Annotated in this window: 54 protein-coding genes and 2 pseudogenes (2 of these 56 cut by a window edge); 32 read left to right on the forward strand and 24 right to left on the reverse strand. The window is 64.6% G+C overall.

Translation table 11 applies throughout. From position 1 onward, the window contains the following. Together CR917_RS12050 and CR917_RS12055 are read left to right on the forward strand one after the other, a co-directional pair. Positions 1-197: the 3' portion of an efflux RND transporter permease subunit gene (locus CR917_RS12050; RefSeq protein ID WP_104572330.1), read on the forward strand. Its footprint begins 2,980 nt before the window's first position; 197 of the gene's 3,177 nt are visible here — the last part of the coding sequence; the start codon falls outside the window, past its left edge; it ends in the stop codon at positions 195-197. Then, positions 194-1,648 (forward strand): efflux transporter outer membrane subunit, encoded by a 1,455-nt coding sequence (locus CR917_RS12055; protein WP_104572331.1) that lies wholly within the window; start codon positions 194-196, stop codon positions 1,646-1,648. The genes CR917_RS12050 and CR917_RS12055 overlap by 4 nt, the downstream gene beginning before the upstream one ends. Before the next feature lie 65 nt (positions 1,649-1,713). Here the strand turns inward: CR917_RS12055 and CR917_RS12060 are convergent, their stop codons facing one another. The 4 genes from CR917_RS12060 to cynR form a co-directional block, all read right to left on the reverse strand. Continuing rightward, positions 1,714-4,149, reverse strand: coding sequence for a membrane-bound PQQ-dependent dehydrogenase, glucose/quinate/shikimate family (locus CR917_RS12060; protein WP_104572332.1), 2,436 nt, complete (start codon positions 4,147-4,149; stop codon positions 1,714-1,716). 911 nt (positions 4,150-5,060) lie between these two features. After that, positions 5,061-5,429: a hypothetical protein gene (locus CR917_RS12065; protein ID WP_104572333.1), complete on the reverse strand. Its 369-nt coding sequence runs from the start codon at positions 5,427-5,429 to the stop codon at positions 5,061-5,063. A gap of 210 nt (positions 5,430-5,639) precedes the next feature. Then, positions 5,640-6,644, reverse strand: a complete 1,005-nt coding sequence (locus CR917_RS12070) for a sensor domain-containing diguanylate cyclase (RefSeq protein ID WP_104572334.1) — start codon at positions 6,642-6,644, stop codon at positions 5,640-5,642. A 136-nt stretch (positions 6,645-6,780) separates the two neighbouring features. Continuing rightward, a complete protein-coding gene (gene cynR, locus CR917_RS12075; protein ID WP_104572335.1) occupies positions 6,781-7,680 on the reverse strand; it encodes a transcriptional regulator CynR in 900 nt (299 codons plus the stop codon). Between the two features lie 111 nt (positions 7,681-7,791). Here cynR and CR917_RS12080 point away from each other — a divergent pair, with 111 nt between their 5' ends. The 4 genes from CR917_RS12080 to CR917_RS12095 all read left to right on the forward strand — a co-directional run bounded on the left by CR917_RS12080 (position 7,792) and on the right by CR917_RS12095 (position 10,535). Continuing rightward, on the forward strand, positions 7,792-8,433 hold the full coding sequence (locus CR917_RS12080) for a carbonic anhydrase (RefSeq protein ID WP_043861411.1): 642 nt from the start codon (positions 7,792-7,794) through the stop codon (positions 8,431-8,433). A 29-nt stretch (positions 8,434-8,462) separates the two neighbouring features. After that, on the forward strand, positions 8,463-8,933 hold the full coding sequence (cynS, locus tag CR917_RS12085; protein ID WP_043861410.1) for a cyanase: 471 nt from the start codon (positions 8,463-8,465) through the stop codon (positions 8,931-8,933). 77 nt (positions 8,934-9,010) lie between these two features. Further along, positions 9,011-9,250 carry a DUF2790 domain-containing protein gene (locus CR917_RS12090; RefSeq protein WP_058540084.1) on the forward strand — a complete coding sequence of 80 codons (240 nt, stop codon included), beginning with the start codon at positions 9,011-9,013 and terminating at the stop codon, positions 9,248-9,250. Positions 9,251-9,311: 61 nt separating this feature from the next. Next, the gene (locus tag CR917_RS12095; RefSeq protein WP_104572336.1) at positions 9,312-10,535 is read left to right on the forward strand and encodes an amidohydrolase family protein; all 1,224 of its coding nucleotides are present in this window, start codon (positions 9,312-9,314) and stop codon (positions 10,533-10,535) included. 173 nt (positions 10,536-10,708) lie between these two features. Here CR917_RS12095 and CR917_RS12100 read toward each other — a convergent pair whose 3' ends face one another. After that, positions 10,709-13,156, reverse strand: coding sequence for a TonB-dependent receptor (locus CR917_RS12100; RefSeq protein ID WP_256589660.1), 2,448 nt, complete (start codon positions 13,154-13,156; stop codon positions 10,709-10,711). A 187-nt stretch (positions 13,157-13,343) separates the two neighbouring features. Here CR917_RS12100 and CR917_RS12105 point away from each other — a divergent pair, with 187 nt between their 5' ends. Both CR917_RS12105 and CR917_RS12110 read left to right on the forward strand, forming a co-directional pair. After that, entirely contained in the window at positions 13,344-13,859 is a 516-nt protein-coding gene (locus CR917_RS12105; protein ID WP_043861406.1) for a sigma-70 family RNA polymerase sigma factor, read from the forward strand. Beyond that, entirely contained in the window at positions 13,856-14,803 is a 948-nt protein-coding gene (locus tag CR917_RS12110; RefSeq protein ID WP_104573160.1) for a FecR domain-containing protein, read from the forward strand. The genes CR917_RS12105 and CR917_RS12110 overlap by 4 nt, the downstream gene beginning before the upstream one ends. Before the next feature lie 124 nt (positions 14,804-14,927). Here CR917_RS12110 and CR917_RS12115 read toward each other — a convergent pair whose 3' ends face one another. Continuing rightward, the gene (locus CR917_RS12115) at positions 14,928-15,797 is read right to left on the reverse strand and encodes a GyrI-like domain-containing protein (protein WP_104572338.1); all 870 of its coding nucleotides are present in this window, start codon (positions 15,795-15,797) and stop codon (positions 14,928-14,930) included. Positions 15,798-15,892: 95 nt separating this feature from the next. After that, complete coding sequence (locus CR917_RS12120; RefSeq protein ID WP_104572339.1) at positions 15,893-17,290, reverse strand: PLP-dependent aminotransferase family protein; 1,398 nt, start codon at positions 17,288-17,290, stop codon at positions 15,893-15,895. A gap of 89 nt (positions 17,291-17,379) precedes the next feature. Between CR917_RS12120 and CR917_RS12125 the strand changes: the two genes are divergently transcribed. The 4 genes from CR917_RS12125 to CR917_RS12140 all read left to right on the forward strand — a co-directional run bounded on the left by CR917_RS12125 (position 17,380) and on the right by CR917_RS12140 (position 19,457). Continuing rightward, positions 17,380-17,826 (forward strand): GNAT family N-acetyltransferase, encoded by a 447-nt coding sequence (locus tag CR917_RS12125; RefSeq protein ID WP_104572340.1) that lies wholly within the window; start codon positions 17,380-17,382, stop codon positions 17,824-17,826. Then, positions 17,823-18,443: an FMN-dependent NADH-azoreductase gene (locus CR917_RS12130; protein ID WP_104572341.1), complete on the forward strand. Its 621-nt coding sequence runs from the start codon at positions 17,823-17,825 to the stop codon at positions 18,441-18,443. Before CR917_RS12125 ends, CR917_RS12130 begins: the two co-directional genes overlap by 4 nt. 27 nt (positions 18,444-18,470) lie before the next feature. Further along, the gene (locus CR917_RS12135; RefSeq protein ID WP_043861401.1) at positions 18,471-18,902 is read left to right on the forward strand and encodes a carboxymuconolactone decarboxylase family protein; all 432 of its coding nucleotides are present in this window, start codon (positions 18,471-18,473) and stop codon (positions 18,900-18,902) included. Between the two features lie 69 nt (positions 18,903-18,971). Beyond that, positions 18,972-19,457 carry an ATP-binding protein gene (locus tag CR917_RS12140; RefSeq protein WP_043861400.1) on the forward strand — a complete coding sequence of 162 codons (486 nt, stop codon included), beginning with the start codon at positions 18,972-18,974 and terminating at the stop codon, positions 19,455-19,457. 17 nt (positions 19,458-19,474) lie between these two features. Here CR917_RS12140 and CR917_RS12145 read toward each other — a convergent pair whose 3' ends face one another. Next, complete coding sequence (locus CR917_RS12145; RefSeq protein ID WP_104572342.1) at positions 19,475-20,164, reverse strand: B3/4 domain-containing protein; 690 nt, start codon at positions 20,162-20,164, stop codon at positions 19,475-19,477. Between the two features lie 217 nt (positions 20,165-20,381). Between CR917_RS12145 and CR917_RS12150 the strand changes: the two genes are divergently transcribed. Then, the gene (locus CR917_RS12150) at positions 20,382-20,996 is read left to right on the forward strand and encodes a hypothetical protein (protein ID WP_104572343.1); all 615 of its coding nucleotides are present in this window, start codon (positions 20,382-20,384) and stop codon (positions 20,994-20,996) included. Further along, positions 20,989-21,789 carry an aminoglycoside phosphotransferase family protein gene (locus tag CR917_RS12155; RefSeq protein ID WP_104572344.1) on the forward strand — a complete coding sequence of 267 codons (801 nt, stop codon included), beginning with the start codon at positions 20,989-20,991 and terminating at the stop codon, positions 21,787-21,789. The genes CR917_RS12150 and CR917_RS12155 overlap by 8 nt, the downstream gene beginning before the upstream one ends. Here the strand turns inward: CR917_RS12155 and CR917_RS27285 are convergent. Together CR917_RS27285 and soxR are read right to left on the reverse strand one after the other, a co-directional pair. Further along, positions 21,777-21,944 carry a hypothetical protein gene (locus tag CR917_RS27285; protein ID WP_158255587.1) on the reverse strand — a complete coding sequence of 56 codons (168 nt, stop codon included), beginning with the start codon at positions 21,942-21,944 and terminating at the stop codon, positions 21,777-21,779. The two genes, CR917_RS12155 and CR917_RS27285, sit on opposite strands and share 13 nt — an antisense overlap. A 410-nt stretch (positions 21,945-22,354) precedes the next feature. Beyond that, positions 22,355-22,807: a redox-sensitive transcriptional activator SoxR gene (gene soxR, locus CR917_RS12160; RefSeq protein ID WP_054914623.1), complete on the reverse strand. Its 453-nt coding sequence runs from the start codon at positions 22,805-22,807 to the stop codon at positions 22,355-22,357. Between the two features lie 155 nt (positions 22,808-22,962). Between soxR and CR917_RS12165 the strand changes: the two genes are divergently transcribed. From CR917_RS12165 to CR917_RS12180, 4 genes are read left to right on the forward strand one after another with little or no spacing between them, the layout of a single operon-like run. Beyond that, the gene (locus CR917_RS12165) at positions 22,963-24,060 is read left to right on the forward strand and encodes an efflux RND transporter periplasmic adaptor subunit (RefSeq protein WP_104572345.1); all 1,098 of its coding nucleotides are present in this window, start codon (positions 22,963-22,965) and stop codon (positions 24,058-24,060) included. Beyond that, positions 24,057-27,158 (forward strand): MexW/MexI family multidrug efflux RND transporter permease subunit, encoded by a 3,102-nt coding sequence (locus CR917_RS12170; protein ID WP_043861391.1) that lies wholly within the window; start codon positions 24,057-24,059, stop codon positions 27,156-27,158. The genes CR917_RS12165 and CR917_RS12170 overlap by 4 nt, the downstream gene beginning before the upstream one ends. After that, a complete protein-coding gene (locus tag CR917_RS12175; protein ID WP_104572346.1) occupies positions 27,155-28,591 on the forward strand; it encodes an efflux transporter outer membrane subunit in 1,437 nt (478 codons plus the stop codon). The genes CR917_RS12170 and CR917_RS12175 overlap by 4 nt, the downstream gene beginning before the upstream one ends. Positions 28,592-28,604: 13 nt before the next feature. Continuing rightward, positions 28,605-29,090 carry a DUF2165 family protein gene (locus CR917_RS12180; protein WP_104572347.1) on the forward strand — a complete coding sequence of 162 codons (486 nt, stop codon included), beginning with the start codon at positions 28,605-28,607 and terminating at the stop codon, positions 29,088-29,090. 48 nt (positions 29,091-29,138) lie between these two features. Here the strand turns inward: CR917_RS12180 and CR917_RS12185 are convergent, their stop codons facing one another. Continuing rightward, the gene (locus CR917_RS12185) at positions 29,139-29,726 is read right to left on the reverse strand and encodes a TetR/AcrR family transcriptional regulator (protein ID WP_104572348.1); all 588 of its coding nucleotides are present in this window, start codon (positions 29,724-29,726) and stop codon (positions 29,139-29,141) included. A gap of 137 nt (positions 29,727-29,863) precedes the next feature. On the opposite strand from CR917_RS12185, the gene CR917_RS12190 reads away from it, so the two are divergent. Continuing rightward, positions 29,864-31,066, forward strand: coding sequence for an MFS transporter (locus tag CR917_RS12190; RefSeq protein WP_104572349.1), 1,203 nt, complete (start codon positions 29,864-29,866; stop codon positions 31,064-31,066). A 1-nt stretch (position 31,067) separates the two neighbouring features. On the opposite strand, the gene CR917_RS12195 is transcribed toward CR917_RS12190, so the two are convergent. The 7 genes and pseudogenes from CR917_RS12195 to CR917_RS27695 form a co-directional block, all read right to left on the reverse strand. Beyond that, a complete protein-coding gene (locus CR917_RS12195) occupies positions 31,068-31,592 on the reverse strand; it encodes a D-alanyl-D-alanine carboxypeptidase family protein (protein WP_043861386.1) in 525 nt (174 codons plus the stop codon). A gap of 97 nt (positions 31,593-31,689) precedes the next feature. Beyond that, positions 31,690-31,986, reverse strand: coding sequence for a hypothetical protein (locus tag CR917_RS12200; protein ID WP_088514983.1), 297 nt, complete (start codon positions 31,984-31,986; stop codon positions 31,690-31,692). A gap of 174 nt (positions 31,987-32,160) precedes the next feature. Beyond that, positions 32,161-32,742, reverse strand: a complete 582-nt coding sequence (locus CR917_RS12205) for a hypothetical protein (protein ID WP_104572350.1) — start codon at positions 32,740-32,742, stop codon at positions 32,161-32,163. Between the two features lie 100 nt (positions 32,743-32,842). After that, entirely contained in the window at positions 32,843-33,361 is a 519-nt protein-coding gene (locus CR917_RS12210; protein WP_054914616.1) for a GrpB family protein, read from the reverse strand. A 19-nt stretch (positions 33,362-33,380) separates the two neighbouring features. Further along, a complete protein-coding gene (locus CR917_RS12215) occupies positions 33,381-34,004 on the reverse strand; it encodes an SMI1/KNR4 family protein (protein ID WP_104572351.1) in 624 nt (207 codons plus the stop codon). Positions 34,005-34,094: 90 nt separating this feature from the next. Continuing rightward, complete coding sequence (locus CR917_RS27690) at positions 34,095-34,427, reverse strand: DUF4440 domain-containing protein (protein ID WP_371920450.1); 333 nt, start codon at positions 34,425-34,427, stop codon at positions 34,095-34,097. Positions 34,428-34,463: 36 nt separating this feature from the next. Beyond that, positions 34,464-35,006: pseudogene (locus tag CR917_RS27695) on the reverse strand (GNAT family N-acetyltransferase); the annotation flags it as partial. A gap of 184 nt (positions 35,007-35,190) precedes the next feature. Between CR917_RS27695 and CR917_RS12225 the strand changes: the two are divergent. Further along, entirely contained in the window at positions 35,191-35,790 is a 600-nt protein-coding gene (locus CR917_RS12225) for a DMP19 family protein (RefSeq protein ID WP_058540104.1), read from the forward strand. Here CR917_RS12225 and CR917_RS12230 read toward each other — a convergent pair. The 3 genes from CR917_RS12230 to CR917_RS12240 all read right to left on the reverse strand — a co-directional run bounded on the left by CR917_RS12230 (position 35,787) and on the right by CR917_RS12240 (position 38,096). Next, complete coding sequence (locus CR917_RS12230) at positions 35,787-36,347, reverse strand: GNAT family N-acetyltransferase (RefSeq protein ID WP_104573161.1); 561 nt, start codon at positions 36,345-36,347, stop codon at positions 35,787-35,789. The genes CR917_RS12225 and CR917_RS12230 overlap by 4 nt on opposite strands. Positions 36,348-36,378: 31 nt before the next feature. Beyond that, positions 36,379-37,557, reverse strand: a complete 1,179-nt coding sequence (locus CR917_RS12235; RefSeq protein WP_080922866.1) for a GGDEF domain-containing protein — start codon at positions 37,555-37,557, stop codon at positions 36,379-36,381. 152 nt (positions 37,558-37,709) lie between these two features. Continuing rightward, entirely contained in the window at positions 37,710-38,096 is a 387-nt protein-coding gene (locus CR917_RS12240; RefSeq protein ID WP_104572353.1) for a GFA family protein, read from the reverse strand. A 106-nt stretch (positions 38,097-38,202) separates the two neighbouring features. On the opposite strand from CR917_RS12240, the gene CR917_RS12245 reads away from it, so the two are divergent. Beyond that, positions 38,203-39,435, forward strand: coding sequence for a M20/M25/M40 family metallo-hydrolase (locus CR917_RS12245; protein ID WP_104572354.1), 1,233 nt, complete (start codon positions 38,203-38,205; stop codon positions 39,433-39,435). A 41-nt stretch (positions 39,436-39,476) separates the two neighbouring features. Here CR917_RS12245 and CR917_RS12250 read toward each other — a convergent pair whose 3' ends face one another. Further along, positions 39,477-41,153, reverse strand: coding sequence for an MFS transporter (locus tag CR917_RS12250; RefSeq protein WP_054914613.1), 1,677 nt, complete (start codon positions 41,151-41,153; stop codon positions 39,477-39,479). 221 nt (positions 41,154-41,374) lie between these two features. On the opposite strand from CR917_RS12250, the gene CR917_RS12255 reads away from it, so the two are divergent. After that, positions 41,375-41,671: a DUF3144 domain-containing protein gene (locus CR917_RS12255; protein WP_043861375.1), complete on the forward strand. Its 297-nt coding sequence runs from the start codon at positions 41,375-41,377 to the stop codon at positions 41,669-41,671. 50 nt (positions 41,672-41,721) lie between these two features. Next, entirely contained in the window at positions 41,722-42,153 is a 432-nt protein-coding gene (locus tag CR917_RS12260) for a hypothetical protein (protein WP_104572355.1), read from the forward strand. A 51-nt stretch (positions 42,154-42,204) separates the two neighbouring features. Here the strand turns inward: CR917_RS12260 and CR917_RS12265 are convergent, their stop codons facing one another. Beyond that, complete coding sequence (locus tag CR917_RS12265) at positions 42,205-42,951, reverse strand: hypothetical protein (protein ID WP_058540110.1); 747 nt, start codon at positions 42,949-42,951, stop codon at positions 42,205-42,207. Positions 42,952-43,117: 166 nt separating this feature from the next. On the opposite strand from CR917_RS12265, the gene CR917_RS12270 reads away from it, so the two are divergent. From CR917_RS12270 to CR917_RS12290, 5 genes are all read left to right on the forward strand, one after another. Beyond that, positions 43,118-43,627, forward strand: a complete 510-nt coding sequence (locus CR917_RS12270; RefSeq protein ID WP_043861372.1) for a sigma-70 family RNA polymerase sigma factor — start codon at positions 43,118-43,120, stop codon at positions 43,625-43,627. Further along, positions 43,624-44,589 carry a DUF4880 domain-containing protein gene (locus CR917_RS12275; protein ID WP_043861371.1) on the forward strand — a complete coding sequence of 322 codons (966 nt, stop codon included), beginning with the start codon at positions 43,624-43,626 and terminating at the stop codon, positions 44,587-44,589. The genes CR917_RS12270 and CR917_RS12275 overlap by 4 nt, the downstream gene beginning before the upstream one ends. 110 nt (positions 44,590-44,699) lie before the next feature. Beyond that, positions 44,700-47,105, forward strand: a complete 2,406-nt coding sequence (locus CR917_RS12280) for a TonB-dependent siderophore receptor (protein WP_058540112.1) — start codon at positions 44,700-44,702, stop codon at positions 47,103-47,105. Between the two features lie 157 nt (positions 47,106-47,262). Then, entirely contained in the window at positions 47,263-48,360 is a 1,098-nt protein-coding gene (gene nspC, locus CR917_RS12285; protein WP_043861418.1) for a carboxynorspermidine decarboxylase, read from the forward strand. A gap of 26 nt (positions 48,361-48,386) precedes the next feature. Further along, complete coding sequence (locus CR917_RS12290; RefSeq protein ID WP_043861369.1) at positions 48,387-49,622, forward strand: saccharopine dehydrogenase family protein; 1,236 nt, start codon at positions 48,387-48,389, stop codon at positions 49,620-49,622. A 145-nt stretch (positions 49,623-49,767) separates the two neighbouring features. Here the strand turns inward: CR917_RS12290 and CR917_RS12295 are convergent, their stop codons facing one another. Further along, positions 49,768-51,486, reverse strand: a complete 1,719-nt coding sequence (locus CR917_RS12295) for an amidase (protein ID WP_058540113.1) — start codon at positions 51,484-51,486, stop codon at positions 49,768-49,770. A 217-nt stretch (positions 51,487-51,703) separates the two neighbouring features. On the opposite strand from CR917_RS12295, the pseudogene CR917_RS12300 reads away from it, so the two are divergent. The 4 genes and pseudogenes from CR917_RS12300 to CR917_RS12315 all read left to right on the forward strand — a co-directional run. Beyond that, positions 51,704-53,046, forward strand: a pseudogene (locus CR917_RS12300) (gluconate:H+ symporter). Positions 53,047-53,083: 37 nt separating this feature from the next. After that, positions 53,084-54,436 carry a D-serine ammonia-lyase gene (locus CR917_RS12305; protein WP_104572356.1) on the forward strand — a complete coding sequence of 451 codons (1,353 nt, stop codon included), beginning with the start codon at positions 53,084-53,086 and terminating at the stop codon, positions 54,434-54,436. A 14-nt stretch (positions 54,437-54,450) separates the two neighbouring features. Further along, the gene (gene dsdC / locus CR917_RS12310) at positions 54,451-55,389 is read left to right on the forward strand and encodes a DNA-binding transcriptional regulator DsdC (RefSeq protein WP_104572357.1); all 939 of its coding nucleotides are present in this window, start codon (positions 54,451-54,453) and stop codon (positions 55,387-55,389) included. Positions 55,390-55,426: 37 nt separating this feature from the next. Beyond that, positions 55,427-55,552, forward strand: partial view of a VOC family protein gene (locus CR917_RS12315; RefSeq protein ID WP_104572358.1) — the 5' end (the start) only. It continues 372 nt past the right edge of the window; the window shows 126 of its 498 coding nt (coding positions 1-126); its start codon is at positions 55,427-55,429; its stop codon lies beyond the right edge, outside the window.

Below are 55,552 nucleotides of genomic sequence, written 5' to 3' on the forward strand. Positions count from 1 at the left end.
CGCTGGTGCTTGCCAGCGGCGCAGGTGCCGAGATGCGCCAGGCCATGGGGGTGGCGGTGTTTGCCGGCATGCTCGGGGTGACGCTGTTCGGGTTGTTCCTGACCCCGGTTTTCTATGTGGTGATCCGTGGCCTGGCGGCCCGCTTCGAGCGGCACACGCCCACAGCCCAGCCTGCCCTGGAGGAGCGCCGTTCATGAGCCGTTGCTATCGAGCTGTTCTGGTGCCCCTGGCCACCCTCATGCTGCTGGCCGGGTGTGCTGCAGTGGGCCCCGACTACGTTGCGCCGTCGCTGCCGGCAACGCAGCTTCCCGCACGCTTCGATGAGCTGCCTGCCGGGCTTGGCCCCGGTAGCGTCGAGGCCCGGTGGTGGGGTGCCTTTGACGAGCCCGCATTGACCGGGCTGGTGCAGCGGGCGCTTGCCGCCAACCATGACATCGCGATTGCTGCCGTGCGGCTCGAAGAAGCCAGGGCGATGTTGCGCGAAAGCCGCCAGGGTTTCCTTCCGCGTGGCGGCCCTGCGCTCAGCTACGAGAACCGCCGCTGGAGCGAAGTGCAGACACCGGCTGGCCAGTCGCGGCAGAACGAAACCTATCGGGGGGCGGTCGATGCGTCCTGGGAAATCGACCTGTTCGGCCGCGTGCGCCGCTCGGTGGAGGCCGCACGCGCCCAGGCCGGTTCGCGCGAGGCGTTGCTGCGCGGGGTGCAGGCGAGTGTGGCGGCCGAGGTGGCGGCCACCTGGTTCGAGCTGCGGGGCATCGAGGCCGAGTTGGCGGTTGCGGCCGATACCCGCCAAAGCCAGCGCGACAGCCTGAGCATGGTCGAACGCCAGGTGAACGCTGGGGCGGCCACCGAGTTCGACCGGCTGCGGGCCGAGGCCCTGTTGCGCTCGGTCGAGGTGAGCGTGCCCGAGCTGGAGCGTCGGCGTGATGCCTCGGTCAACGCCCTGGCGATCCTGCTGGGCGAGCCGCCGCAGCGGTTCACACCACCGGCCGCCGAGCCTGGGGATCAGGCGCTGGCCCTGCGCACGATCGCCGTCGGCGAGCCCACCGCGTTGCTCTGGAGGCGCTCCGACATTGCCGCGGCAGAACGCGCCCTTGCGGCCGCCACGGCGCAAATCGGGGTCGAGACGGCGGGCCTCTATCCCGAGGTGCAGGTGCAGGGCTCCATCGGTGTGGTCACCGGAAGCCTCGACGGGATGAGTGGCGCGGGCGCGCTGTCGAGCTTTATCGGCCCGATGATTCGCTGGTCGCTGCTGGACACCGGGCGTGTACGTGCCCGGATCGCCGCCAGCGAGGCACGCGCCAGGGAGGCGTTGATCGTGTACGACCAGACGGTAGTGCGCGCGTTGCAGGAAACCGATGATGCCTTCAAGGCCCACGGGGCTGCGAGCAATACCCTGAGGCTGCGATTGCTCGAATCGGCGGCCAACGGTGAGGCGGCGCGGCTTGCCCGGGCGCGGTTCTCGGAGGGCGAGGGCGTCTATCTGGATGTGCTTGAGGCCGAGCGCGCCGATTACGCCAGCCGACGCGCCCTGACCGCTGCACGTACCCGACAACGCCTGGCGGTTGTGGGCATCTACAAGGCGCTGGGTGGTGGCTGGGAAGTCTGCGCGCAGGCCCGGCAGCCGTGCGACGGCGCCTCTCTCTAGCGTTCCATCAGGCAAAAATAATCCCCGAAACCGGGGATTATTTTCATACGGCTTCCACCAGCGTGTTACTGCTGTTCAGTACCGTCGGGCAACGCATAGGCAATGATGTAGTCGCCCACATCAGGCGAATGGCTCATGCCGCCCGCCGAGATCACCACATACTGCTTGCCGGTCGCCGGCGACTGGTAGATCAACGGCGCTGCCACTGCACCTACCGGCAGGCGGGCTTTCCACACCTCTTTGCCGGTGGCCGAGTCCAGGGCCCGCAGGTAGTAGTCCTGGGTGCCGGCAAAGAACACCAGCCCCGAGGCGGTCGAGGTAGGGCCGCCCAGCGTCGGCATGCCCAGCGGGATCGGCAGGTGGGTCTTGAGGCCCAGGGGGCCGGTGTCCTGCACGGTGCCCAGCGGTACCTGCCACACCAGTTTCTGGGTGTTCAGGTCGATGGCGCTCATGCTGCCGAACGGCGGGGTGTTGCACGGCACGCCCAGGGGGGATTGCAGGATGTCGATTTTTACCCCGCCATAGATGCCCGCCACTTGTGGGCGAATCGTGCCCATGAAGCCCGGCACCTCATCGGTGGAAACCTTGAACTTGCTGGTGTTTTCCTTGGTGACCAGCGCCATGCGCAGTGGTACGCGCATGTCGTTGACGAACATCATGCCGGTGTTTTCGTCGATGGAGATGCCACCCCAGTTCATGCCACCCAGCAGGCCCGGCCATTCGATGTAGGGCTTTTCGGTCGGCGGGGTGAAGGGGCCCACGTACACCGAGTCCTTGAACATGATGCGGCAGTACAGCTGGTCGAAGGTGCTCACGCCCCACATGGACTTCTCGGTCAGGGGCTCGGCACCAATCACCGGCATGCCCACCGAGTGCGGTTGGGTCGGTGCCAGGTGTTCGCCTTCGGCGGCGGGGGATGTCGGTACGGGCAGCTCCTGAACTTCAGTCACCGGCTGGCCGGTGCGGCGGTCCAGCACGAAGATGTTGCCGGTCTTGGTGGTCTGGATCAGCACCGGGGTCTTCTCGCCCTGGGCGTTCTTGATGTCGTACAGCACCGGTTGCGAGGGCAGGTCGTAGTCCCACACGTCGTGGTGTACGGTCTGGTACACCCACTTGGCCTTGCCGGTCGAGGCATCGACGGCCACCACGGCCGAGCCGTACTTTTCCTTGGCCTGGTTGCGGTCGCCACCCCAGTAGTCGGGTGGGCCGTTGCCAGTGGGCAGGTACACCAGGTTCAGTGCCTTGTCGTAGGTGGGCACGGTCCACACGTTGGGGGTTTCCAGGGTGAACTGGTGGTCGCTGGCGGTTGCGTCCTGGCCTTCAGGCGCACCGATGTCCCATGCCCACACCAGCGCACCGGTCAGCACGTCGAAGGCACGCACGGCGCCCGACGGCTCCTTGGCGACGATGTCGCGCACCCAGCCGCCGACCACGGTGAGGTGGCCCATTACCACGGGCAGGGAGGTGGGGTGGTAGCGCTTGCTGTTCTCGGTGGGGCCCATGCCTTTTTTCAGGTCGACATAACCGTTGTCGCCAAAGCTCGGGCACAGGGTGCCGGTGTGTGCGTCCAGGGCAAACAGGCGGGCGTCGACCGACGACACCAGGATGCGCTGGCGGCACTGCTGCTCGCCATACGAGGCCTTGACCTCGGCGCTCAGGCTGTCGTCCTTGTCGATGTCGTGGTAGCCCACGCCGCGGCACGTCACGTGCTCGGCGCTGCGCGCGTGCGGGTCGAACTTCCAGATCGGCTTGCCCGTGTCGGCGTCGAGGGCGGTGATCAGGTTTTCTGGCGTGCATGAATACAGCACGTTGCCGATCTGCAGCGGGGTGTTCTCGTCCACGCCGGCACCGGCGCCCGTGGTTCTGCGGCCGGTGCGGTAGATCCAGGCCACTTGCAGGTCCTTGACGTTCGCCGGGGTGATCTGGCTGAACGGCGCAAAGCGCGTGCCCGAGGCGTTGCGGCCGAAGAACTCCCAGTTTTCCGGCGCGGCGGGGGCTTCGGTTGGCGCAGGCTTGGCGGTAGAGGCGAGCGGGGTGGAGATTGCACCGTGCGGGTAGAACGCCGCCACGAAGGTCGCGATCAGCCCCGCGAACACCGCAAAGCCGAAGCGGTTGGCCAGGCGTCGGGTGCTTGCCGAGGTGCCGGGCAAGGCTGCGCCGACCCACAGGCTGAGGGTCAGGATGATTGCCGGTACCACCAGGCGTGGCAGCAGCTCCCAGTAGCTGAACTGGCCGACTTCGTAGAATGCCCACACACAGGTTGCCAGGGCGATGGCTACCGAAAGGGCGATGCCGGCGCTTTTGCGCAGGAACATCAGCGCTGCCAGCAGCAGGTATGCAACGCCTGCGATCAGGTAGTAAGGCGAGCCATCGAGTGCTACCAGTTTGAAGCCGCCGTAGATCATCGCCAGCGATACGAGCAGCACCAGCAAGGCAAACAGCACCCTTGCGGTGGTGCCGAGTGCAAACTTCCGAGTTTGCGGTTGATGGTCATCCGTCATTTTTTTCATACGTTCCGTTAGTCAATGGAAAGTGCACGCAAGCTCTGCGCAGGGGTCAAGGCATTCAGTCGGCAGCGGTAAAGATCGAACCCGTGGGGTGTGGCGATCAGCGCGCAAGGGCGTGCGCGATCATTCGATACGGGGGGCGCCGAAGGCTCTGGGAAAGGGTGTTGGCGTTGGGATGGCCTTTGCGGAGTCGGCGCGGTAGGGCTGCCTGAAAACGGTGGCCAGTTTAGGCGGGCGAGGCGGGGCGGATAAATGCTCAAGGTCGAAAAGCATTGTTGGGGAAACAGTAACAATGGGGACGGTCGGTAGGCCGCGTGTGCGGCCCGCGGAACGAAAGGGAGGCAGCTGTACGCGGGTTAGCAGACCAGGAATCAAGGACCCCGGCGCGCATGAATGCGCCCCGCGTACAGTCGCCATAACACCCGACGACAAAGGGTGACGGCCGTAAGCAGGATGGTAGACCGGGACTCCAGGAACCCAGCGCGCACGACTGCGCCCTGCGTACAGCCGTCATAAAACGAAACAGCGGGTGCAAAAAGGTGTCAGCTGAGACGGATGGACGCTTGCACGTCCTAAGGTACTCGGGCTAGCAAACCTGGTTGCTGGATTTACAGCGGCCCGGAAAGGGTAACGGGGCTTGGGTGGGCATTCAAGGTTTTGAATGGGGGAAAGGGGGGGCTTCCATCTCGGCGTTGGTGCACCCGCTATCCCGACCTATGCTGCGTTTAAGATCAATGGCTTAGGGCGTAAAGAGTGCAATGCGTTTAAAAAACGGTGTGAGCCTTCGACCTGATTCTGATAACGAAAGTATGCAGCTATAGATCGGTAGCCCACCTTTGCAACAGGTCACCACAACCCAAAGCAGGCATATTGGCTTCTGGATCAGTAGGTAGCCCCCGCCAGTCCTAAAATCGAGACGGCGGTTCATTTCCAGCTTTGATCTGTAAAAAGACATGGTCTGGATCTGCCTGGCACCAATATCTGAACAGAAGGCGAGGTTCGGTATCCCCAAAATACTGACTCAGGAGGCTCTCGGCGGGGATTAACAATTTAGTTTCTGGCCATTGCTGAGCTAAAACACCTATGTGTTTGCCAGACGAACAAATAATCCACGTCGCCTTGCATCCACTGATGTCAGGCAGGTAACCCATACCTTGGATCGCTTCGAACAAAGCGCGCAGTGTTACTGCTGGATCAAGCCTGATTGATGTCCTGTGACTTTCCAGATCATCCCCTGCATGCACGCTATCCCGATCAATTTGAATGACCAACATGAATGTTCCTTTTTAGCGTTGTGAGATTACTAGAATGCCAGCGTAGGAATGCCAGCTATCTGTCTACAGTCCGCTTCTGGCCGATTGCGGCCGTTAACCACCGGCAGCATTGGGTCCGTTAGCGACGGCCGAAACCGTGTTTGCCCAGTAATCTCGAATCGCACTCGCCGCTGCGTTTTCTCCAGCATCACCGTGGCTGTTGATGACCCTCTATGAAGGACGGGCAGTTGTTTGTTCTTCTGCACCTTCAACTGCTGAACAGCCCGACAACCCCTCCAACTGCACATACTCAATGCGGTGCCGTCCGTTGTTTTTAGCCGCATAGAGCTGCTGGTCCACGGCTTTGATGAAGTCTGTAGGCCTGTCCCGCTCGCCTGGTACCACCGAACCCGCGCCTATGCTGACCGTCAGGCGGTGGTCATGTGGCGATAGCGCATGCACGATGGACTGCTTGTGGATCAACCGCTGGCAGCGCTCAGCCACTTTACGCGCCACCTCGGCATCGGCTTCGGGCAGCAGCACGATAAATTCTTCGCCGCCATAGCGAGCCACAAGGTCGCGTGGGCCATCCAACGCCAAACTCAGGGTCTGGGCAATCGCTATCAAACATTTGTCGCCTTGAATATGGCCGTACAAATCGTTGTACTGCTTGAAAAAATCGACGTCCAGCAACAGCAGCGACAATGGCCGGCGCTCGCGGCGCGCACGTTCCCACTCCAACTCGAAACAGCTGTCGAAGCGACGACGGTTGGCGATATTCGTCAGGCCGTCCTTGAACGAGAGCACCTCCAGTTCCTTCTGCAAACTCAGCAACTGGTCTTCGGTCTTCTTGCGTTCGCTGATGTCGAACATGAAGCCGATCAGTGCTTCGACTTCGCCCCTGTCATTGCGCACCACGTGCACAACGTCGCGGATCCACACATAGCCGTTGTCCTTGGTCAGCGCTCGGTAGTCTGCCTCGTGGTCCACGCCAGCCTTGGATTGCGTCACGCAGAAGTTCACCACATGCTCGCGATCTTCTGCATGCATGCGCATGGCCCAGTCTTCCACGCTCACCCAACTATCAGGGCTCCAGCCCAGCAACGCCTCGATCTGAGGGCCGATGTAGGTGAACTTCATCGAGGCCCAGTCAATCTTCCAGGGAATCGCCTTGGTCGACTCCAGAAGGGTTCTGTACACCTCACTGTCATTGATAAGCTCGCTTGCATCGGACATACACGATAGCCCTCGGAACCCTATGGATAAGCCACTTTAGCAGCCCTGGCAGGGCAAGTACTGCGTACCGAGCCATGGGTCGGTACATGGCGACATGGAAGAGGTTGCGGGCACGCTGAAAGCCCTTCGTATTCTGCTACTCATCTGTCTTGGTCGTCAGATCACTGGCCACTTCCTTGGCCAGCGCCATAAACGCCCGGGCAGCCGCGGATTGATAGACATTCTTGCGCTGCATCAAGACCGCTGTACGCTCTAGCCGATGCGGCCCCAACTCGACAGACACCAACTCTGGGTGCTCCTGCGCTAGGGCGGCGGGCAGCAAGGTCGACAGCGTGGTTCTGCGCACTACCTCAATCAACGCACCAATTACATTGGCCTCCATCACCACACGCGGGCGAATGCCGTGCTGGTTGCAATAGCGGTCGATCTGTTCGCGGGTGGCGAACGCTTTGCTGAGCAGAATCAGCGACTGCGCATTCAGCGTCTCCAGGCCGACAGCCCGCGCCCCGGCCAGCGGGTGTCGGCTACCAACGACCAGGGCAAGCGTTTCAACCAGCAGCGGATAGGCTTCGATGTCTGGCGCATGCACCTCATCAAACGCAATCCCCACATCCAGTTCGTCCCTCAGCAGCAGGTTCTCCATCTGCTCCTGGGCCAGTTCATGCACGTTCAGCGTGATGTTCGGGTAACGGCTGTGAAAGGCTTCCACCAACGGCCCGACCAGGTAGGTCGTGAAGGTTGGCGTCACCGCTATGCGCAGCGTCCCTCGACTGAGATCGCCCACATCATGGATCGCCCGCTTGCCTTCGCGCAGCTCCTGCGCCGCCCGCAATGCATAACGCAGGTACACCTGCCCGGCATCGGTCAGGCGTGTTTTGCGCCCTGAGCGATCAAACAACTGCGCCCCGAGGCTTTCCTCCAGCTGGCGAACTTGCTGCGACAGCGCGGGCTGCGAAACATGCAGTGCCGCCGCGGCACTGGTAAAGCCCTGATGTTCGGCGACCGCAAGAAAATACTGAATATGGCGCGCCAGCATGCCTGTACCTATAAGTTTATCTGATGAAGATAATCATATATGAGACTTTTACCTTATTGCACGGCCTCCGTAACCTTTGCCTCATCGCATCGCGAACCAACGGAGTCAACCATGCAAGACATCATCGACGGTTTCCTTAAATTCCAGCGCAATGCCTTTCCTGAACGTGCCGGCCTGTTCAAAGACCTGGCCAACCAGCAGAGCCCGCGGGCGCTGTTCATCTCCTGCTCCGACAGCCGGCTGGTGCCGGAGCTGGTCACACAGCGTGAGCCGGGCGACCTGTTCGTCATCCGCAATGCGGGCAACATCGTGCCGTCCTACGGCCCTGAGCCAGGCGGTGTGTCCGCCTCGGTGGAGTACGCGGTCGCAGCCTTGAAAGTCAGCGACATCGTGATCTGCGGGCATTCCGACTGCGGCGCCATGACCGCCATCGCCACCTGCAAATGCCTGGACAACATGCCCGCCGTGGCCGGCTGGTTGCGCTACGCCGATTCCGGTCGGGTGGTCAACGAGGCCCGCCAGCATGTCGACCAGCATGCCAAGGTCGCCTCGATGGTGCGTGAAAACGTCATCGCGCAGTTGGCCAATATCCAGACACACCCCTCGGTACGCCTCGCGCTGGAAGAAAAGCGCGTGACGTTGCATGGCTGGGTCTACGACATCGAAAGCGGCTGCATCCAGGCCTTCGACAGCCGCACCGGCAAGTTCGTGTCGCTGGCCGAAAGCCCTACCGTTTGCGTTGCTACCCACTAACCCTCGTTTCTACCCACGGAGATATCCCCATGATCCAATCACAAATCAGCCAAGACACTCGCCTTGCCCTGACCGACGTCATCCTGTTGGCCAAGGCCCGCAAAGACCTGTCGTTCGCTCAGATTGCAGAAGGCACCGGCCTGCACGAAGCTTTTGTCACCGCCGCCTTGCTTGGTCAGCACCCGCTGCCGGCCAACGCAGCCCAGGTGGTTGCCGACACCCTGGGCCTCGACGCCGATGCCGTGCTCCTGCTGCAAAGCATTCCGCTGCGCGGCAGCATCGGCAACGGCATTCCTACCGACCCGACCATCTACCGCTTCTACGAAATGATTCAGGTCTACGGCACCACGCTCAAGGCGCTGGTTCACGAGAAGTTCGGCGACGGCATCATCAGCGCCATCAACTTCAAACTGGACGTCAAGAAGGTCGATGACCCAGACGGCGGCTCCCGCGCGGTGATCACCCTGGATGGCAAGTACCTGCCGACCAAACCGTTCTGATCACCCCACCCAGGGGCCCGGCGCTGCATGGCTGCCGGGCTCCATGTTCTTGAAAATGTGGAGGAGGGCCTCTGAACATGAAGGCGTTACCTGTACTGATAGCGAGCTTTTTCTGTGCTGCGGCGATGGCCGACGAACCGATACCGGTTGAGCAATACAGCTATGCCCAGCACCTGGACATCGCCCGCGTCATTTCCATCAGCGAAGTCGCGCACGTCTGCGCCGTGGTACCTGTGCTCATGACGTATGAAGACTCCAAGGGCCAGAAACACATTCTTGAATACCGAGTGATGGGTAACGGCTGTTCCAACGGTTGAGCTGCCCATGGTTCGTTTTTTACCGATGCGCCTTGGGGCAGCATCATAGAGGGCCAACGTCATGGATCTGATCTTTCGCAATGTGCGCATCGACGATACAAAACCGCTGATGGACGTAGCGGTGCACCACGGCAAGATTGTCGAGATCGCGCCGACAATTTCAGTGCAGGCCGTGCAGGAAATCCAGGGCCACGGCCACGTGCTGATCCCGGGCTTTGTCGAAGGGCACCTGCACCTGGAAAAAGCCAACATCATGCACCGCAAGGCCAATCGCTCCGGCACGTTGAAGGAGGCGATAGCGGTTACCGCCGAGCTCAAACCCACGTTGACTCGCGACGACATTCTCGCGCGCTCCACTCAAGCACTACGTGCGTTGGTGCAGTCCGGCACTACCCACGTACGCGCCCACGCCGAATTCGACCCGGTGCAAGGCTTCACCGGCTTTGATGTGGTGCTGGAGCTGCGCGACAAGCTGCGCGACGCCATCGACATCCAGGTGGTGGCCTTCCCGCAGGAGGGAATACTGAAACTGCCGGGCATGCAGGCAATGATGGTTGAGGCCATGGAGAGGGGCGCAGATGTAGTGGGCGGCATTCCCTACAACGACGACTCGGCCCATGACCACATCGACTATGTATTCAACCTGGCCAGGCGCTACGGCAAGGACATCGACTTCCATCAGGACTTCGCCGACAACGCCGAGCACATGACCATTGAGTACCTGGCGCGCAAGACCATCGAGCAAGGCTATCAAGGGCGCGTATGCGTCGGTCACCTGACCAGCCTGGGTGCCGTGGCGCCGCACAAACAGCGGGAGATCATTGCCTTGATTCGCGAGGCCGGCATCAGCGTCATGTGCCTGCCCGCCACCGACTTGCACCTCGGTGCGCGCGGCGACAGCCATGACGTGCGCCGTACCCTGACGCCGGTGCGGGCCCTGCGTGATGGCGGCGTGAATGTGTGCCTTGCAACCAACAATATTCGCAACGCATTCACCCCGTTTGGCACCGGCGACTTGCTCAACATCGCGCAATTGGCGATTCCGGCCTGTCACCTGGGCGGGGCGGATGACCAGGCCACGGTACTGTCGATGCTCACTACCCATCCGGCGAAAGCGCTAGGGTTGAAGGATTATGGGTTGGTGCCGGGTGCGCCTGCTGACGTGGTGTTGCTGGAGACGCATTCGGTGGGTGACGTGATTCTCGACCTGCCCACACGGTTGATGGTGCTCAAGCGCGGGAAGATCGTGGCGACGTCGGCCTGTCAGCGTTCGGTGGCTTTCTGATCCAGTTCGATGCAAGCGACTGGTCGTGGGGAGCTGTTACTTCGCTCGCCCACCACCTGGTTCACCCAGCGCGAGCTGCCTGGCCGTTCAACATGAAAATCGTGGTGAGCATAGGGTCCATCCAAGCGGCCGTTACAGCCGCTTGAAATCGTCCTGCCGACCACTGCTCACGGCTAGTTCTCGTAGCGCAGCGTGACGGCAAAGTTGCGGGGTTCGCCGTAATAGTTTCCGGTGTCCTGGCTGAAAATCGCGGTGTAGTACTTCTCGTCGAAAACGTTGTTGAGGTTCAACTGAACGCTCAGGTTCTGGTCGATCCGGAAGTTGGCATTCAAGTCCACAAGGTTGTAGGCACTCTGCGAAATACTGTTCAGGTACAGCTTGCTCTGATGGTACACGCTGGTCCCGACTCGCCATTGGTCCAGGCTACCTGGCAACTGGTAGGTGGTGGCGGCCTTGAACAGTCGCTGTGGCGAGTTCTCTGTGCCATAGGTGTCACCCTTCCTGCTACCCGCCACGTATTTTGGATGGCTGTAGGTGTAGCCCATGGAGGCATTCCACCCGGGCATCAACTCGCCCGAGACCTCGGCATCGAACCCGCGGTTTCGTACTTTGGCGCCCTCGGTGTAGCACCGCGAATCGCGCGTGGGCCCACACACGCGCCCAGCCTCGGGCACGACCTGCGCAAGGCCTGTCTGATCCACCTGGAACAGAGCCAGGGAGGTATTGAGCCTGCCATCGAACAGTTCGTTTTTTACGCCCACTTCGTAGTTGCTGCCCGTTGTGGGTTCGAGCAGTTTGTTGTCGACGCTGTAGTTGCTCTGCATCTTGTAGATCTCGGTATAGCTGGCATACACCGAGGTAGTGTCATTGACGTCGTAGACGATGCCGCCATAGGGGATGATCTTGCGGTTTTCCCTGAAGCGGTCCGTCTCCCACGGGCCCTGGGTGTCGTAGTCGACCCAACTCAAGCGGCTGCCCAGGATCACGTGCAGATCATCGAATGGGTTCAGGCGAGTGGCTGCATAGATCCCCTTGTCCTTGCGCACATGTCGACTGGGCGTCAGGCTGCCGACTATCTGCGGTTTCGGGAATGTCGAGGTATCGAAGTCCAGAATGTCGACGATAGGGTTCACGCTGGACGAGCCTGTGACGTATTGCAGCCTGTCACGCCGCAAGTTGGTACCGATCACCACCTCGTGCTTGCGCCCCAGCAGGTTGAACGCACCGTTGAGCGCCGCGTCGAGATTGATCTGTTCATCATCGTAGCGGGCGCTGTTCGGCCAGTACTGCATCGTCGAGTCGGTGTCCTTGGTGTGGTACCCAACCTGAGCGAGAAAATCCGAATTGGACCAAATCAGGTTGGTGGCGACGGTGAGGTTCCAGTCCTCATTGAAGCTGTGCTTGATATCGGCAAAGACGTTGCGGTTGATCTTGTCCAGGTACGCCCACTTTCCAGCGAACGACTTCGATCGCGAGAAGTTGTATGAGCTGCCATCCAGGTGGGTAGGCAAACCGCCCCAATCGTAGCCGCCACTGTTGTCCTGCTGGAAGGACGCCCCCACTGCAACCGTGGTCGAGTCATTCAGGTCGACTTCGCCGATGGCGTAGAACAGTTGGTTGTCCTTGTCAGCGTAGTCCTGATAGCTGTTTCGACTGTTGTACATCAGGACCGTACGGCCACGCACGGTGCCCTCTGCGTTCAAGGGGCCGCCAACGTCGAGTTGCGTGCGGTAGTTGTCCCACGAGCCAGCACCGATCTCTGCCTTGAGCCGGTATTCACGTGTCGGTCGCTTGCGAACCATGTTGATGGCCGCAGACGGATTACCTGCCCCTTGCATCAGGCCGTTTGCGCCTCGGACAATCTCCACCCGGTCATACATGGCCATGTTGTTCACCGACATGACGTCCATCGAGAAGCTTTCCGTGACGCTGCTCGGCAGGCCGTCGAATTGCAGGTCGTCGACCTGGAACCCTCGCGAGTAGTAAAGCGGACGCTCAGTGCCGAACCCCTTGACCGTGCTGATGCCCGTGGCTGCCCTTGCAACGTCTTCCAGGGACTGCATGTTCTGGTCGTCCATCTGCTGACGCGTGACGACGCTGATCGACTGCGGCGTTTCGCGCAGCGAGAGATTCATCCGCGTCGCTGTGGTGGTGTTACCTGTGGTGTACGACCCCGAGTCCTCGGTGATGGCGCCCAGCCCCGAGCCTGTCACGTTGGTCGCGTCCAGTTGCAATGAACCCGACGGTGCAACCGGCAGCAGCACATAGCTGTTGTCCCCACCTGCAACCGCCTGCAACCCGGACCCGCTCAGCAACACGGCAAAGCCCTGGTCGATGCTGTAGCGGCCATTGATGCCCCGGCTCTGTTTGCCTTCGGTCAGCCCGTTGTCGAACGACAGCACCACGCCTGCTTCGGTGGCAAAGCTGTTCAGCACAGTGGCCAGCGCCCCGGCTTCAATGGCAAATTCCTGCTGATGCAGCGTACGGGCTGTTACCTGGCCTTCAGCAGCGTGGCCAAGTGCTGGAGTGGCCATCAACAACGATGCGCCAAGTAGGGCAAGGCATAGCGCGCTTGGGGTGTTCAACGTGGCGGTGCAGAAGCCTGGAAGGGGATGCTGCATGCTTACTCCTGATGCGGTTGTTGGCATTTTGTGAGGTGTCTGCAAAAGGAGTCGCGTAGCCGAGAGGAAAGTGACAACGCGTTTCGAAATTTTTTCCTGGCCTGATTTTCACGGCCAGAAGTCGATTGCTCTCAGGCCATCATTTCACTATATTGCGATTAATTCTTATTCACTGTTTGGCCTGGATATGCCGTCTGGCAACCTTATCGCGACCCTCTACAACGACCATCAACCCTGGCTCATCAGTTGGCTGCGCAAGCGCACCGGGTGTTCGCAGGCGGCGGCAGACTTCGCCCAGGACACCTTTGTTCGCGTGCTGCTCGCCGAGCGCCGTGAGCCCCGGGCGGCCATGCTCAATGAACCTCGGCATTTTCTGGTAACCATCGCCAAGCGGGTAATGATCGACAGTTTTCGCCGTCAGTCGGTGGAGCGTGCCTATCTGGAAGTGCTCGCCGCGCAGCCCGAGTCGTTCGAGATTTCTGCCGAAGAACAGCTTTCGTTGCTCCAGACACTTCTGGAGCTGGATCGCATGCTTGACGGCCTGGGCGTGAAGGCCAAAACAGCGTTCCTGTTGTCGCAAGTGCAAGGGCTGACCTACCCTCAAATCGCCGAGCACCTGCAGGTGTCCGCCAGCTCGGTAACCAAGTACATGGCCCGGGCCACCGAACGCTGCCTCCTGTACCTGGTGGACAATCCGTGGTGACCACCGACGCCCAGCGCCAAGCACTTCGCCATGCGGCGCAGTGGTTCGCGCAGCTGTGCGCGAACCCTGAAGACGCGGCGCTGCGCACGCAGTGGCAACGCTGGCACTGCCGGAGGGCGGAGCATGAATGGGCATGGCAGCAGTTGACCGAATTGCAGGCGCGCCTGGGCGGCATGCCGCAGCAGTTGGCCTGGAACGTCATGGAAAAGTCCACGCTGCGCGAAAGCGGCCCGAATCGCCGCACGCTACTCAAGGGGCTGTTGCTGGGCGCCGGCGCCAGTTCATTGGCATGGCAGGGATATGACGTTGCGCCCAGATGGATGGCCGACCTCAGAACGCGCACCGGAGAACAGCGCCAAGCGGCTCTTGCCGACGGCACCCTGCTGGTATTGGATACCGATACCGCGCTGGATGTACTGTTCAATGCCAGCACGCGCTTGCTGGTGCTTCGGGCGGGGGAGGTCCATGTAACCACCGGCAAGGACTCACGTCCGTTGCTGGTGCGCAGTGCACAGGGTGATCTGCGCGCATTGGGCACTCGCTTCGCCGTGCGCCAACTCGACGGGCTGACACGCCTCAGCGTCTACCAGCATGCCGTTGCGGTCCGTCCTGAGCAGGCTGAAGGCGAGGTCGTGATCGAGCAAGGGCAATCGGTGACACTTGATCGTCAGCGACTGTTTGCCACGCAGCCGTTGAAAAAAGGCGAAGAGGCCTGGGCTCAGGGGCGGCTGGTAGTGGAGGGCTGGAGGCTGGATACACTCATCAACGAGTTGCAGCGCTATTGCCCCGGCTATCTGGGCTGCGCCTCGGAGGTCAGCCACTTGCGGGTGTCGGGCTCGTATTCGCTTGGCAACATCGAGCTGACATTGAACACTATCGCCCGTTCGTTACCCATCCGAATCCAGCAGATTACCCGTTACTGGACGCGCATCCTGCCGGTTTGATGATTTACGACTTTCGAAGGCCGGTGGCTCAGACATCGGCTCGCACGGTCCGCTTTTGGCACCACTGCCGCTCGGCCAGCAACTCACCCACCGAGCGGCAACCCGTTTCACACGCCAGCTTCGCCTATTTCAACGGAACGTAGATATCCGTCTGCCATTGATCCTGCGGTGTTTCGGGAAACACGCTCAGGTAATGGAAGAACAACGGGTGATCGCGTAGCTCTTCGTTACTGGAGGGTAGCCAGTCGCGGTAAAGCGGGTAGATGGATTCTCCGATGTAGTCAGGCGACCCCGTATGGCGAATCACGGCGCAACGCCCTGCAGGGATGACCCGTTCATGCACGCCGAATTCGTTGGGCAGCACGGCCTCGTCTATCTCGCCGCAAATCGCGAACCTGAAGGCCTCTGCGGGCGTGGTATCGGGATTGTCATAGGGGATGCCAAACGAGCGGCTCACGGCTACTGGCGACTGACCGCTCTGCATGCGCCATTGACGAAAACGACTGACGCTTTGACTGACGAGGCCGGGCGCCCCGCAATGTTCAAGCGCCGCCACGCGGGTTTCGGCGAACGCTACGGTACGGATCTGCATGGTGATACTCCTGGAAAAGTGAGGGACAACGAAGACCGCATTCCAGACCTGCCAGCTCGGTGCCTTGGCGAACGCACTCGGCGCCATGCCAAAGGCGCGCCTGAACGCCCTTGAAAAGGCCTCGGGGCTTTCGAAGCCAGCACCCAGTGCTGTCTCCAGCACGGACTGACCCGGTGAACCGACCAGTTGATGCGCAGCGCGCCGAAGCCTCATCAACTGCACATACTGTGCAACCGGCACGCCTACATACGCCGTGAATTGCCGGTGAAAATGAAACACCGAGAAGTTGGCGACGCGGCTCAGTGCACTTACCGAGAGATCGCCCTCGAGGCAGGTATCGATATAGGCGAGTACGGCGTCGAACCGTTTTGCGTAGGCATGGCTGTTGCTTGAGTCGGTCACCGAACAAAACCTCCTGAAGATGCGGTGAGCAATAGCATCCGCCTTTGCCCCCTCGTCGTGCCTAGCCGGGTTTGCTCTGATAGGGGTTGCTGCCCCTATGCAAGCCGAGCCAGTTCCCGCGCCACCATCGCCGCCTGCTGTGCACTGGCAACATTGGTAAACCCCATTACCAGCCCGTGTCTGGGCGCACCTGCCAGGTACCACTGCGATAGCGGCTCCACCGCCAGCCCGGCGGCCCGTGCGCGCTTGGCCAGTTCTACATCGTCCACGCCGGGCAAACCGGCTACCAGGTGCATGCCGCCTGCCTGGGTATCGATCAGCAAACGCTCGCCCAACTGCTGCTGCAATGCCTCGATCAGCCATTGCCGGCGCCGGGCGTACAGATTGCGCATCTTGTTCAGGTGCCGCGCAAAGTGGCCTTCGTTGATAAACGCCGCCACGGTGGCCTGCAGCAGGTGAGGGCAGTGGTTGTGCAGCCGGTCGGCCTGGCGGGCGAAGGCCTCGCACTGCTGTGCCGGCACCACCAGGTAGGCCAGACGCAAGCCGGGGAACAGCACCTTGCTGAAGGTGCCGGTGTAGAGCACGCGGCCCTGCTGGTCGAGGCTCTTGAGGGCGGGCAGGGGCTTGCCGCGATAACGGTATTCGCTGTCGTAGTCGTCCTCGATGATCCAGCTGCCTTGCCGGTTGGCCCACGCCAGCAGCGCCAGCCGGCGCGGCAGCGACAGCGACACGCCCAGCGGGCTCTGGTGGGTGGGGGTGACCACGGCAAAGCGCGCATCCACCGCGCGGGCGATGCCCTGTTCCACATCCAGGCCCTGGTCGTCCACGCTGACGGGCACCAGCTGCGCGCCGGCTTCCTGCAGGGCGTTGCGGGCCATGAAGTAGCCGGGTTCCTCGAGCCAGCAGCGGTCGCCGGGCTGCATCAGCGTATGGCAAATCAGGTCGAGGCAGGCGCGATAGCCGGCGCACACGAACACCTGCTCGGGGCGGCAGGTGATGCCCCGCGAGATGCCCAGGTACGTGGCAATCGCCGCCCGTAGCGGTGCGTGGCCGCGTGGGTCCGGGTACACCAGGCTTTCCAGGCCGCCTTGACGCAGTTGCCGGCCGGCCAGCCGCGTCCACAGCTTGCGCGGGAAGGCGTCCAGGGCCGGCAGGCCCATCTGCAAGGGCAGTGGCAGCTCGCCGGAATGGGTGGTCGGGTAGGTGCTGGCGGATACGCCAGGGCCTAGCTGGGGTGGGGCAACCGGGGTCAGTTGCGGGGTGACCACCGTGCCGGCGGCGCCGCGCGCCATCAGGTAGCCTTCGCCGATCAACAACTGGTAGGCCGCCTCCACGGTGCCCCGCGCCAGGTTCAGCTCGGCGGCCAGGGCACGAACGGCCGGTACGCGATCACCTGGGCGCAGGCGGCCGTCGGCGATGGATTCGCGAAAGCGCTGGTAGAGCTGGCGATAGATCGGCGCCTGCTGGCTGCGGTCCAGTTCGAAGGAAAGCATCTTGGCCTAGTCGTTTATTCATTTTTCGGCCCTGTAGCTTAAGCCATTGCTTGCTTAAAGTGGGCGCTCTTGAAAAGCGGACGACGACCATGGCCTACACCCTTCAACACCTCGAAAGCCACGCAGCCTTTGAAGCCAGCTTTGAACTGATGCGTGTACTGCGCCCGCACCTCACTGACCTGGCCGACTATGTGGCGCAGCTGCAGCGCCAGGCCGCCCAAGGCTATCGCTTGCTGGCAGCATGGGAGGGTGAACAGGTGGTGGGCCTGGCAGGCTACCGTCCGCTGGAAAACCTGTTGTACGGGCGCTTCATCTATGTCGATGACCTGGTGGTAAGCCCCGACCTGCAACGCGGCGGCCTGGGCGCGCAGTTGCTGAGCGCCGTGCGTGACGAGGCGCTGCAGCGCGGTTGCGATCACTTCGTGCTGGATACCGGCCTGCACATGCCGCTGGCCCAGCGCTTCTATTTTCGCCAGGGGCTGCTGGCCCGTGGCATGCACTTCACCCAGAGCCTTAAGCCGGGGAGCCCGCAATGAACAACGTACTGCTGCTCAACGCCAGCCCGCAGGGGGCGGTGTCCCATGCCAATCAACTGGCGCTGGAGCTGGTCGCCACCTTGCGCCGGCGCCACCCCGAGCTGCAACTGATCGAGCGTGATCTGGGCGCGAGCCCGCTGCCCCCGCTCGATACCGATTACGCCCGCGCCCTGACCACCCGCACGCCATTCGACGCACCCACTTTCGCGGTGTCCGAGGCGTTGATCCAGGAACTGGAGCGCAGCGATGTGCTGCTGATTGCAACGCCCATGCACAACTTCATGCTGCCGGCCGCGCTCAAGCTGTGGATCGACTACGTGCTGCGCATTCACCGCACCTTCAGTGCCGGCCCGCAGGGCAAGGTCGGTTTGCTGCGCGACCGCCCGGTGTACGTACTGGTGGGCTCCGGTGGCATTCACCAGGGCGAGGCGGCGCGCCAACCGGACTTTCTCACGCCGTACCTGCGCCATGTACTCAACACCCTCGGGCTGTTCGACCTGCACTTCACCTACCTGCAGGGCCTGGTGGGCAGCGAGCAGGCGGTGCGTAGCGCAATCGACGCCGGCCGCGCGCGCCTGGCGCTGGAGCCCTTGTTCAACCCACAGGTTTGCGCCTGATCCCTTTCACTTCACTGGAGTTTCACCATGAGCCAACTCAGACTGCCGTTCGCTTCCCTGTCGCCTGAGGCCTACCAAGGCCTGCTCGCCACCAACAACGCACTGGCCGCCAGTTCCCTGGGCCTGCCATTGATCGAACTGGTGTACCTGCGCATTTCGCAGATCAACGGCTGCGCCTTCTGCCTGGGCAAGCATTCGCAAACCCTGCGTGACAGCGAGGTGGCGCAAGCCAAGCTCGATTGCCTGGCCGGCTGGCGCATCAGTGGGCTGTTCAACGAGCGCGAGCGCGCCGCACTGGCCTGGGCCGAGACGCTGACCCACGTCAGCGAAAAGGGCGCCCCCGATGCGTTGTACGAGCCCTTGAAAGCCCATTTTTCCGACGTCGAGATTTCCGACCTGACCTTGGCGGTGGCGTTGATGAATGCGTTCAACCGGCTGGCCATCGGCATGAACCTCTGAGCGCGTTCTACTGTTGTGGGTGCAAGCGCCGGCACGGCATCATGGCGGTTCATCAATCAGGACAACGCCATGGTCACCCCGACGCTTCATCTGATGTGCGGCAAGATCGCCTCCGGCAAGTCGACACTGGCCAAGGCCCTGGCAACCGAACACGCGGCGATCTTGCTGAGCGAGGATCACTGGCTCTCCAGGCTGTACCCGCAGCAGATCCACTCGGTGGCCGACTACGTGCGCCTTGCCCGCCAGGTGCGGGCGGTGATGGGGCCGCTGGTTACCGACATGCTCAGGGCGGGCACCAGCGTGGTGCTGGACTTTCCGGCCAACACGCCTGCCGATCGCCAATGGCTGCGCGCCCTGGCCGACGCCGCACAGGTGCCGCACTGCGTTCACTACATCGAGGCAAGCGATGAGACTTGCCGGGCCAGGCTGCACCTTCGCAACGGCCGCGCCGAGCATGAGTTCGCCGCGACCGACGCCGAGTTCGATCTGATCACCAGCCACTTTCGGGTGCCCGACCCCGAGGAGGGGGTCAAGATCAGCGTTCACCGGCTCTGACCCTCGGCGCGCGCAACTCAGTAGAGTTCGATCAACTGCCGGTCGATCGTGGCACCCGGCATCATCTGCAAAAGTCCGGTGCCCAGTTCGTCAGCCGCGGCTTGCAGTGCCTCCAGGGGCATTGCAGGCAGGCTTTCGAGGATGAACCACATCTGTTCTGCATCGGCGTCCAGGCGCGTTCGGGTTCCCTGGCGCCAGTTCCAGCGCCGACACGTCACACCCAGGTCGTCGCGCCAGATCACTTCACCCTTGTCGGGCGATTCGTTGGCGGCGCTGCCGTCCTTGATGGTGTCGAACAGCTCCGTACCGGTGGCAACGGTCAAATGCGGCACACCTATGTAGGCAGCGAAATTCTCGCCGCCGACCGGCACGGCGAACCTGAGGCTGATGGCGTTGTACAGGTCGACAATGGGGTCGATGCTCGGCAGCACGGCGTCGCGCAGCACGCGCTTGCGCAGTGCCTCGGCCGAGCACGGCGTGCGCTGCGGCTTGGCGCCGAACAGCCGGAAGGTGTGTGCCCATGCCGCAAGGTGCGCCTCTGCCCAGTCCGGGGCGCCGGCTGTGACCGCCTCACAGGCCTGCGTCAGGGCGTTGGTCGCCACCTCGGGCCGGGTGATCGGCGTGGCTTTGACGCAGATGCTCATGGCACGGAACCCAGGTGCTATCTCTGCAATCTGCGGGTCAAGAACAGGCACGACAAACGACATGTATTTCTCCAGAAGGCAGGGGGAGCAGAACAGGTGCGCATTCTTGAACGGTGAGCCTTATCAGATCCAATGATTAGGCCTCATGCCTTATCAGTTCTTCTTATCCTGCAGATGGGGTGGTGCACGCACCTGTGTATTGCACACGCTCGGCGGCTTGTATGATGTCGGCCGGTTTTGGGCTTTGCAGCAAGCCCTGTTCAACGGAGTGGCAGTTGCAATGATTGTGGTAGTCGAAGGTATCAGCGCCAGTGGCAAGACCACCTGGTGCACAAGTCACGCCGAGCAACAGTTGATTGCCGAAAACGGGCGTTTTGAGAACGAGCCCGATCGCGCGGCAGATCCGCTCGGGGCGGCTGCGTTCTGGGCCGAACGCAACGTCGATCGCTGGCAGGCGGCGCTGGCCATGGAGCAGCGCCATTCGCGGGCCGTATGCGACAGCGACCCGCTCAAGCTGCATTACATCTGGAGCCTTTGGCAGATCGGCGAGGCCAGTGAGCGCGACTGGCAGGTGGAACTGGACGCCACCCGCCAGACCTTCGCGCAAGGGCGCATCGGCTTTGCCGACGCCTACCTGGTTGCGCGCATCGACCCGCAGCTGGCACGGGAGCGGGCCCGGGCCGACAGCACGCGTCGGCGCAGCAGGTTCGAGCTGCACGTGCGCCTGCAGGAAGCAGTGCTGAACTGGTACGGCGCCATCGAGCATGTACTGCCCTGCAGGGTGCAATTCGGTTTGCCCGCGCAGTTGCCCACGTTGCAGCGCCTGGAAGGGCGCTATGCGCTGGAGGCCTTTGACCAGATGATCGCCTCGCTACCCAGGCCACGGCATGTTTGACGACTATCTCAAGCGCTGGCAACTGACTGTCGATGGCGAGCCGTTCGACTCGCTGAACGGCACCCTGCTGCCGGTGCGCCAGCAGGGCAGGCCAGCCATGCTGAAGATTTCGCACGTTGCCGAAGAACAGGCGGGGAGCCTGCTCATGGCGTGGTGGCAGGGCGAGGGGGCAGCGCCGGTACTGGCTCACGACGGTCAAGCCCTTCTTATGGTGCGCGCGCAAGGTACGGATGCACTGACGCAGATGGTCAAGGACGGGCACGACGAGCAGGCCACGCGCATTCTTTGCGCGGTTGCCGCCCGCCTGCATGCACCGCGCGCCACGCCCATGCCCGCCCTGGTGCCACTGGAGCAGTGGTTCGAGGGGTTGTGGCACGGGGCCGACAGGCACGGCGGTGTTCTGCTGCACTGCGCCAGCACCGCCCGCGAACTGCTGGCTGCGCCGCGCGATGTGGGGGTACTGCATGGCGACATCCACCACGGCAACGTGCTCGATTTCGGCGCAGCCGGCTGGCTCGCCATCGACCCCAAGGGGCTGTATGGCGAGCGGGGCTTCGATTACGCGAACATTTTCTGCAATCCCGATGGTGAGCAGGCGCTGGTACCGGGGCGCTTCGCGCACCGGGTCGAGATCGTCGCCAAGGCCAGCGGCATGGAACCTCGTCGGTTGTTGCAGTGGGTGCTCGCGTGGACGGGCCTGTCGGTCAGCTGGCTGCTCGAAGACCATCAACCGCCGGGCGGCACCCTTGAGGTGGCGAAACTGGCCGCAGCGGGGCTTGGTTATATGGAGTGACTGCGCTCCATGCGGGTCGATTGATGGAGCGCTGTCGCTCCGTTTGAAACCACAGGCGTGCAGGTGGGCTGCTGCTGGCCGACGATCGTGCGCGATGCATCAGCCAGATCGCGTTTGCAGGTTTTGCTGGCGCTGCGCGCCAGTTCGCGGGGCAAGGCCCGCTCCTACGCCCTCCGGGCAGAAGCCACAGGGCTGTAGGAGCCAGCATTGCTGGCGAACGAGCGCGAAGCGGTCGTAGAACCTGCGTGCGCGGTGCATCAGCCGGTTCGCGGGGCAAGGCCCGCTCCTACGCCCTCCGGGCAGAAGCCCCAGTGCTGTAGGAGCCAGCATTGCTGGCGAACGAGCGCGAAGCGGTCGCAAAACCTGCGTGTGCGGTGCATCAGCCAGATCGCGTTCGCAGGTTTTGCTGGCGCTGCGCGCCAGTTCGCGGGGCAAGGCCCGCTCCTACGCCCTCCGGGCAGAAGCCACACGGCTGTAGGAGCCAGCATTGCTGGCGAACGAGCGCGAAGCGGTCGCAGAACCTGCGTGCACGGTGCATCAGCCAGACCACCCGCAACCCTCGCGCCTAACCCTCGGCAGCCCCTTCCAGAATCCTCGGCCCCGGTCCATCCTGCCCCAGCGCATCCCCCGGGTTGCGCAACGGGCAATCATCCAGCGACAGGCAGCCACAACCGATGCAGTTGTCCAGGCTATCCCTCAATGCCTCCAGCGTCCGGATGCGCGCATTCAGGTTCTCGCGCCAGGCCGATGACATCTCACCCCACTGCGCCGCCGTCAATTTGCTGTTGGGCGGGTAGCGGCTCATCGCATGCTTGATCTCTTCCAGCGGAATCCCGGTGCGCTGCGCCACCTTGATGATCGCGATGCTGCGCAGCACCAACGCCGGAAATCGCCGCTGGTTGCCGGCATTGCGCGTGCTGGCGATCAACCCCTTGGACTCGTAGAAGTGCAAGGTGGAAATCGGCACGCCACTGCGCCTGGCCACCTCGCCGATGGTGAGCGAGCGCGCACCATCCATCGTCTTTTCTGCCGCCACGTGTGTTGACCTCAAGTTAAGTTGAGGTTTTATAGTCCGGCCCGATCTTTCCTGCAACCGCTTTGCCGTGCCGATGCCAGCCGTCGGCACGGGATGCGCTGTGCAGCGAACACACCACACCGATGAGCGGAGCAAAGATGGGCAAGAGGATGCTGTTGGGAGGGGGCGCCGCTGTTGTGTGCGTGCTGGCCGTCGTCATGCTGCTGACCAGAAAGGACTCGACGGCGCACGCCACTGCGGCGTGGCCGGTGACCAAGGTCGCGCTGGCCACCGTCACCTCGCGTGAGGCGCCCCGCCAGACCTTCGCCGCCGGCGAACTGGAAGCCGCCCACCAGGTGCAGGTGGCCGCAGAAACCACCGGGCGCATCACGCGCATCGCCTTCGAGTCGGGGCAAAGGGTCAAGGCCGGGCAACTGCTGGTGCAGCTCAACGATGCCCCCGAGCAGGCCGACCGGGTGCGCCTGAGCGCACAGCTGCGCAATGCCCGCACCCTGCATCAGCGCATCGGCAAGCTGCGCACCGCCAATGTCACTACCCAGGAGCAACTCGACAATGCCACCGCCGCCGTGCAGATGGCCGAGGGCGAACTGCAGCAGGTCGATGCACGGATTGCGCAGAAGGCGATCCGGGCCCCCTTTGCCGGCAAGCTGGGCATCCGTCGCGTGCATCAAGGCCAGTACCTGAATGCCGGTGACGCCGTGGCCAGCCTGGTGGACGCCACGCAACTGCGGGTGAACTTCTCGCTGGCCGAGCATGCCGCCCCGGGCTTGCAGGTGGGGCAGACCGCCGCCCTGGCGGTGGATGCACTGCCGCAAAAGGCCTTTGCGGCGCGTATCAACGCCATCGACCCGATGGTGGGCAAGGCGCGCGCAGTATGGGTGCAGGCCACCCTGGCCAACCCGGACGGGCAGTTGCAGGCCGGCATGTACGCCAGCGTGCAGCTCGCGGCGGCGCAGCCGACCCGGGTGATGGCCGTGCCGGAAACCGCCATCACCTACACCGCCTACGGCCAGACCGTGTTCATCGCCACCCACGACCCGGAACGCGGCCTGAGCGTGCACCGCGTGCAGGTGACCACCGGCGAGCGCTGGAAGGGCCAGGTGGAAGTCACCTCCGGGCTCAAGGCGGGCGACCGCGTGGTGGTCTCGGGCCAGCTCAAGCTCAGTGACGGCATGCAGGTGGAGCAGGTGGCCAATGACACGCTGCACAACGCCGACGGGGGCGACGCCTCATGAGGTTCACCGACAGTTTTGTGCGTCGCCCGGTGCTGGCCCTGGTGGTCAGCAGCCTGATCGTGCTGGCCGGCCTGTTCGCCCTGGGCAAGCTGCCCATCCGCCAGTATCCGTTACTGGAAACCGCCACCATTACCGTCAGCACCGAATACCCGGGTGCATCGGCCGAACTGATGCAGGGCTTCGTGACCCAGCCGATCACCCAGGCGGTGTCGTCGGTGGAAGGCATCGACTACCTGTCTTCGTCGTCGGTGCAGGGCCGCAGCCTGGTGACCCTGCGCATGGAGCTGAACCGCGACTCGACCCAGGCGCTGAGCGAGACCATGGCCAAGGTCAACCAGGTGCGCTACCGCCTGCCGGACAAGGCCTACGACCCGGTGGTCGAGCTGTCGGCCGGGGATTCCACCGCCGTGGCCTATGTGGGCTTTGCCAGCGACACGCTGTCGATTCCCGAACTCAGCGACTACCTGTCGCGGGTGGTCGAGCCGCAGCTTTCCGGCATCGACGGCGTGGCCAAGATCCAGACCTTCGGTGGCCAGACCCTGGCCATGCGCCTGTGGCTGGACAGCGAACGCATGGCCGGGCGCGGCGTGACCGCCGCCGAGGTGGCCGATGCCGTGCGCAGCAACAACTACCAGGCCACGCCCGGGCAGGTACGCGGCCAGTTCGTGCTGGCCGACATACGCATCGATACCGACCTGACCAGTGTCGAGGCCTTTCGCGACCTGGTGATTCGCAATGACGGCACGGCGCTGGTGCGCCTGCGCGATGTGGGCACGGTCGAACTGGGCGCCGCGGCCACCCAGACAAGCGCCACCATGGATGGCCGCCCGGCGGTGCACCTGGGCCTGTTCCCGACGCCTGCGGGCAACCCGCTGGTGATCGTCGACGGCATTCGCAAGCTGCTGCCGCAGATCCAGCAGACCCTGCCGCCAGGGGTCAACGTGGCGCTGGCCTACGAGACTGCACGCTTTATCGAGGCCTCGATCCAGGAAGTGCTGCACACGCTGGTCGAGGCGATCGTGATCGTGGTGCTGGTGATCTGGCTGTGCCTGGGCTCGTTGCGCAGCGTGGCCATCCCGGTGCTGGCGATCCCGCTGTCGATGCTCGGCGCGGCCGGGCTGATGCTGGCGTTCGGCTTCAGCCTCAACCTGCTGACCCTGCTGGCGATGGTGCTGGCCATCGGGCTGGTGGTGGACGACGCGATCGTGGTGGTGGAGAACGTGCACCGCCATATCGAGGAGGGCCAGACGCCGGTGGCCGCCGCGCTGGTCGGTGCCCGCGAGATCGCCGGGCCGGTGATCGCCATGACCCTCACGCTGGCCGCCGTGTATGCCCCCATCGGCCTGATCGGCGGGCTCACCGGCACGCTATTTCGCGAGTTCGCCCTGACCCTGGCCGGGGCGGTGATCGTCTCGGGGGTGGTGGCCCTGACCCTGTCGCCGGTGATGAGCTCGCTGCTGCTCAAGCCCGGCCAGCAGGAGGGGCGCATGGCCAGGCTTGCCGAGAAGGTGTTCGGCGGGCTGGCCAGCGCCTACGGGCGGGCACTGGCGCACTCGCTGTCGCGTCGCTGGGTCAGCGGCGGCGTCGCCTTGCTGGTGTGCCTGAGCCTGCCGTGGCTGTACCTGCAGCCGCAACGCGAGCTGGCGCCACCCGAAGACCAGGCCGCCGTGCTCACCGCCATCAAGTCGCCGCAGTACGCCAGCCTCGACTATGCCGAGCGCTTCGCCAGCAAGCTCGACCAGGTGATGCACAGCCTGCCTGAAACCACCGACACCTGGATCATCAACGGCACCGACGGGCCGGCCAGCAGCTTCGGCGGCATCAACCTCAGCCTGTGGCAGGCCCGCGAGCGCTCGGCCGATCAGGTCCAGGCCGACCTGCAGCAGGCCGTGAGCGAAGTGGAGGGCAGCAGCATCTTTGCCTTCCAGGTGGCCTCGCTGCCAGGCTCCAGCGGTGGCCTGCCGGTGCAGATGGTGCTGCGCAGCGCGCAGGACTACCCGGTGCTGTACCAGACCATGGAAACCCTCAAGCAGCGTGCCCGCGACAGCGGCCTGTTCGCGGTGGTGGACAGCGACCTGGACTACAACAACCCGGTGGTCAAGGTGACGGTCGACCGCGCCAAGGCCGCCAGCCTGGGCATCGGCATGCAGGCCCTCGGCGACTCCCTGGCCGTGCTGGTGGGCGAGCAGTACATCAACCGCTTCGCGCTGTATGGCCGCTCGTATGACGTGATCCCGCAGAGCACCCAGGATCAGCGCCTGACGCCCCAGGCGCTAGAGCGCCAGTATGTGCGCAGCGAAGCGGGGCAACTGGTGCCGTTGTCTGCCGTGGTGCGGCTGCAGATGACGGTCGAGCCCAACCGGCTGCTGCAGTTCGACCAGCAGAATGCGAGCACGCTGCAGGCCATCCCGGCACCGGGGGTTTCCCAGGGGCAGGCGGTGGCGTTTCTGCAGCAACTGGCCAGCGAACTGCCGCCGGAGTTCAGCCATGACTGGCAGTCCGAGTCGCGCCAGTACGTGCAGGAAGGCAATGCGCTGGTGCTGGCGTTTCTCGCCGCGATGGTGGTCATCTACCTGGTGCTCGCGGCCCAGTACGAAAGCCTGGTGGACCCGCTGATCATCCTGGTCACCGTGCCGCTGTCGATCTGCGGCGCACTGTTGCCGCTCGCACTGGGCTGGGCCACCCTGAATATCTACACGCAGATCGGGCTGGTGACCCTGATCGGGCTGATCAGCAAGCACGGCATTCTGATGGTGGAGTTCGCCAACGAGATCCAGCTGCGCGAGAACCTCGACCGTGCCGGGGCGATCATCCGCGCCGCGCAGATTCGCCTGCGCCCGGTACTGATGACCACCGCCGCGATGACCTTCGGCGTGATGCCGCTGCTGTTCGCCAGCGGCGCCGGTGCCAACAGCCGTTTCGGCCTGGGTGTGGTCATTGTCTGCGGCATGTTGATAGGCACGCTGTTCACCTTGTTCGTGCTGCCCACGGTGTATGCCTGGCTGGCCCGTGACCATCGCGTGCACAGCCCGCGCAAGCAGCAATTGGAGGAGGCCGAGCAGGGCCTTGCGCTTGGGCACAGGGAGGCAAGGCCATGAAGGGGTTCAGCCGTTATCCGCTGTTGCTGGGCGCCGTGGCGTTGCAGGCCGCCTGCAGCGTCGGGCCGCAGTATCACGCCCCCGAGGTGGCGCCCATTCATGTGGTCAGCCCGCAGGCGCAGGCCTTCGCTGCGACGCCGGTGCAGCCGACGTCAGCCTGGTGGACCTTTTTCGACGACCCGCAGCTGGAACGCCTGATCGCTAACGCCCTGGCCCACAACCACGCCATCGAGCAGGCGCATGCCAGCCTGTTGCTGGCCCGTGCCCATGTGGATGAACAGGCGCTGGAGCGCCTGCCGACGGTGACCAGCAGCGCGAGCTACCAGCGCAGCCTGGCGCAGCAGGCCAGGCAGGGGCAGCCGCCGGCCCGCAGCCTGTCCGAATCGTGGCGGGCGGGGCTGGACCTGCAGTGGGAGCTTGACCTGTTCGGCCGCCTCGATCACCTGGAGCGCGCCGCCCAATCCCGTGCGCAGGCCTCCGCGGCCGACCTGGAACAGGTGCAGTTGAGCATCGCGGCCCAGGTGGCCCAGGCCTACTTCGAGGCCCAGGGGCTACGCCAGCAAGGGCTGCTGGCCGAAGAAGCGGTGCGCAGCTGGCAGGAGACCGTGCAGTTGACCCAGGCGCAGTTGCACGCCGGCGCCGGCCTGCCCGAAGCGCTGGAGAGCGCGCAGAGCAACCTGCTGCTGGCGCAATCGACTGTGGCGCCACTGCGCAGCCAGTTGCAGCGGCGCCTGTACCGGCTGCAGGTGCTCACAGGCCAGCGCCCCGGCAGCTTTGCCATCGCGCTGGGTGACATGCCGCCGATGCCATTGGCGCGCCAGCTGCCACTGGGGGATGTGGATCAGCTGATCCGCAACCGGCCCGATGTGGTCCAGGCCGAACGGCTGCTGGCTGCCCGTGTGCAGGATGTGGGCGCTGCCACTGCCGACCTGTACCCACGTTTGAACCTGGGTGGGTTCATCGGCTTCTTTGCCTTGCGTGACGGCGACCTGGGCAGTGCGGCGCGGGCGTTCGAGCTGACGCCCGGCCTGACCTGGCCAGCGTTCAACCTGGGCTCGGTGCGGGCGCGCCTGCGCGGTACCCAGGCGCTGGCCCAGGGCGAGGCGGCGCACTTCGAACAGGTGCTGCTGGTGGCGGTGGAAGAGGTGGAGGGCGCAGTCACGCAGTTGGCCGAGCACCAGCGCCACCTGCTCGGCCTGGTGCAGGCGGCGCGGCATGGCGAGGCGGCGTTCGCCATCGCCCAGCAGCGCTATGGCGCAGGTTCGGGCAGCTACCTGGCGGTCAAGGACAGCCAGCGCGACCTGTTGCGCCTGCGCCAGGACATCGCGCGGGCACAGGCCGCCTCCTATGGCAACGCCGTGGACCTGTACAAGGCCCTGGCCTGGCGCGCGCCTGCCGGCAGGACGCTTAGCGCAAACACCCTGAACAACTGATGAGGACCGCTTCGTGGATACTGCAACTTCACTGCTGATGTTTCAGATGGTACTGGCCGCAGGGTTCACCCTGTGGTTGAGCATCGCCCTGGTCAACAACCTGCAGGCCTTTGCCAGTTCGGCGGCGGCCGTCGGGGGCACGCTGTCGATGGCGCCCCTGCGCCAGGCACCGGCGATCGACCTGCCCCTGTGCTCGCGGGCCATTCACTCGCCCGCTGTGCATAGGGCGGCATTGATGGTCGTCGTGCTGCTGCAGGCGGGGGCGGTGCTGGCCGCCTGGGCGGGCTGGTACCACCTGCTGCTGGGCAGCGGCCTGGACGCAGCCCGGCCCTGGTTGAACCTGGCGCTTAGCGCAGCCCTGGGCTTTCTTTTCGCCATGCTGCTCGGGGGGCTGTGGTTCGGCTACTGGATACGCCAGGAGGGCCTGCAGCTCACTCACCTGGCGCTGGTGGTGTGGGTGGTGCTGAGCTTCATGGTGTTCAACCTGCAGTGGGGCTAGTGCGCCGCTGTCACCCCAATCGGGCCACCCTCGCGTGGCCTTGATGCCCTATGGTTTGGCCAGCAGCCCGCGCAGCAGCAGTTCCAGTGCGCCGGTGCTGCGCGCCAGTCGCGCATCGCCGTCATCACCCTGGGCGATCCACACCGCAGCCTCGGCCAGGCTGCCGTAGACCAGCGAGGCCAGGGCCTGCGGGTCGGCCTCGGCCACCACGCCTTGTTCGATCAACCGTTCCAGCAGTGCCTGGATCGACGCGATGCAATGGCGTTGCGCGTCCGTCGAGGTGCCCCCCAGCACGGCTGGGGCATCGCGCAGCACGATGCGCTGGTAATCCGGCTCCAGCGCCATTTCCAGATAGGCCCGGCACCGCTGGCGAAAGCCTTCCCAGGGCGTGCGGGCAGTGTCGGAGAGCGCCTGCAGGCGTGCATCCAGCTCGGCGTCGATCGACGCCACCACGGCCGCCAGCAGCCCCTGCTTGTCGCCGAAGTGGTGATACAACGCGCCGCGGGTCAGCCCGGCCTGGGCGGTCAGGTCATCCATCGAGGTATCGGCATAGCCGCGTTCGCTGAACACGCTGCGGGCGGTGGCGAGCAAGGTGGCGCGGGTTTCTTCCATTTCGGCACGGGTGCGGCGAGCCATGGGCGTGTCTCCTTACATACGGTGCGTATGATTATTTACATTCGGTGCGTATGAATATACGCTTTTTATACATACATGCCGTATGTAACTTGTCGCGCCGCCGTGTCAGCGGCCAATTCACCGCCCTGGAGCATCAGATGGCCAACCCTTATCGAGACCTTTTTGCCGCGCCGGGCGCCCTGGGCTTTGCCTTGGCCGGGCTGCTGGCGCGTACCGCACTGCCGATGACAGGCATCGGCATCATCACCTTGCTGTCGCAATTGCGTGGCAGCTACGCACTGGCCGGGGCAGTGGCGGCGGTCTTCGTGCTGAGCTATGCGCTGTTGTCGCCACAGGTATCGCGCCTGGTGGATCGCCTCGGGCAACGCCGCGTGTTGCCTGCGGCCACCGCCATCAGCCTCCTCGGCCTGCTGCTGGTGCTGGCCAGCACCTGGCAACGGGCTGGCGACTGGGCGCTGTTCATCGGGGCGATGCTGGCAGGGTGCATGCCGAGCGTGTCGGCAATGGTGCGCGCGCGCTGGACGGCCCTGTACCGTGGCCAGCCGCAGTTGCAGACGGCGTATTCGCTGGAGACGGTGTTCGATGAGGTCAGCTTCATTGCCGGGCCGCCGCTGTCGGTGGGCCTGGCGGTGGTGGTACTGCCCCAGGCGGGCCTGCTTGCGGCCGCACTGTTGCTGGTGCTGGGTGTGTTCGCACTGGTCATCCAGCGCAGTACCGAGCCGCCGATCCAGCCCCGGGAAGCTGCCGGGGATCGTTCGGGCTCGGTGATCCGCCTGGCCAACGTGCGCCTGCTGACCCTGCTGATGGTGGCGATGGGCATGATCGTCGGCACCGTGGATATCGTCAGCGTGGCCTTTGCCGAGCAACGCGGCCAGCCGGCGGCTGCCAGCCTGGTGCTGTCGGCCTATGCCGTGGGGTCGTGCGTGGCGGGGCTGCTGTTCGGTGCGCTCAAGCTGCAGGTGCCCTTGCCGCGCCTGCTGTTGCTGGGTGGGCTGGCAACCGCTGCCACGACCCTGCCGCTGTTGCTGGTCGCCAGCCTGCCGGGCCTGGGTGTGGCGGTGCTGGTGGCGGGGCTGTTCTTTGCGCCGACCTTGATCGTGGCCATGACCCTGGTCGAGCGGCTGGTGCCCGAACATCGTCTGACCGAGGGCATGACCTGGCTGCTGGCCGGCTTGAACATCGGTGTGGCCGTGGGGGCGGCGGTATCGGGGCAGGTGGTGGATGGCAGCGGTGCCCGGGCCGGCTTCGGTGTGGCGCTGGTGGCCGGTGCCCTGGTGCTGCTGGTGGCTGTGTGGGCCCACCGGCGCCTGGTTGCACGGGCGGCGCCGCAGCCCGCCTGAATCAGCTGGCTACATGGCGCCAGTGCCAGGGCTCATACACGTAGCCTGCGCCATTGTCGGGCGGGTACGACAGCTCGAAGCCATAGGTCGCTGCGTTGCGGGTCAACCATCTGAATGCCGGTGTCGCTTCGAATTCGGGCTCCAGGTCGGTGCAGCCGGGGGTACCTATGTCGACGGCACGCCCGGTGTGATGCTCGCTGAAGAACGGCGGGGCCGAGACCGCAAGGATCTGCTCGATGCTCTGCCCCTTGTCCAGCTTGCGCTGGATGATGCTCTTCTGCCGTTCGACGCTTCTGAAGGCCGACACCAGGTAAAGCGCCACGCCCTCGGCACCGGCAGCCGCTTTCAACTGGCGCCAGGCCTGAGCGGCCACGGCGATCAGTTCGTGCTTTCGGTTGTCCTGGCCGGTCTCGGCCCACTGCAGCAGGCTGGCTTCGACGAACTCCTGCAGATGGCGCTCGATCACCGCGTTCAACGGTATGCCGAGCTGTTCGAGCATCTGCAATGCGGCGGGGGAGTAGGGCATGGGGCTGATCTGGGCAGTGGGTATCAATCCAGCCTAGCAGTGAAGGCGTGGTGCGATGGGGCGTCGTCCGTTCAAACAGGTTCGCCTTGCCGATGCGTTACTGGCCCTTGCACTGGGCCAGTACCACCTGGCAGGTCCTGGGCGTGCCACCGGAGCGGCTGGCGTAGCGCATGCAGTTGTCCATGGATTTCTTGCGGGCCTGGCCCAGGGTCGAGCCCCAGGCCAGGCCGCCTTCGCCAGTGCTGGGCACCGCCTTTGCGTAGCAGTTGGAACCCTGGGCGGCATAGCGATTGGCGGCCGTCTTGCCGGCGCAGCCGCCGGTCAGCAGCAGGGCGAATGCAAGCAGGCAGGGCAGGCCCCATGACAAGCGGCCAGGCACTGTTTTTGCGTTCATCCCGGTTCCCCTGTGCAACGGTCAAGCGACGTGAAAAAGGGGGGTGTTCCAATGGAATACCCGTGGCAGGCGCGGCTGGCCATCGGGTGGTGGGCGGTGCGTTCCTGGCCGGGGAAATCCGGCCGGGAACGGCGCGCCAGAGCCGTTCGAGTCAGTCGACTCGGCGAGCATACCTCACGGGCGCGAGGTTTTCACGGTCAGCACTTCGGTGTACACCACGTCGACCGTCTGGCCGACCTTGAGGTTCTTCATGCGCGCCTGCAGTTCAGGGTCCTCGACCTTCACCACCTTCACCTTGCCCTGGGGCGGCAGCAGGGTCACTTCATGGGCGTTGAGGTCGATGGCGGTGATCTTGGAGGTGACGCGCACCTGGCGGAAAGCTTCGCCGCCCGGGTTGGGGTTGTCCTTGGTGGCGCGCACGGTGCCGGCCTCGTCGGTGACCTTCGGCGCGCCGCCCTCACTGGTGTTGAGCACATAGGCCACGGCACGGGTCACCGTGATGTCGACCTTGTCGCCCACCTTCAGGTTGTGCAGGTCCTTGGCCTGTTTGGTCAGCTGGATAGGCACCTGGCTGTTGTTCGGGCCTTCGATCGTGACCCGGAAGTTGCCCGGGTCCACGGCCAGCACCTGGGTGCTGATGTGGTCTTGCAGCGCTTCGCTGCCCAGCGGCAGTTCGGCGGCGTGGGCCGCAAAGCTGGCAGTGGTCATGAGTGAGGCGAGGGCAACGGCGTGGGCGAGGGAGCGAATCGATTTCATAAGCCTGCATTCCATGTAATGGCTGAATGAGCGGAACAACGCATGACGCAACGTGCGTGGATCACGCGCAAAGCATAGCCACTGATTGCGGATATGCCCGTTAGACGCCGCCCTGCGACGGCACCTGGCCACGCATCGCGGCCTCGATGAATGGCGCCTTGCCGGCCAGGTACTCGCCGATACCGTCACGATTGGTCGCTTCAAGCTCAAGCTTCAACGCCTGGTAGCGCTGGCGAAGGTCGTCATCGCTGCGCAGCAGGTCGCGAAAGCGCAGCATCCAGGCAATCTGTGGGTGGCCCTGGGCACACACGTGCACCTTGTGGGTACGGATACCGTCGACATCACGACGGTAGAAGTGGTGGCCCGGCGACAGGTCGGAGCCGCGCACGTACCCCAGAGCCTGCATGTGGGCGTGGCGTGCTGCGGTTTCCCGATGCGCCTGAACCACCACCAGCACGTCGATCTCCGGCTTGGCGGCAAGGCCGGGTACGCCCGTGCTGCCCACATGATGGATGTCGATCAGTTCACTGCCAAAACCCTGGGCGATGCCTGCCCTGGCGGCCAGGTAGCGCTCGGGCCATTGGTTGTCGTAGGGGCGGATCTGGCTGGTCAGCTTCATTGCGGTGTTTCCCTGGGAGTCATATTGGCCAGTCGCTTACCCGCGCGTTCCAGCGCTCACGGTGGCGTTCGCGCCAGCCGCGGCTGCCGGAATCGAGCCAGGCGAGGGTGGCCTGCACACTGTCCTGGCTGATGATGAAGCTGTCGATATGGTTGACGATGGTCTCTTCGGCCACATGCAGCAGGGCCAGGTAGTCGTTGAAGCTTTCGGCCAGCACCACGTATTCGTCGCCTTGCTGGCGGCGGCCGGTCCAGGCGGGCAGGGCGGCGACCATCGCGGCCACCTGCTGGCGCCCCTCGCGCAGGTCCAGCAGCAACAGGCTGGCGCCGCCGTCACGCCCGATCGGCAGCAGGCCGTGGGCAGGGTAGCCAGGGCGCTGGCGTGCGCGTTCCAGCTCGTAGGGGTTCGACTCCCATTCGCCGTCCAGGTCCAGCCCGTACAGCGAGAAGCTCATCAGCTCCCGTTCGCCGCTGGCCAGGGTGACCGCCACGTCGTACTCGACGTAGGCGCCGTTGCAGGTCGTGAGAAATTCACGGTAGTCAGCCGGCAGGGGCGCACCAAGGCTGGCCTCCAGCTGTGCAAGCGCAGCGTCGCTGGCGCCTTGCCGGGTGTCTTCGAGCATCAGCCCGCGGTAATCGGTCATCGAGGTGGCTCGCTGTACAGGGGCGGCAGATGATGCCGCGCATGGGCGCCGCAGGCAAACGGCGCGGGTGGGGCCGCACCGTCTGCGGCATTACGCGGCCGGGGTGCCTTGATGAAAGGTCATCTGCCAATGGCCATCGAGCCTGCGCCATATCGAGCTGCGCAGCGACGCGGTGTCGCTGTGGCAGGTATAGATCACCAGCGCAACGTCCGGCGCCAGGGGGCGTACCTGAAAATCGCTGATCGTGCGCACCCTGAATGCCTGGACGGGCAGGCTGGAGAGCACATCCGCCTTGTGCCAGGCCTTGCCGCTGGCGCCAATCTCCATGAAGTCATCGGCCAGCAGCGTCGACAGCAAGGCCGTGTTGCGGCGTACGTCCTGCTGCAGCAGGCGTTGCTCCAGGTAGTGCAGGGTGGCTTCCAGCTCGCCAGCGGGTTGCGTTGCGGGGCTGGCGTCGCCGCGGCGCTTGCGCCATTCATCCTGCGTCAGCTCCCAGGTTTCCTGGGGCATCGGCCCACTGACGAAATTGCCGGGCTGCACGTGCAGCAGGTGCATGCCCTCGCGCAGCGATATGCGCCGTGACGCCAGGTTGCTCACGGCCTTGGGCACCTGCAGGGTCGGGCGATTCAAGGTGTCGAACCAGAAGCGGTTGATCACCTCGCACACCTCGCGCATGTAGCCCTTGCCTTGCCACTGCGGCGCCAGCCAGAAACCGCGGTGGTTGCCGGGGGTATCGTGCAGCGACACGCTGCCGATGCACTGCAGCGGGTTCTGCACCAGGCGGATCATCCAGTGCCATTCCTCGCCACGCGCCATGGCGGGCAGCGCCAGGTCGCGCACATACGTCAGTGCGCCGTCGTCCGGGTACGGCCAAGGCACGCGGCTGTCGAGATAACGCACCACCTCCCACTGCGGGAACAGTTGCTGGATCGCCGCAGCGTCGCTCAATTGCAGGGGCGTGAGCTGCAGGCGCGCGGTGGTGAAGGTAGGGATGCGGTTCATCTTGGCCTCGAAGCGGTAATGCATGGGGTGGGCGAGGGTGGGCAAGGTGTCGGCACCGAGGGTAAACCAAACCCATGCGCCAAGGCGATTGGATCGCGCAGGCCGGCACGCTGTAGCATGTGCGCCACGTTGGGCGCGACGCGCAAGGGGCGCGCCCTCACCACGCAATGACCATGGGGTGCGCATGAGCGACAACCAACCCTGCCGCGTCTGCGGCAACGTGATCCTGGCAAGCACCGCAGCGCGCACCGGCGGGTTGTGCATGCCCTGCAAGGGCGGCTACCGGGAGAACATCGAGAACGGCAAGCGCTACGCCCAGGAGCGCAAGCAGTACCTGGCCAGCCCGCAGGCGCTGTACTGGTCTGCGCTGGTCGACCGGGTGTTCCGCACGCCCCAGGGCTTTGCCGGGCTGGCACTGGCCGAGCAGCACTATTACGCGGTCAACGTGCTGCAGGGCGAGGTGTACAACGGCGGTTTCGACCAGTACTTCGGCAACTCCTCGGGCGATCACTACGCCAGCGCGTGCGCGGGGCTGCGCGAACTCGGCGCGTTGCAGACCCTCGCGCTGCTGGAGGAGGCCAAGGGCCTGTTGTTCGGCGCCCAGGCAGTGCCTGCCGAGCAGGGCGAGCGTCAGTTGCGCATGCCCACCTATGCCGATGAGCCCGACCTGGCCTGCGAGGCCGCGCTGGATGCACTGGACACTCGCTTCTACCTCGACCCCGACCAGCTGGAGGAGCGCCTGGTGGCGTATGCGCGGCAACAGCAGCTGTTTGCTGCCGATTAGGTTTCGGGATCCTGTTCTGCCAGGGGCGCGCGGTGTAAGTCGTTGCGGGCCTGCACGGTATCCAGTACCAGCTCCATGCCCTGGGACATCAGCGCGCTGCCCGCGCGCAGCGGTTCGGGTGGCCCAATCGGCTTGAAGCCCAGCGCGGTGTACAGGTGCATGGCAGGGCTGTCCTGAATCGTGACCCCCAGCCGTACCCGCTGCATGTCGTGGCGGCGGGCCCAGTCCAGCGCTGCCCGCAGCAGTGCCCGTCCGGCGCCGCGCCCGCGGCGGGTCGGGTCGACCCACATCTGGAAGATCTCGGCAACGCCGGGCCCTGCACCGGCCAGCTTGCACCACACCAGCCCACAGGGCGCTTCGCCCTCCAGCGCAACAAACGCACGGCCCTGGCCGGAGCTTGCCGCCGCCTGCAAGCGCGCCGACCAGTCTTCATCGGTGCGCGTGGCCTCCGAGCCGTAGGTGCTGCCGAACGCATCCGGCGAGTCCTGCAGTGACTGCAGGCGCAGGTCGCGGTACAGCGGCCAGTGCGAGGGTTCGAGTGCTGTTGTGGCGATCATGCTGCTGTTCACCTTGTCCATTGGTACTGCCTCAAGGCGTGTGCAGGGGTTCGCCAGCGGCTGCGGTGCGGTCCACCACGCGAATACTGTCACGTCCACCGCGCTTGGAGGCGTAGAGCGCGCTGTCGCTTTGTTCGATCAGGGCCGTGAGGCTGCCCGGCGGCTGGTCGAACAGGTTGGCGCCGATGCTCAGGGTCACTGGCGCAGGCGTGGGGAACAGCTGCGCGGCGGCCTGCCGGAACTGCTCGCGCAAGGCGCCGCCCAGCGCCAGGATACGTTCGGTGGGGGCGTTGTTGAGCAGAATCACGAACTCATCGCCACCCAGTCGCGCCGCCAGGGCGCCGGTGGGCAGCACCGCGCGGATCATCTCGCTCAGGTCGACCAGCAGGCGGTCACCGGCGCTATGCCCGAACAGGTCGTTGACCAGCTTGAAGTTGTCGATATCGATCAGCAGCAACGCTCCGGGCCGCGTGGCCGACACGTCTTCGAGCAGGCGCGGCGCACGGACTTCCAGGGCGCGGCGGTTGTACAGGGCCGTCAGCGGGTCACGGGCGGCCAGGCGGGCGATGCGTTTTTCTCGCCGGTAGCGCTCGGTGCCGGTCATCGACAGCGCAATCAGCATGATTGCCATGGCGCCTTCCACCAGCGAGATCTGGATGATCTGGCCGCGGAACGCCGCCAGGTCGATCAGCGTGCCGGGCACCACCGCCGTGATCGCCTTGGCCACGTAGAACAGGCCGTGCATCAGCAGCACGTAGCGCAGTTGCACCGCCCCCACGCTCAGCGACTTGCCATGCGGGCGCAGCAGTGCACTGGCCTTGAGCGCCAGCAGCGCCACCAGCAGCGAGTTGACCAGCAGCATCAGCTTGGACCATTGCGGCTCCTCGGGTACCACCAGCAGCGCGAGCCATACCACGAAGACCAGGTACCAGCCCCGCGACAGCTGGGTTTGCGTGAAACGCCCGACACCCAGCAGGAACAGCCAGTGCGCCGTCACCAGCAGGCCATTGGCGAACCAGATACCGATCAGCAGCAGGCCGCTGCTGCGCAGCAGCGCGAGGGTACAGCCCACGGTGATGGTGGCGAACCCGGCGCTCCAGAACAGCAGCGAGGGTTCACGCACGCTGCGCCACTCGATCGCCAGGTACAGCGCGGCGGCCGCGGCGAGGGCGATCGTGATGGTGAGCATCGTGGGTGGGTCTAGCGCCATGGCGAGCGGGCCTGCATGAAGTGCACGGAAAGCGGCGATTGTAAGCGTTTGAATCGGTTTTTCGCAGTGCTTGCGCGAAGCGTTTCAGCCGGCTGTCGCAAACCTGGGCCAGCCTGTCGCGGGCAGTGCAAAAGACCCTATCGACCCTGTGGTCAATGGTCCTCGATTGCGTACCACGGCGCCTTCGAAGCCACCTCCACATGGCGCTGCCTGTCGAACGTCATGGGTGAGTCCAGGGTGCCCAGCGCAATCGAGATCCAGTCGGCATGGTCCCCCTGTGAGCGCGACCAGAACAGCGATGAACCGCAGTCGCCACAGAACTGGCGCGCCACCGACTCGGACGATGCGTACGACTTGAGCCGCTCGCCTCCCTGCAGCAGTTGCAGGTCGTCGCGCCTGACGCTGGCGTAGCTGGCGAACGCCGCCCCGTGGCCCTTGCGGCACTGGCTGCAATGGCAGTGCGAAACCGCCTTGAGGGGCGCGCTGAGCTGATAACGGATGGCGCCGCACAGGCAGCTGCCCTGGTACTGGTGTGTCATGGAAGGTCCAACCCGGTTGCTCGCAATACAGGGCCGACAGTCTAAGCTGATCCCTTGCCCGTCATGCAACACACCCTTTTGCCACCCTGCACCGAGGCCCCGCCCTATGCCGTTGTTTCGCCCTCCCTACGCCAGCGCCCTGGCGCTCTGCCTGTCCTTCGCCTGTACCGGCGCCATCGCTTCCCCCGCCCAGGACCTGCTGGAAAAAGCCAAGGCCGAGCAGTCGAGCTACCTGGATACCCTCAAAACCCTGGTATCGGTGGACACCGGTACCGGCACCCAGCAAGGCCTCACCGACATCGGCGCATTGCTGGTCAAGCGCCTGGAGGCCCTGGGCGCCACGGTGCAGACCAGCGCCGCCACGCCCTCGGTGGGCAACAACATCGTCGGCACCTTCAAGGGCAGCGGCAGCAAGCGCTTCATGCTGATGGTGCATTACGACACCGTGTTCGGCCCCGGCACCGCCGCCAGGCGCCCGTTTCGCATCGAGGGCGAGCGTGCCTATGGCCCCGGGGTGGCCGACGCGAAGGGCGGGGTGGCGATGATCCTGCATGCGATCAAGCTGCTGCAGGATGTGCGCTTCAACGACTACGCCACCCTGACCGTGCTGTTCAACCCCGATGAAGAAATGGGCTCGCTCGGCTCCCGGCAGATCATTGCCGAGCTTGCGCGCAAGCATGACTACGTCTTCTCCTACGAGCCCCCGAACAAGGACGCGGTGACGGTGGCCACCAACGGCATCAACCAGCTGTTGCTGGAAGTGCGCGGTCGCTCGGCACACGCCGGCTCCGCCCCTGAAGAGGGGCGCAACGCCTTGACCGAGCTGGCGCACCAGGTGGTGCAGCTCAAGGACCTGGGCGACCCGGCCAAAGGCACCACGGTCAACTGGACCCTGGCCAAGGCCGGCGAGAAAGCCAACATCATCCCGGCGCTGGCCACCGCCGAAGCCGACATGCGCTATGCCGACCTGTCCGAAAGCGACCGCGTGCTGGCCGACGCGCAACGTATCAGCCAGGCCCGGCTCATCGCCGACACGCAGGTCACGCTGACCCTGCGCAAGGGGCGCCCGCCGCTGGCCAGAAATGAAGGCTCCGCCGCCCTGGCCAGCACTGCCCAGCAGCTGTATGGCCAGATCGATCGCACCCTGGAACCCATCGCCATGCGTTTTGGCACCGACGCCGGCTATGCCTATGTGCCCGGCAGCGCCACGCCGGCGGTGCTCGAAACCATGGGCGTGGTCGGGGCCGGGTTGCACGCCGACGATGAATACATCGATCTGTCCAGCATCGCGCCGCGCCTGTACCTGACGGTGGCGATGATCCGGCACCTCTCGCAGTAGGCTGCACCGCGCCCTCCCGGCACCCGGGAGGGCGGGCGGTTTCAGCTGTGGTTGATGTCGCGGTCCTTGGTCTCGGGCAGGAAGAAGGTACCCAGGATGGCGGTCATCACCGCGATCACGATCGGATACCACAGCCCGTAGTAGATATCCCCCGTGGCCGCGACCATGGCGAACGCCACCGTGGGCAGGAAGCCGCCGAACCAGCCGTTGCCGATATGGTAGGGCAGCGACATCGAGGTGTAGCGGATACGCGCCGGGAAAAGCTCCACCAGCCATGCGGCGATCGGCCCGTAGACCATGGTCACGTAGATCACCAGGATGGTCAGCAGCAACAGCACCATGGGGTAGTTGGTCTTGTTCGGGTCGGCCTTTTCCGGGTAGCCGGCGTCCTTCAGGGCCGCGCCCAGGGTGGCGGCGAAGGCATCGTTCTGCGTCTTGAAGTCGGCGGCCGGCAGGCGGCTGCCGTCGAAGCTGGGCACCACCGTGCTGCCGATGCGCACCTGCGCCACGCTGCCGGGCTCGGCCTTTTCGTTCACGTAGGGGATCGCGCGCTTGGCCAGCACGCTCTTGGCCACGTCGCACGAACTGGTGAAGCGCGCCTTGCCCACCGGGTCGAACTGGAACGAACACTGCGCCGGGTCGGCGACCACCGTCACCGGGTTGCGTGCCTGGGCACTGAACACGTCGGGGTTGCCGTACTGGGTCAGCGCATGAAAGATCGGGAAGTAGGTCAGCGCCGCCAGGATGCAGCCGGCCATGATGATGCCCTTGCGCCCGATGCGGTCGGACAGGCTGCCGAAGATGACGAAGAACGGCGTGCCGATCAGCAGCGAACCGGCAATCAGCAGGTTGGCGGTCTGCGGGTCGATCTTGAGCGTCTGCAACAGAAAGAACAGCGCATAGAACTGCCCGGTGTACCACACCACCGCCTGGCCGGCGGTACCGCCGAGTAGCGACATGATCACCACCTTGAGGTTGTCCCAGCGGGCGAACGACTCGGTCAGCGGCGCCCTGGATGCCTTGCCTTCGGCCTTCATCCGGTTGAATACCGGCGACTCGCTCAGTTGCAGGCGGATGTACACCGACACGATCAGCAGCAGAATCGACAGCAGGAATGGTATGCGCCAGCCCCACGCCTCGAACGCCTCGGTGCCCAGCACGGTACGGCACGCCAGGATCACCAGCAGCGACAGAAACAGCCCCAGCGTGGCGGTGGTCTGGATCCACGAGGTGAAGAAGCCGCGCTTGCCGGGCGGTGCGTGCTCGGCCACGTAGGTGGCGGCGCCGCCGTATTCACCGCCCAGCGCCAGGCCTTGCAGCAGGCGCAGGGTGATCAGGATCACCGGGGCCGCCACGCCGATGCTCGAGTAGCTGGGCAACAGGCCCACCACCGCGGTGGACACGCCCATGATCACGATGGTGATGAGGAAGGTGTGCTTGCGTCCGATCATGTCGCCCAGGCGGCCGAACACGATGGCGCCGAACGGCCTTACCGCAAACCCGGCGGCGAAGGCGAGCAGGGCGAAGATGAAGGCAGTGGTTTCGTTGACCCCGGCAAAGAAGTGCTTGGCGATGATCGCCGCCAGGGAGCCATACAGATAGAAGTCGTACCACTCGAACACGGTGCCCAGGGACGAGGCAAAGATGACCTTGCGTTCCTCTTTGGTGATCCCGCGCCTGGGCGCACTGCCTGTGGAAGTGCTGTCGATTGTCGCCATGAGTTTTCTCCGGATTGTTGTTGTAGGCCGGAACACCCACTGCCACTTCACCCAAGCCCTGGGGCTGATGTCATCGGACTACGCAATGCGCACAGACACCTCGCAGCGCTGCCCGCTCGTTTGAAGCATAATCAGCTTCGCGCAGATATCCACTCGCCGACGGTTGGCCGGACGGCAGGAGGGGGCTGCAATAACCAGACGTGATGAGAAAGGGACACGCAATGCCGCAAAATGCTGACGACTCGTTCTACGACCGCGCCGACGCCCATATAGAGCTGTCCAACGAGCAGCTCGGGCAGGTCCAGGACCTGGGCAAGGTGAGTGCCTCGATGATGTTCGGCACCACCCGGTTCAATGCCTGGGTGAGTGCGCGCAACTTCAAGTCGGGGGAAGAAATGGCGCAGGCACGCGAGGCGATGCTCACGTACTTCTGCGACCAGTACCGGATGATGCTCGAAGACAACCTGGACGACCATATCAACAACTTTGCGACATACATGCAGGGTTCGGCCAAGTAACGCGTTGCCCGCTTCGCCGGCAACGCCGGCTCCTACAAGGAAGAACCGTTATGGCAGGTGAATACAATCTGGCGCTGGTGATTGCCGCGACGCTCAGCGCGCTGGCGGCCGTGCTGCACGTGGGTACGATCATCGCGGGGCCGTCCTGGTATCGCCTGTTCGGGGCGGGTGAGCGCTTCATCCGGGCGGCGGAGGCGGGCCGGACCTTTCCGGCGGTGGTCACGGCAGCGATTGCGCTGGTGCTGCTGAGCTGGGCGGCCTTTGCATTGTCGGGGGCGGGCGTGATCGCGCCGCTGCCGTTGCTGCTGCCGGCGTTGTGCGCGATCACGCTGGTGTACCTGCTGCGCGGTATCGCCGGGCCCTTCGTGCTGGCCAATACCGGGCGCAGCCAGTGCTTCATCGTGGTGAGCTCGCTGGTGTGCCTGGGGTTCGGGGTGGTGCACCTGGTGGGGCTGGTGCAGGTCTGGGGCCGCCTGGGCTGATCCGCGAATGGCCGGCGGGGGCGCCGGGCCGGTGCCGCCACCCGGTCGGCCTCAGGCCTGTGCAGCCACACTGGCCATGAACAACCCCAGTTTCTTCTGGAAGTCGGCCACCTGCTGGTTGCCGGTGTCTTCGTTGCAGCGCAGCTCCCATTTCAGGCGTGATACCTGGCGCTGCACCGCATCGCACTCGGTATCCAGTTGCACCAGCCGGTTCAACTGTTCGCTGCGTTGCCCGGCCTGCTGGCTCAGCTCCACGAACCGCCAGGATTTGCCCGGCTGGATGTGGGTCTTGCGATAGCTGACCTGCAACGTGGGGCGTTCATCGTGCAGGTTGAGGTTGAGGTAGAACTTGATCTGCTTTTTCAGCACGCTCTGCAGGTTGAGATCGTCCACCACCTCGCGACGACCGCTCAGGTAGTCCTCGATGAACGGCAGGTTGTCGCGGTTCTGCTCACTGAAGGTCGCCGGTTCGATCAGTGCCGGGGTCAGGTTGACGGCAATCTTCTCGAACTCCAGAAAGTAGGTGTGGATGTCGTCGAGCAGCGCCTTGCGCTCGTCGTGAAGCCGCTGCAGGTGCTGTTCGCTGTCGTGCAGTGCCTGGGCCAGCGCCGGCGATGTCTTGTCCGGGCTGTGCTTGCCCTGCAACGAGCGGAAGGCATAGCGGGCGAGGAAGTCGGACAGTGCCTCTTCCCCTCGGGCCGCCAGTGCCACTGCCTGGGCCTGCAGGTCGGCGGCCGCGCCCTCGAGGTCGCAATTGCGGAGCTTGGTCAACAAGGTGGTGAGTGTCGCTTGATCCATATGCAGCCCTCCCTTTGGCTGCCTCGCACAGTACTGCACCTGAGCGCCGGCCTGCCAGTGTCGGTGAAGCAGGTTGTTTCGGCAGCAATCATAAAAATCCACCGCAAGCTAATGAGAAGTATTACCATGCACGACTCCCGTCAGCCTGCGTCCCGGAACCCTGCCGATGCATCCACTTTCCAGCACCCACCATGCGGTGGGCGAACTCTACGTTCAACACCACAGCTGGTTGACGCAGATGCTGCGCCGCAAGCTGGGCAACCGGGAGCAGGCGCTGGACCTGGCGCAGGACACCTTCGTGCGCATCCTGCGCAGCGAGGCACCGCCGGTGTACCGCGAGCCGCGTGCCTACCTCACCACCGTGGCCAGCCGCCTGTGCATCCAGTACTTCCGGCGCCATGCGCTGGAGAAGGCCTACATGGAGTCGCTGGCCCATCTTGAACCAGCGCTGGTGCCGTCCCCGGAAACTCGCCTGCTGGTGCTCGAGGCGCTGGACGCGGTGGGCCAGGTGCTCGATGGGCTGGGCAGCAAGGTGCGCGAGATCTTCCTGCTGTCACAGCTTGACGGCCTGACCTACGCGCAGATCGCCGAACACCAGGGCCTGACGGTGAACGTGGTGCAAAAGGCCATGCTCAAGGCCTACCGACACTGCTATGCGGCGGTCTACGGCGCATGAGCCGCTTCGCCCGGATCGACAACCAGCCGCTGGACCCCGGCGTGGTAGAGCAGGCCATGCTGTGGATGGTCACCCTGCAGTCGGGTGTCAGCAGCCTGGCCGAGCAGCAGGCCTGCCAGCACTGGCGCAATGAAAACCCCCAGCATGAACTGGCCTGGCAGCGTCTTGCCGGGCTCACCCATGACCTGCGCCAGGGCACCAGGACGTTACCGGCCGCCGGCGCGCGCGGATTGCTGCAGGCACGTGGCACTGCGTCGCGGCGCAATGTGCTCAAGGGCTTCGCCGGGCTGGGGGTGGTACTGGCGGCTGGCCTTAGCGTGCGTGAGCGGGTGCTGCTGCCGGAACTGTTCAGTGACTACCGCACCACCACCGGCGAGCGTCATCACGTGGCGTTGTCTGGCGAGGTGGAGCTGACCCTGGATACCCGCACCGGCGTGGATGCTCACGCAGACGTGCTGGCGCTCAACCTGGGGCGGATCATGCTCACCCTGGGGCAAGGTGCTTCGCTGGCGGTGCGCACCGCCAATGGCTGGGTACGCCCCGAGCCCGCCTCGCGGCTGGTGGTCAGCCAGGGCCTGCCCGGGGTGTCGGGTACCCAGGTGCAGGTGCTGGCAGGCAGTGCCTCGATCGCCTGGGCCGGCAGCACCCGCATGACCTTGAGCGCCGGCCAGCAGGTGGCGTTCGGGCAGCAGGTCGGCAGTGTCGAACCCCTCGACGCGGGCGCCCAGGCCTGGGTTGACGGCCTGCTGATTGCCGAGCGCATGCCACTGGGCCAGGTGTTGGCCCAGCTCGACCGCTACCGGCGCGGCGTACTGCGCTGCGATCCGGCGGTGGCGGCCTTGCAGGTGTCGGGTTCGTTCTCCCTCGATCGGCCCGATGCCAGCCTCGACCTGCTGGCCAGTGTGTTGCCGATACGGGTACAGCGTGTGTTCGGCTACTGGGCAAACGTGGTCGTGGCCTGAGAACGATTATTTTTAACAGCGGCGGCAGTTTTTTCCATCTCATGCATCAAGACCAGGGAAGACGCTGAAAAACAGCGCATCGCCAACACCCTCAACCCATGGAATTGTTTATGCACAGCCGCCTCACTCCGCTTGCCGGTGCCTTGCGCACGGCCATCCTCGGGCTTTCCCTCGTGTGCGCCAGCCAGGGCGTACTGGCCGGCGCCGATGCCCACGCCACCCACGCCTTCCATATCGACGCCGGCAACCTCGATCGCGTGCTCGGCGCATTCGGCCAGCAGGCCGGGGTGATGATCGCGGTCGACTCGGCCCTGACCCAAGGCATCCACAGCAGCGGCCTGGACGGCAGCTACGCCATCGCCGAGGGCCTGGAGCGGCTGCTCGCACCCAAGGGCCTGCAGGCGATGCCCGAAGGCGAGGGCTACCGGGTAATGCCAAGGCTGGCCACCGGCAGTGCGCAGCTGGAGCTGCAGGCCACCGAAGTCAGCGCCAACCAGCTGGGCACCATCACCGAAGGCACCGGCTCCTACACGCCGGGCACCATCGCCACCGCCACGCGCATGGTGCTGACCCCGCGGGAAACCCCGCAGTCGATCTCTGTGGTCACGCGCCAGGCCATGGACGATTTCGGCCTGAACGCCATCGACGATGTGATGCGCCACACCCCCGGCATCACCGTGTCGACCTACGACAGTGAACGTACCAACTACTATTCGCGCGGCTTCTCCATCGTCAACTTCCAGTACGACGGCATCCCGACCCTGCGTGACGCGCAGTACTCGGCCGGGCAGACCCTTACCGACATGGCGATCTATGACCGGGTCGAGGTGCTCAAGGGCGCCACCGGCCTGCTCACCGGCGCGGGCGGCCCCGGTGGCACGATCAACCTGATCCGCAAGAAGCCGACGGCCGACTTCAGGGGGCATGTGGACCTGGGCGCCGGCTCCTGGGACAACTACCGCTCGGAGATCGACCTCAGCGGCCCGCTGACCGACAGTGGCAACGTGCGGGGCCGGGCGGTGGCCGCCTATCAGGACAAGCACTCGTTCATGGACCATTACGAGCGCAAGACCAGCGTGTACTACGGCATCCTGGAAGTGGACCTGGACGAAGACACCCTGCTGACCCTGGGCGCCGACTACCAGGACAGCGACCCCAGGGGCTCGGGCTGGTCGGGCAGCCGTCCGGTGTACGACTCCCAGGGCAACCCCATCAGCCTGCCGCGTTCGTTCAACAATGGCGCCAAGTGGAGCAGTTGGGAGCAGTACTCGCGCACGCTGTTCGCCACCCTGGAGCATCGCCTGGCCAATGACTGGGTCATCAAGGGTCAGTACAACCACCAGATCAATGGTTATGACGCGCCACTGGGCTCGGTGTCGCCCGACACCCCGACCGTGTCGTCGATCTATTCGCGCAAGTACACCGGCGAAACCACCAGCGACAGCGGCGACCTCTACGCCACCGGGCCGTTCAGCCTGTTCGGGCGCGAACACCAACTGGTGGTGGGTGGCTCGGTGTCCAGCTCGCACTGGAAGGGCGACAACTACAACAACGTCACCTACTTCGACAACGAATACGATCTGGAGAGCTGGCACGGTCAGGCCATCGAGCCGGACTGGGGCTCGGTGACAAAGCGCAACGACGAAACCACCCGGCAAAGTGGCGGCTACCTGACTGCGCGCTTCAGTGTCACCGATGACCTTTCGCTGCTGCTGGGCAGCCGCCTGGCAAACTTTCAGGTCACCGGCACCAGCGACAGCCAGGAGAGCGGACGGCTGGTGCCCTATGCCGGGGTGGTGTACGACCTCAACAGCAACTTCTCTGCGTATGCCAGCTACACCGATATCTTCCTGCCGCAGACGGCCTACCGTGACAGCCGCAACAGGATGCTCGAGCCCAACGAGGGCCAGAACTACGAGGTGGGCATCAAGGGTGAGTTCTACGACGGTCGCCTGAACACCAGCCTGGCCTACTTCGAAGTGCACGAAGATAACCGCCCGCAGGCCGACACGTTCTACAACGCCAGGCCAACCAACCCCGACATCGACTACGCCTACATGGGCATCAAGTCCAGAACCAAGGGCTACGAGGCAGAGGTGTCCGGGGAGCTGGCACCCGGCTGGCAGGTGCAGGCCGGCTACACGCACAAGGTCAGCCGCGACCAGGGCGGGGCCAAGGTAGCTACCTGGGAGCCCGAAGATCAGCTCAACCTCTACACCACCTACAAACTTGGCGGGCGCCTCGACAAGCTCACCGTGGGCGGTGGGGCACGCTGGCAGGGCAAGGGCTGGCAGGTCCTCAACAACTACGCCAAGGGCACCAATGACACCTTCACCCAGACCCCGTACTGGCTGGTCGACCTGATGGCGCGCTACCAGTTCACCGAGCACCTGTCGGCGTCGGTCAACGTCTACAACCTGTTCGACAAGTACTACTACACCAACATCGGCTTCTATAACTCCTCGTACTACGGTGACCCGCGCAACGTGATGTTCAGCACTCGCTGGGACTTCTGACGTCCAGGCCCGCTCCCGTGTGGGGGCGGGTTCGACCTGCGATGGGTGCACCCGAAAAATCCGCGTCGGGCAAAAATCACTTCCGAGCTTTCGATTCCCGTGCAGTGAAGGCACAATGCGTGTCCTTTTTTTGGCCGGCCTTGCCGGGGGCCTCGAAATGATCAAGACGCCGTACTACCTCATCGACAAAACCAAGCTGCTGCACAACATGCAGAAGATCGCCTATGTGCGCGAACAGTCCGGGGCCAAGGCCCTGCTGGCGCTCAAGTGCTTCGCCACCTGGTCGGTGTTCGACCTGATGCAGCAGTACATGGACGGCACCACCTCGTCCTCGCTCTACGAGCTCAAGCTCGGCCGCCAGAAGTTCGAAGGCGAGACCCACGCCTACAGCGTGGCCTGGGCCGACGATGAAATCGACGAGATGATCGAGAACTGCGACAAGATCATCTTCAACTCCATCGGCCAGCTGCAGCGCTATGCCCAGGCCACCGAAGGCAAGGTGCGCGGCCTGCGCGTCAACCCGCAGGTGAGCAGCTCGGACTACCTGCTGGCCGACCCGGCGCGCCCGTTCAGCCGCCTGGGCGAATGGGACCCGGTCAAGATCGATGCGGTCATGTCGCAGATCTCCGGCTTCATGTTCCACAACAACTGCGAGAACGGCGATTTCGGCCTGTTCGACCAGATGCTCAACACCATCGAAGAGCGCTTCGGCGAGCTGCTGCACAAGGTCGAGTGGGTGAGCCTGGGCGGCGGTATCCACTTCACCGGCGAAGACTATGCACTGGATGCATTCTGCGCGCGCCTGAAGGCGTTCTCGCAGAAGTACGGCGTGCAGGTGTACCTGGAGCCGGGCGAAGCGGCGATCACCCAGAGCGCTTCGCTGGAAGTGACCGTGCTCGACACCCTGTACAACGGCAAGCACCTGGCCGTGGTCGACAGCTCCATCGAGGCGCACATGCTCGACCTGCTGATCTATCGCCTCAACGCCAAGCTGGCGCCCAGCGAGGGTGAGCACACCTACATGGTATGCGGCAAATCCTGCCTGGCCGGGGACATCTTCGGCGAGTATCAATTCGATCGTCCGCTGGCCATCGGCGATCGGCTGTCGTTCATCGACGCGGCAGGCTACACCATGGTCAAGAAAAACTGGTTCAACGGTTTGAAGATGCCATCCATCGTAGTGAAACAACTTGACGGTACTGTCGAGGTGGTTCGCGAATTTGGTTTTGACGACTACCTGTCCAGCCTCTCGTAAGCTGGCGGAAAGGAGAGATAAAGAAATTGAAGAAAAACGTTCTTATCATTGGTGCAGGAGGTGTCGCCAAGGTGGTGGCCCACAAGTGCGCGCAGCACAACGACGAACTCGGTCGTATTGCCATCGCGTCACGCAACATCTCCAAATGCCAGGCCATCATCGACAGCGTCAAGGCCAAGGGTAGCCTGAAGGTACCCGCCGACATCACGGCCTTTTCGCTCAATGCACTGGATGTCGAGGCAACCAAGGCGCTGATCCGCGAAACCGAATCGCAGATCGTGATCAACGTCGGTTCCGCCTTCCTCAACATGTCGGTGCTGCGTGCCTGCATCGATACCGGCGTGGCCTACCTGGACACCGCCATTCACGAAGAACCGGGCAAGATCTGCGAGACGCCGCCCTGGTATGGCAACTACGAGTGGAAGCACCTCGAGGAATGCCAGCAGAAGAACATCACCGCCATTCTTGGCGTGGGCTTCGACCCGGGTGTGGTCAATGCCTATGCAGCACTGGCGCAACAACAGTATTTCGACCGCATTGATTCGATCGACATTCTCGACGTCAATGCCGGCTCCCATGGCAAGTATTTCGCCACCAATTTCGACCCGGAAATCAATTTCCGCGAATTCACCGGACAGGTGTGGAGCTGGCAGAACAGCCAGTGGACCAGCAACACCATGTTCGAAGTCAAGCGTACCGACGACCTGCCGGTGGTGGGTTCGCAGAACCTGTACCTGACCGGCCATGACGAAGTGCACTCGCTGTCCAAGAACCTCGACGTGCCGAACGTGCGTTTCTGGATGAGCTTCGGCGAGCACTACATCAATGTGTTCACCGTACTGAAGAACCTGGGCCTGCTGTCCGAGCAACCGGTGAAGACCGCCGAGGGCCTGGAAGTGGTGCCGCTCAAGGTGGTCAAGGCCGTGCTGCCGGATCCGTCTTCGCTGGCGCCGGGCTACACCGGCAAGACCTGCATTGGCGACCTGGTCAAGGGCACCAAGGACGGCCAGCCACGCGAAGTGTTCATCTACAACGTGGCTGATCACGAAGAGGCCTATGCCGAGACCGACAGCCAGGGCATCTCCTACACCGCGGGCGTGCCGCCGGTGGCGGCGGCCCTGCTGGTGGCCCGTGGCGAGTGGGACGTGCAGCGCATGGCCAACGTCGAGGAACTGCCGGCCGAGCCGTTCCTGAAGGCGCTGGACGTGATGGGCCTGCCGACCCGCATCAAGGACGAGAACGGCGATCGTCCCTGGAACTGATGGGTTCAGGCTGACAAAAAAAGGGGGGCGCCGTGATGGCGTCCCCCTTTTTTGTGTTGTGCCCTTCGCCAGCAAGGCTGGCTCCTACAGACCTACCAAACCCGTAGGAGCCAGCGTTGCTGGCGAAGAGGCCAGACCAATCAACTCAAGATAAACGGCCACCCACCAGCATCGGGGTTCGCGGCGGTATCAAGCGCTTTGAACCCGTAGCCTCGAACGCCGAGGCCAGGCGCAGCAACGCCGAGTCATCATACGCCCGCCCGGCAAAGGTTAGCCCCACCGGCATGCCGATGTCCGCCATCACCCCCATCGGCACCGTCACCGTCGGCACCCCAAGGTGACGGATCGCCAGGTTGCCGTTGGCCACCCACACCCCGTTGCTCCAGGCAATATCCGCCGAGGCCGGGTTCACATCGGCATCGGCCGGGGCCACATCGGCCACCGTCGGGAACAGCACCGCATCCAGCCCGAGCCTGTCCATCCAGTCTTCCAGGTCGATGCGCCGCGTCTGCTCCAGCCCGCGCAGTCCATCGGGCAGGGTAGCGATCTGGTCCCACGGCGTGATGCCGCGCTCGGCCATGCGCACATACTCGTCCATGCCCGCCGCCAGGTCGCCCTCGCGGTTGGGCAGGGTGCCGGGGTCGTGGGGGAAGATCTTCGGCCCGTCCACGTCCACCAGGCGGTTGAGCTGCGGGTCGCCGTTGGCCTGCAGGAAGTCGTCGAAGGCCCAGGCCGTCAGGTCCCACAGTTCATGGTGCAGGAATGCCTTGGACACCAGGCCCCGATTGAACACGGTGGGGGCACCTGGGCGGTCGCCCTCGCAGTTCGATACCAGCGGGAAATCCACTTCGAGCACCTCGGCGCCGGCCGCTTCCAGTGCCTTGCGCGCCGCCTCCCACAGTGCGATCACCGAAGGCCGCGTGTTGATGCGCTGGCCGGTCGGGCCGCCGATGCCGGGGCTGTCCGAGGTGCCGGCATCCGGGTCCTTGTTGATGTACATGCGCGGGATGCCGAAGCGCTTGCCGGCCAGCGCCGCGCTGTCCGCCGCCAGTTGCGGGTAGGCGGCGGGGCGCACCGAGGCCACGCTGGGGATCGGCACCCAGGGCTGCAGGCGCCACAGGTCGCCACGGGTATCGGGGTCTTCGGCCACCACCACGTCGAGCACTTCGAGCAGGTCGGCCATGGTGCGGGCGAAGGGCACCACCACGTCCATGGTCGGCGTCAGCGGCCAGTTGCCGCGCACCGAGATCACCCCGCGCGAAGGGGTGTAGGCGCACAGGCCATTGTTGGAGGCCGGGCCGCGGCCGCTGGACCAGGTTTCCTCGGCCAGGCCGAACGCGGCGAAGCTGGCCGCCGTGGCCGTGCCCGCGCCGTTGGACGAGCCCGAGGCGAAGGGTGCGGTGAGGTAGGCGGCGTTGTACGGGCTTTCGGCCCGGCCATACACGCCGCGCTGCATGCCGCCGTTGGCCATGGGCGGCATGTTGGTCTTGCCCAGGCAGATCGCCCCGGCGCCGCGCAGGCGCTCGATGGTGAAGGCGTCGCGGTAGGCCACCAGGTTGGCGAAGGCCGGGCTGCCGGAGGCGGCGGTCATGCCCTTGACCAGGTAACTGTCCTTGGCGGTGTAGGGGATGCCGTCGAGCGGGCCGAGGGGCTTGCCCTGGGCACGACGCTCGTCGGATGCCTGGGCTTCGCGCAGGGCTTCGGGGTTGCGCACCACCACCGCATTGAGCGCGGTGGGCGTGTCTGCGCCGTCGTAGGCATCGATGCGGGCGAGGTAGGCCTTCACCAGCTCGACCGAGGTGGTCTGGCCCGATTCGAGGGCGGCGCGCAGCTGCGCAATGGAAACTTCGGTGACTTCGATCATGCGGTGGTTACCAGCGGCCAAAGGGGTCATGAGTGATGGCGGGAATCATAGCGGTTTAAGGTTAAGGTGTCCGCCCGACGAGGGCCCTGGCAGATGACCTCAGATCACCTGTGCGCTGAAAAACCATCCTTTGTAAAGGCCTGCCTGCGTGCCGCCTAATCGCCTCCGACCGCGCCCTGCGCGGCAATCGCTCACTAAAACAAATAAAGGCGAAGTCATGCACGAAGACGCAGGTTTGTTACTGATATTGATGGCGGCCATCGGCCTGATCGTGGTGCTGGTGGTCAGGTTTCGGGTGCACTCGTTCCTGGCCCTGATGCTGGCCAGTTTTGTGGTGGGCGCCGGGGCCGGCATGCCGCTGCCGGCCATCGCCGATTCGTTCGAGAAGGGCATGGGCGGCACCCTGGGTTTTCTTGCGGCGGTGATCGGCCTGGGCAGCATCCTGGGCAAACTGCTGGAGGTGTCGGGCGGCGCCGAACGCATTGCGCGCTCGCTGCTCGACGCCCTGGGTGAACAACGCACGGCGTGGGCCATGATGCTGGTGGGCTTCGTGGTGGGCATACCGGTGTTTTTCGAAGTCGGTTTCGTGTTGCTGATACCACTGATCTACGTGGTGGCCCGCCAGACCCGGCTCAACATCCTCTACGTCGGCCTGCCACTGGCCGTATCGCTGATGACCGTGCACTGCATGCTGCCGCCGCACCCGGCGGCAATGGCCATCACCCAGCTGCTGGGGGCGACGTGGGCAAGGTGATCCTGTACGGGCTGATCGTCGGCCTGCCGACCGCGGTGATTGCCGGCCCGGTATGGGCCACGCTGGTGTGCCCGCGGCACGCCGCGCCCGACGCGCAGGCCGCGCCAGAGCCTGCCGCCACGCCAGCCGCTGGCCAGTCGATGCCGGGCCTGGGCCTGACCCTGCTGGTGATTCTGCTGCCGCTGCTGCTGATGGTGGGCAAGACCCTGGCCAGCATGACCCTGGCGCCCGAGGCCGGGCTGTACCGGCTGATGATGTTCCTCGGCAACCCGCTCACTGCCCTGGCCATCGCGGTGTGCTTCGCCTACTGGGCGCTGGGCCTGCGCCGTGGCCTGGGCATGGCCCGGTTGCAGGAGCTGACTGCCGGCTCCTTCACCCCGCTGGCCAGTATCCTGTTGATCATCGGTGCCGGCGGTGCCTTCAATGGCGTACTGATCGACAGCGGGGTCGGCAAGGTACTGGCCAGCACCCTGTCGCAGTGGGACCTGAACCCGATCCTGCTGGCCTGGTTCGTCGCCGGGCTGATGCACCTGGCGGTCGGCTCGGCCACCGTGGCAATGGTCAGCGCCGCCGGCATGGTGCTGCCGCTGCTGGACGCGATGCCGGGGCAGAACCGCGAGATCGTGATCATTGCCATTGGCGCCGGCGCGATTGGCTGGACTACCGTCACCGACTCGGCGTTCTGGGTGGTCAAGGAATACCTGGGCGTGTCGCTGGGCGAGGCGCTCAAAAAATTCACCGCCGCGACACTGCTGGCTTCGGTCGTGGCCCTGGGCATGACCCTGTTGCTGTCGCACTGGGTATGAGCCTGCCCGTACTACCGTCACTTTTCTGGAGAACCGCATGATTCACGACAAGACCCTGGACCAGTGGCAGCACAGCCACCCCTTGATCGCCGACCTGGTGCGCCTGCAACCGACCACCTGGTTCAACCCGGGCCTGGCCCCGACAGCGCAGGCGCTGGGCGACGTGCCGCTGACCCTGGCCGATGTGGACGACGCCAGCGCGCGGCTGGAGCGTTTTGCCAGCTACATTGCCTCGGCCTTCCCGCAGACGGCGGTGAGCAAGGGCATCATCGAGTCGCCCCTGCTGCCGTTGGCGCAGGTGCAGGCCGCGCTGTGCGCCGAAGCGCAGGTACCCGTGCAGGGCGCGCTGTGGCTCAAGGCCGACAACCTGCTGCCGATCTCCGGCTCGATCAAGGCGCGTGGCGGTATCTACGAGGTGCTCAAGCACGCCGAAGACCTCGCATTGGCGGCGGGCATCCTGCAGCCTGGGGATGACTACGCGAGCCTCGACAGCGACCGCGCGCGGGCATTTTTCGGCCAGTACAGCGTGGCGGTCGGCTCCACCGGCAACCTGGGCCTGTCCATCGGCATCATGAGTGCGCGCCTGGGCTTCAAGGCCAGCGTGCACATGTCGGCCGACGCCCGGCAGTGGAAGAAGGACCGCCTGCGCAGTTGCGGGGTGGAGGTGATCGAGTATGCGTCCGACTACAGCGTGGCGGTGGAGCAGGGGCGCCAGCAGGCCGAGGCCGACCCGCGCTGCCATTTCGTCGATGACGAGAACTCCATCAACCTGTTCCTCGGCTACGCGGTGGCGGCGCGTAGCCTGCAACGCCAGCTTGAAGCGGCGGGTATCAGGGTGGATGCCGAGCACCCGCTGTTCGTCTACCTGCCATGCGGCGTTGGTGGTGGCCCTGGCGGGGTGGCATTCGGTCTGAAGCAGATCTTCGCCGACGCGGTGCACTGCGTGTTCGCCGAGCCGACCCATTCGCCCTGCATGCTGCTGGGGGTGTACACCGGGCTGCACGAGCAGGTCAGCGTGTACGACTTCGGCATCGACAACCGCACGGCCGCCGACGGCCTGGCGGTGGGGCGCCCGTCCGGGTTTGTCGGGCGCTCCATGCAGCGCCTGATCGACGGCTATTACACCGTTCCCGACGAGCAGCTGTATCGGCAACTGGCGCAACTTGAAGCCATCGAGGGCCATCGCCTGGAACCCTCGGCGCTGGCCGGGCTGCCGGGGTTCCTGCGGGTGACCGGGGAACGGCAGGGCTATCGCCAGCGCCTGGGCCTGAGCGCGCAGCGCCTGGCCAATGCCACGCACCTGGTGTGGGGCACCGGCGGCAGCATGGTGCCGGACGATGAAATGCAGGCGTATCTGGCGCAGGGCCGTACACTGCTGGCCGGACACTAGCGGAACCTGCCCCGATGCTGAACCTGCCCCCGCGTTTGAGCGCACGCCTGAACAGCTCGCAATTTGCCAACCTGCACACCTTTCTGGTGGCGGCGCGGCACCTGAGCTTTGCCCAGGCAGCCGAGGAGCTGTGCCTGACCCCCAGCGCGGTGAGCCACCGTATCGCCCGCCTGGAGCAGGCCCTGGCGCTGCGCCTGTTCGAGCGGCTGACCCGGCGCATACGCCTGACAGCCGAGGGCGAGCGGGTGTTCGCGATACTGCAGGGGGTGATGGAGCAGTTGGGCGATGCCCTGGAGCCATCGCCCGAGGCCGAGCTGCGCGGGGCAGTGGCGTTGTACGCACGCCCGTCCGCAGCGCAATGCTGGCTGGTGCCGCGCCTGGCCGACTTCCACCAGCGCTACCCGAACATCACGCTGGACGTGCGGGTGGGCAACGATGCGGTCGACTTTCGCACGCACAACATCGACCTGGCGCTGCTGTACGCCAATGGCGAGTTTCCCGGCCTGGTCAGCCATGCGCTGATGAGCGAGACCATCGCCCCGGTGTGCAGCCCGCGCTATGCCGAGCTGCACCAGCTGTTCGACAACCCTGCCAATCTGCGCCAGTGCACCTTGCTGCACGATGCACTGGCCTGGGAGAACGCGGTGTTCGATGCCGAGTGGCAACTGTGGGCTGGCCAGCAGGGGCTGCTGGACGCCTTGCCGCAGCGCGGCCTGACCTTCGATCGGTCGGACCTGTGCGTGACGGCGGCCATCCACCACGCCGGTATCGCCATCGGCCGCCAGCGCCTGGTGCAGGCGCGTATCGACCAGGGCGAGCTGGTGCTGCCGTTCGGCGGGTTTTCCCAGCCGGGGCGCTATGACTACTTTCTGGTTCACCCGCCGCGCGACCCGTTGCCCCGGCGGGTGCAGGTACTGATCGACTGGCTCAAGGGTTGCGCCGCGGGCGACTAGACTGCAGAGGTCTGTCGCTTTTCTGTGGAGAACCACGATGAACAGCAAGAACACGATCTGCCTCTGGTACGACGGCGCGGCGCTGGAGGCTGCCACCTTTTACGCCAGCATCTTTCCCGACAGCACGGTGGGCGCCGTGCACCGTGCCCCCGGCGACTTCCCT

The sequence above is a fragment of the Pseudomonas sp. BRM28 genome, assembly GCF_002939405.1.
Classification (GTDB): Bacteria; Pseudomonadota; Gammaproteobacteria; order Pseudomonadales; family Pseudomonadaceae; genus Aquipseudomonas; species Aquipseudomonas palmensis.

Excerpts from the sequence above, each read along its gene's own strand:
- CR917_RS12055 (WP_104572331.1), top strand. The coding sequence starts at position 194 with ATGAGCCGTTGCTATCGAGCTGTTCTGGTGCCCCTGGCCACCCTCATG.
- CR917_RS12060 (WP_104572332.1), bottom strand. The coding sequence starts at position 4,149 with ATGACGGATGACCATCAACCGCAAACTCGGAAGTTTGCACTCGGCACC.
- CR917_RS12065 (WP_104572333.1), bottom strand. The coding sequence starts at position 5,429 with ATGTTGGTCATTCAAATTGATCGGGATAGCGTGCATGCAGGGGATGAT.
- CR917_RS12070 (WP_104572334.1), bottom strand. The coding sequence starts at position 6,644 with ATGTCCGATGCAAGCGAGCTTATCAATGACAGTGAGGTGTACAGAACC.
- cynR (WP_104572335.1), bottom strand. The coding sequence starts at position 7,680 with ATGCTGGCGCGCCATATTCAGTATTTTCTTGCGGTCGCCGAACATCAG.
- CR917_RS12080 (WP_043861411.1), top strand. The coding sequence starts at position 7,792 with ATGCAAGACATCATCGACGGTTTCCTTAAATTCCAGCGCAATGCCTTT.
- cynS (WP_043861410.1), top strand. The coding sequence starts at position 8,463 with ATGATCCAATCACAAATCAGCCAAGACACTCGCCTTGCCCTGACCGAC.
- CR917_RS12090 (WP_058540084.1), top strand. The coding sequence starts at position 9,011 with ATGAAGGCGTTACCTGTACTGATAGCGAGCTTTTTCTGTGCTGCGGCG.
- CR917_RS12095 (WP_104572336.1), top strand. The coding sequence starts at position 9,312 with ATGGATCTGATCTTTCGCAATGTGCGCATCGACGATACAAAACCGCTG.
- CR917_RS12100 (WP_256589660.1), bottom strand. The coding sequence starts at position 13,156 with ATGCAGCATCCCCTTCCAGGCTTCTGCACCGCCACGTTGAACACCCCA.
- CR917_RS12105 (WP_043861406.1), top strand. The coding sequence starts at position 13,344 with ATGCCGTCTGGCAACCTTATCGCGACCCTCTACAACGACCATCAACCC.
- CR917_RS12120 (WP_104572339.1), bottom strand. The coding sequence starts at position 17,290 with ATGCTTTCCTTCGAACTGGACCGCAGCCAGCAGGCGCCGATCTATCGC.
- CR917_RS12125 (WP_104572340.1), top strand. The coding sequence starts at position 17,380 with ATGGCCTACACCCTTCAACACCTCGAAAGCCACGCAGCCTTTGAAGCC.
- CR917_RS12130 (WP_104572341.1), top strand. The coding sequence starts at position 17,823 with ATGAACAACGTACTGCTGCTCAACGCCAGCCCGCAGGGGGCGGTGTCC.
- CR917_RS12135 (WP_043861401.1), top strand. The coding sequence starts at position 18,471 with ATGAGCCAACTCAGACTGCCGTTCGCTTCCCTGTCGCCTGAGGCCTAC.
- CR917_RS12140 (WP_043861400.1), top strand. The coding sequence starts at position 18,972 with ATGGTCACCCCGACGCTTCATCTGATGTGCGGCAAGATCGCCTCCGGC.
- CR917_RS12145 (WP_104572342.1), bottom strand. The coding sequence starts at position 20,164 with ATGTCGTTTGTCGTGCCTGTTCTTGACCCGCAGATTGCAGAGATAGCA.
- CR917_RS12150 (WP_104572343.1), top strand. The coding sequence starts at position 20,382 with ATGATTGTGGTAGTCGAAGGTATCAGCGCCAGTGGCAAGACCACCTGG.
- CR917_RS12155 (WP_104572344.1), top strand. The coding sequence starts at position 20,989 with ATGTTTGACGACTATCTCAAGCGCTGGCAACTGACTGTCGATGGCGAG.
- soxR (WP_054914623.1), bottom strand. The coding sequence starts at position 22,807 with ATGGATGGTGCGCGCTCGCTCACCATCGGCGAGGTGGCCAGGCGCAGT.
- CR917_RS12165 (WP_104572345.1), top strand. The coding sequence starts at position 22,963 with ATGGGCAAGAGGATGCTGTTGGGAGGGGGCGCCGCTGTTGTGTGCGTG.
- CR917_RS12170 (WP_043861391.1), top strand. The coding sequence starts at position 24,057 with ATGAGGTTCACCGACAGTTTTGTGCGTCGCCCGGTGCTGGCCCTGGTG.
- CR917_RS12175 (WP_104572346.1), top strand. The coding sequence starts at position 27,155 with ATGAAGGGGTTCAGCCGTTATCCGCTGTTGCTGGGCGCCGTGGCGTTG.
- CR917_RS12185 (WP_104572348.1), bottom strand. The coding sequence starts at position 29,726 with ATGGCTCGCCGCACCCGTGCCGAAATGGAAGAAACCCGCGCCACCTTG.
- CR917_RS12190 (WP_104572349.1), top strand. The coding sequence starts at position 29,864 with ATGGCCAACCCTTATCGAGACCTTTTTGCCGCGCCGGGCGCCCTGGGC.
- CR917_RS12195 (WP_043861386.1), bottom strand. The coding sequence starts at position 31,592 with ATGCCCTACTCCCCCGCCGCATTGCAGATGCTCGAACAGCTCGGCATA.
- CR917_RS12200 (WP_088514983.1), bottom strand. The coding sequence starts at position 31,986 with ATGAACGCAAAAACAGTGCCTGGCCGCTTGTCATGGGGCCTGCCCTGC.
- CR917_RS12205 (WP_104572350.1), bottom strand. The coding sequence starts at position 32,742 with ATGAAATCGATTCGCTCCCTCGCCCACGCCGTTGCCCTCGCCTCACTC.
- CR917_RS12210 (WP_054914616.1), bottom strand. The coding sequence starts at position 33,361 with ATGAAGCTGACCAGCCAGATCCGCCCCTACGACAACCAATGGCCCGAG.
- CR917_RS12215 (WP_104572351.1), bottom strand. The coding sequence starts at position 34,004 with ATGACCGATTACCGCGGGCTGATGCTCGAAGACACCCGGCAAGGCGCC.
- CR917_RS12225 (WP_058540104.1), top strand. The coding sequence starts at position 35,191 with ATGAGCGACAACCAACCCTGCCGCGTCTGCGGCAACGTGATCCTGGCA.
- CR917_RS12230 (WP_104573161.1), bottom strand. The coding sequence starts at position 36,347 with ATGATCGCCACAACAGCACTCGAACCCTCGCACTGGCCGCTGTACCGC.
- CR917_RS12235 (WP_080922866.1), bottom strand. The coding sequence starts at position 37,557 with ATGGCGCTAGACCCACCCACGATGCTCACCATCACGATCGCCCTCGCC.
- CR917_RS12240 (WP_104572353.1), bottom strand. The coding sequence starts at position 38,096 with ATGACACACCAGTACCAGGGCAGCTGCCTGTGCGGCGCCATCCGTTAT.
- CR917_RS12245 (WP_104572354.1), top strand. The coding sequence starts at position 38,203 with ATGCCGTTGTTTCGCCCTCCCTACGCCAGCGCCCTGGCGCTCTGCCTG.
- CR917_RS12250 (WP_054914613.1), bottom strand. The coding sequence starts at position 41,153 with ATGGCGACAATCGACAGCACTTCCACAGGCAGTGCGCCCAGGCGCGGG.
- CR917_RS12255 (WP_043861375.1), top strand. The coding sequence starts at position 41,375 with ATGCCGCAAAATGCTGACGACTCGTTCTACGACCGCGCCGACGCCCAT.
- CR917_RS12260 (WP_104572355.1), top strand. The coding sequence starts at position 41,722 with ATGGCAGGTGAATACAATCTGGCGCTGGTGATTGCCGCGACGCTCAGC.
- CR917_RS12265 (WP_058540110.1), bottom strand. The coding sequence starts at position 42,951 with ATGGATCAAGCGACACTCACCACCTTGTTGACCAAGCTCCGCAATTGC.
- CR917_RS12270 (WP_043861372.1), top strand. The coding sequence starts at position 43,118 with ATGCATCCACTTTCCAGCACCCACCATGCGGTGGGCGAACTCTACGTT.
- CR917_RS12275 (WP_043861371.1), top strand. The coding sequence starts at position 43,624 with ATGAGCCGCTTCGCCCGGATCGACAACCAGCCGCTGGACCCCGGCGTG.
- CR917_RS12280 (WP_058540112.1), top strand. The coding sequence starts at position 44,700 with ATGCACAGCCGCCTCACTCCGCTTGCCGGTGCCTTGCGCACGGCCATC.
- nspC (WP_043861418.1), top strand. The coding sequence starts at position 47,263 with ATGATCAAGACGCCGTACTACCTCATCGACAAAACCAAGCTGCTGCAC.
- CR917_RS12295 (WP_058540113.1), bottom strand. The coding sequence starts at position 51,486 with ATGATCGAAGTCACCGAAGTTTCCATTGCGCAGCTGCGCGCCGCCCTC.
- CR917_RS12305 (WP_104572356.1), top strand. The coding sequence starts at position 53,084 with ATGATTCACGACAAGACCCTGGACCAGTGGCAGCACAGCCACCCCTTG.
- dsdC (WP_104572357.1), top strand. The coding sequence starts at position 54,451 with ATGCTGAACCTGCCCCCGCGTTTGAGCGCACGCCTGAACAGCTCGCAA.